Below are 57,671 nucleotides of genomic sequence, written 5' to 3' on the forward strand. Positions count from 1 at the left end.
CCGGTAGCTTCGAGAGAATATCCGTGTGAATGGTCTCGAACTCGCGCGGACTTTCCACCTCGACGCGCAGGAAGTAGTCCCAATCACCCGTCATCAGATAGCATTCGCGGATCTCGGGATGCTTGCGAACGGCGTCCTCGAAGCGATTCAAAAAGTCTTCCGTCTGGCGATCCAGCGTGATGTTGATCATGACCGCGATGGTGCTACCTTCTTCGCCGGAAGCGATCAGCGCCGTATAACCCCGGATGATTCCGTTCTCCTCCAGAAGCTTGATCCGGCGCAGACAGGCAGAGGGCGAGAGCCCAACAGACTCCGCCATTTTGGCGCTGCTCATGCGAGCATCCAGCCGCAGCAGACGTATGATATTGCGATCAATGGCATCGAGCGACTGACTCATTCATGAATCCACTATGATAACGCTATTTTCATGATTGATTTGATCACAAACGCAAGAAGCAAGCAATAATCGCGCACAACATGCACGATCAAAGCATTATCATCTGGTGCATTAGATCAAGAGGAGCGCAGAAGCGATGGACATGGTCTCATCCACGGAATGGCAGAAAACCGGCGCTCCCGGCTATCTCTCGGTCGATCTGTCGGCGCTGAAGAGAAATTACCGACGGATCGTTTCCACTGTTTCGCCTGCGCGTGCTGCGGCTGTGGTGAAAGCTGACGCCTACGGCCTCGGTGCAGAGAAAGTGTCGAGCGCGCTCTACCAGGAAGGTTGCCGAGACTTCTTCGTTGCCCAATATGGTGAGGCGGTGACGCTTCGCCCTGTTCTGTCCAAGGATGCCGCTATTTATGTGCTGAACGGACTTCAGCCGGGCTCCGAAACGGACTGCGCTCTTCGCGGCATCATCCCGGTGCTGAATTCGCTGGAACAGGTCGCCCGCTGGCGCGCCGCCGCGACCCTGAGCGGTCGCAAGCTTCCCGCACTGCTGCAGTTTGATACCGGCATGTCGCGTCTTGGGATGTCCGTTGAAGAAGCCGAAGCATTGGCGGCAAATGCGCAGCTTCTGGAAAACATCGACGTGCGCTATATCATGAGCCATCTGGCTTGCGCCGACGAGGCGGACGATGTTCATAATGGTCTGCAGGCAGAGCAAATGCGGCTGATCGCCGACATTTTCCCCGGCATACCGGTTTCCTTCGGCAATTCCGGCGGCTCATTCCTGGGCGAGAAGTTTCGTGGCGCGATGGTTCGCCCCGGTATCGCGCTCTATGGTGGACGCCCCACGGATATGCTGGAGCACCCGATGGAGCCGGTCGTCAGGATAGAGGGTTCCGTGGTCCAGACCCGAACCGTTCCGGCAGGAACAGCAGTTGGGTATTCCGCAACCTACATCGCACAAGAGGAGCGTCGCCTTGCAGCGGTTTCGCTCGGCTATGCCGATGGTATCCTGCGCTCGCTCAGCAGCAAGGGCGCATTCGTCTATCAGGGCGTGCGGCTTCCGATCGTCGGGCGCGTTTCCATGGACAGCACCATCGTCGATGTCTCGGATCTACCGGAAGGCGCGCTCAAACTCGGCAGCCGGGTGGAGTTCATCGGTGACCACCAGACGCTCGAAGACGTTGCCGAGCAGGCAGGCACAATCTCCTGGGAGATTTTGACCTCCATCGGCAACCGCTACTACAGACAATATATCTAATTCAAAGACCAGCAGACGGGGAATATCATGAAGGTCACCATTCTTGGCGCGGGCGTCATCGGCGTCACATCGGCCTATTATCTCGCGAAAGCCGGTCATGAAGTTACCGTGCTCGACCGCCAACCTGGTCCGGCGCTGGAAACCAGCTTTGCAAATGCCGGTGAAGTATCCTTCGGCTATTGCTCTCCCTGGGCTGCACCCGGCATTCCGCAGAAGGCGCTGAAGTGGATCTTCATGGAGCACGCGCCGCTCATCCTTCGCCCAAAGCTCAATATGGCTATGATTTCGTGGATGCTGCAGATGCTACGCAACTGCACCTCGGAACGCTATGCCTTGAACAAGAGCCGCATGCTGCGTCTTGCCGATTATGCACGGTTGGCGCTCGCGGAAGTTCGCGCTGAAACCAATGTCGATTACGACCAGCGCATGCAGGGGACGCTACAGCTTTTCCGTACGCAAGCGCAACTCGATGCCTCCGCCAAGGATGTGAAGGCATTGGCAGCGGATGGCATTCCGTTCGAGGTTCTGGATCCGGCAGGCTGCATCCGTGTTGAGCCTGCACTTGCCCATGTGCGCGAAAAGATCGTTGGCGGTCTGCTGACACCAAAGGATGAGACGGGCGACTGCTTCAAATTCACCAACATCCTATCGGAAAAGGCCACCTCCATGGGCGTCCGCTTCGAATGGGGCGTGAATATCAAGGCGCTTGACGTGCAGGGCGGCGAAGTCAAAGGCGTAATGACGGATCGCGGCCTCGTATCCTCCGATGCCGTTGTGGTCGCGCTCGGCAGCTATTCGCCACTGCTGGTAAACCCGCATGGCATTCGCTTGCCCGTTTATCCAGTGAAGGGCTATTCCTTGACGATCCCGATCGTGGACGAAAGCCGCGCACCGGAATCGACCGTGATGGATGAGACCTACAAGATCGCCATCACTCGGCTTGGCGACCGCATCCGCGTCGGCGGCATGGCGGAAATCTCTGGATATACGAATGATCTCGGCCATGCCCGTCGTCGCACGCTGGAACATTCGGTGACAGATCTGTTCCCCGGCGGCGATGTTTCGAAGGCGAGCTTCTGGTCAGGTCTACGCCCGATGACACCCGATGGTACGCCAGTCATCGGTGCGACAAAGGTGCGTAACCTCTATCTCAACACGGGCCATGGCACGCTGGGCTGGACCATGAGCTGCGGCTCTGCGAAAGTTCTGGCCGATATCGTCAGTGGCCGTACACCTGAGATCGAGACCAAGGATCTTGCCGAATTGCGATACCATTCTTGATCCACAGAACATTTATATTTAATTAAAGAATGATTGAAATTAGCGCGCAATCAATAAAAAATAGATTTATAATATTAAATTATATTTGAAAAATTTCGAAATATTCATAAATTTGCTTGTAAATAAAAATTTAATCGCTAAATATTTTCACGGAAAAGTGATTGGTCAATTTTAATTATATTTGTGGTCTTAAAGCCATTAGCCTATTTTTGCGAATTAATTGGTTAATATATTAATATTGTCCATAGGTTTACGAAAGTCAATTTTATGGATATTACGACATATGTAATTCTTTTTGCAGTTTCCCTTGTCGCAGGATGTTTCGATGCAATTGCTGGCGGCGGCGGTTTACTAACGCTACCTGCCATGATGCTTGCAGGCCTTAGCCCAGTAACAGCCATTGCCACCAATAAGATGCAATCCTCAGCAGCTGCAGTTTCCGCGACCTACGCCTTTGCACGCAAAGGACTGATAGGCTGGAAATCCGGTCTGCCCATCGCACTTGCCGCAGCAGTCGCGGCAGTGCTCGGTGCCTTGTCGGTCAATCTCCTGCCAAAGTCGGTGGTCAGTGCTGTTATCCCATTCGTTCTGATAGGCATTGCGATCTACTTCGGAATGGCACGCAAACTGGGCGATGCCGATGCAAAAGCGCGCGTTTCGCGAACCACATTCCTACTGGCTGTTGCTCCGGCAATTGGTTTCTACGAGGGCATTTTTGGTCCGGGAGCGGGATCATTTTATATGGCAGCCTATGTCGCACTGCTGGGTTATGGGGCAATCAAGGCAACCGCTCACACGAAGCTGACAAACGCCGCCGGTAGTCTCGGCGCTCTCGGCCTCTTCGCCTTCACCGGCTCCATTGATTGGGTTGTCGGTCTCGTCATGGCCGCGGGTGCTTTTGCTGGCGCACAAATTGGATCTATTATGGCAATGCGAGTGGGTGCCAAGCTCATTCGTCCGCTGCTCGTCACTATTTCCTGCCTGATGGCCTTACGCCTTCTGCTGGACCCAACAAACTCAATCTATCAGATTTTTCGGTAATAAACCGCCCATTTAAACATCTATTGTTCTTTTCCTAAACTACATTCAACCTCGGTTACCAACATGTCTTTCGAAGAAATTTATGGATCGCTCGCGCTCAATCAGCGCATTGCGACCCTCGGACCCGTGTGCGATATTTTCACTGGAGCCGAAGGCGGTTCAGCAATCGCATCCGTACAAAAGACACCCGGCGGATGCGGCCGTCACGCAGTCATTACCATCAACTCTGCTGCTGCTCAAAAAATTGCCGCCATTCGCTCCGAGCGACGCGAAAACGGCTCTTACGAACAAGATCCGGCTGCTTATGAACAAGATGCGCGTCTCTGCTTTCTGGATGCCGTTCCGGAGATGATATCCGCTCTCATGTTCGCCAAGACAGCGGATGCGACCACTATCGAGGTACGAGGACTGCCCGTTCCTGAAGGCAAGGTGCGCACCCCGGATGACGGCGTGGTGGTCGAACGGGATGTTCGAGGCTATGTTTTCAATCTGGTCGGAAGTCTGGTCGGCTCCTTGAGCCTCAAAGGCTTTTCCTACTCTTCCGAGAATCATGGCCGCCTTCTGCGTGCTGTCGCACCAGTCGCGCAATTGGCAAGCCAGGCCAGTTCACAAGGTTACGCGGACGATCTCGGCTGGCATCAGGACAATGCTAACCGGCCAATGGTGGCCGCTATTGATCCCGCAGCATGCAGCCGCGGCCCGATGAACGAGTATCAGGCTTTTATTTGCGTCCATGCGGATGAACAGGTACCTATGGATGTCGCAAACCTTGAAGATATCGTTCACGAGCTTTCACAACGGCATGGCAGCGTTCTTGTAGACACCCTGTTTCAGCCGGAATTTGGCCTGTGCCGCCCATCCAGTCATGGCGGAGGTCTTGATGCTACGGAGGTATCGCTGCTCGCAAGAGACGGCAAAGGCCGACTGCACGGTAGGTTCCATGCGGGCAACGTTATCGGCATGACGCCGACTGCGCAAGCGTCTTACGACGCCTTCAAGGCCGCATGCGGCGCGACGAAAAGTCGAATGGAGATCGACGGCGAGCGCGGAGCAGTCCTGATTTACGAAAACACCCGCGTTATGCACCGCCGTCGGCGTTTCACTCCCCAATTCAATGGCAGTGATCGCTATTATATCCGGCTCTACATGACGAACCACGATACCTTCAAGTGCTGGCAGCAGTTCGCGCAAGAGCGCGTTTTTAGCTGAGGCGGCCCGTTGCAAAAAACAGAATGCCTCTGATGGCTGCCACTATCGAACCCGTTTTTGTTAGAAAAGTGAATTATCATGCGCCCTATCAATATTGATGAATATCGTGAAGCAGCCCGACACATTTTGTCTCCGGACGCATGGAACTACATTGCAGGTGGATCTGAGGACGAAACTACAGTGTCGGAAAATACACAAGCCTATGGACGCTGGCGTCTCATCCCAAAGATTTTCCGCGACGTTTCTACCCGCGATCAATCGGTCTCGCTTCTCGGCCAAACAGTCAGTCTACCAGTCGTACTCGCTCCGACCAGTCCTTTGCGGCTTGCCCACGAAGAAGCTGAAATAGCGCAGGTCAAGGCGGCGGCGCGGCATAATGCGCTGGCAATCTTAAGCATGGACGCGCACCACAGCCTTGAGGAGACCGCCGAGGTAAGCAATGGCCCCCGCTGGTTCCAGCTTTATTGCTACGGTGACCGTTCTTTGATGAAGGAAGTAATCGCCAAAGCTGAGGCCTCCGGTCATTCAGCTCTTGTAGTCACGGCAGATGCCTTCTATCCGGGACGACGCGAACGAATGATGCGCACAAGCTTTGTACTGCCGGATCACATCCGGATGGGCAATCTCGAAGGTCTCAAAATTGATCCCGCCGCACGCCGCCCTGACGGAAGTATCCGCCGCTTTGCCCTGACCTGGTCAGATCTGGAGTGGGTTCGTAGTTGCACTTCGCTCCCCATCGTCATCAAGGGCGTTTCATCCGCCGACGACGCAGAGATGGCAGTCAGACTTGGTGTTTCCGGGCTAGTTGTCTCAAACCATGGCGGACGCCAGATCGATCAGGCGCTTCCAAGTCTCGATTGCCTGCCAGCAATTGTCGATCGCGTGGGAGCAGCCGCTGAAGTGTACATCGATGGCGGCATTCGCCGTGGCACCGATGTTCTCAAGGCATTGGCCCTTGGCGCAAAAGCTGTTCTCATCGGTCGCGCCTATATCTGGGGTCTGGCGGTTGCTGGTGAAGAAGGCGTGTCGCATGTGCTGGATATCTTCAAACAGGAAATCGATGTAGCAATGGCACAAATGGGATTGAGCGATCTCAAGTCTCTGAATTCGTCATACGTTGCAGCAGCAACCAACTATCGGAATAGCTGATATGACCTCCGCCTCAGATAGCCATCTGCTCATGGCAGGCACCACGATCAGTCACATAGCTCCAGCAGACACTCTGGATATTCGCCAAATTGTATTGTGGCCTTCAATGAGGCGTGAGGAGTTGATGTTGAAGGAGGATGCCGATGGTATGCATTTCGGTGCATCCAGCGACGGCGCTCTAGTCGCCGTCATCTCCTTGTTTGAAACCCCGAACGGCATCCGCTTTCGCAAGTTCGCGACACTGCCTGAATGGCAAGGCAAAGGAGTGGGAACGCAGCTCCTGACCCATGCCATCGAATGGTCGCGAAAGAAGGGCGAGCGCCGCATCTGGTGCGATGCCCGTGTCAGCGCCCTGCCCTTCTACGCTCGGCACGGGTTTGCAGCCGAAGGTGGCGTTTTTGAAAAGAGTGGCGTCGCCTACACCGTCATGAGCCGGGAGCTTTGACCGCTCTTCCTCGTATTACCCTTCCAGCCCGTCTTTTTCGGCCATGACCCGCACGAGCAGAAGCATGACGAGCGCCTGACCGTATGGAGCCGGAACATTGGGGATCTGGCGGTAGAAGTCCAGCGTGTGGCCCATCGGCGTCCCGTCCGAAACCTCCAGCACAATGCCTGTTTCGTCGATCCGTTCAAGCACTGCTGCGAGCGCCCTGCGTGCTACAGGCTTCAGGTCTTCATCCAGAATACCAAGATCTATGCCTCGTAGGATTCCGTAGGCTATACCGGCGGTAGCGCTTGTCTCTTCCGGCGAATGCGGATCGCAGACCAGAGTGCAGAACATGCCGTTGGGTCGCTGATGCTGGGCCAGCGTGCGAACCTGCGCGCTCAAGACAGAGGTTAAATGCCGCTTCAGATGCTCCGGCACCTGTTTCACAAGACTGAAGAGTTCGGGAATGGCCACCGTGATCCAGGAATTGCCGCGTGCCCAGAAGGCATTGGCAAAGTTGTGGCGGCCATTGAACGTCCAGCCATGATACCACAGCCCAGTCACAGGATCTGCCAGGAAACGCTCGTGAACCATGAACTGGTAGAAGGCTTCCTCGATCCAGTCCTGACGGCCAAACCGCTGGCCCGCCCGGGCAAGGAAAAGGCACGTCATGAACAGCGTATCGTCCCACAACTCGCCATCGTTCATGCGCTCCTTGACGACATGCTGGAAGCCGCCATCCTCTGTGCGCGCAAGCTTTGTCATCAGCCAATCGGCCCAATCCTTGACCAGCGCCTCGAAATCAGGCCGATCCACATGGTCGATCAGTACGGCCAGGGGAAGCATAGGAGACGAGGAGTTGACCTGCCGGGGCGGTAGCCCACGCCCGATCTGCCAGTCGTACCAGCGGGAGATCGCCTCCATGAGGGATTTGTCGCCAACGGCTTCGGCATGACGAATGAGACCGTAGATGCCGACACCAACCTCCCAATCCCATTCGTCGAACTGCAGTTCATAGCCATTTTCCGGCGCTGCGGCGGCATCGTTCATACCCTTGAGGCGCGCCAGACCGACGGCCACGCGCGACAGGGTTTCGGAGAGAATATGGGGCTGCATCAGCATTGATCAGATTCCTGCATGCGAAGGATCAAAAGGAGAATGCGGTTTCGGTCCGCACGAGAGGGTCGATTGTTCGATTGGGGAAAGCGTAGGCTTTGCCAGCCACCTGCAACCCATCGTGCCACGACAGGGCGAGGTCAGGTTTGCCGGGAAGCGAAACCGCCAGCGTCAGATCGCTGCCGCCGAGTGACATCCGGATGTCCGACAGTTGAGAGACAAAGGCTTTACGCGCTGCCTCATCTGCCGCGTCGGCCACAATGGCAAGCCATCCGCAGCGGTTCCCCGCGACGCGATATTCGATGCCCTCACCCGGGCCAGACGTCACTGGTGTGATGGTGCCCGTTGCCGTGAGGGCTGCAATGCCCCCACCGCTGGTCAGGATGAGCCAGTTATCCACCAACTCCACGCGGTCAAATGCAGCAGATTCCACATAGGCATGCGTGAAGCCAATCCGGGGATTTTCTCCCAGATCGTAGAGCATCAGGCTCGCATTTTCCAATTGAGCCGCGCGTGGCAGAGATCCATTTCCGGCCCAGAAGGAGGGACGCTGGCTCCCCCACGGATCGTCTTCTCCCGGGTGATTGACCCAGGCGCGCGCGAAAGGATCAGCAGCGAAGCGAAGGTCCATCACATGCTGCTGGTGACCGCGACCACCCGGCTTGCCATCCACCATTGAGGAGAGCTGAACATGCGCGGTCTTGTAGAGCGCAAGGCGCGCAGCCTCATCATGACCCTGGACGTAGTGGGCGAGAACGGCGACCCCGGGCTTCGGCTCGACGTAATCCAGAACATGTGCAGGCGGCTCGTAGGTGCCAGCACAGAACATGGTCAGTGCAGCCACGCCATCGTTCAGGAAGCCTTGACCGAATGCGACCGTCGCAAAGGGAGCAAGTTCGGTCAACGGACCGCCGCGCAACTCCTTGTCATAGGCACGCCCCATGCTTCCGGCGGGAACGCCACCGGAGGTGTGCAAAGCGATCATGGTAAAGAGGCGGTCAAGCAAAAGCTTGGACCGGCGCTTGATTTCTCCGTCCCCGAAATGCTCCAGCGCCAGCAGACCGATCAAATCAATGGGGTAGTAGGCGGCGGAATTCCATTCTGCAAGCCCATGCGTTTCGACAGAATCGAACCATTTGAGCAGCCGCTCTTCCCCGAGCGCCGCCTGTTGCTCGCCGGTACGGCCCGAGCAGGCAAAGCGCTTATGGGGGAAGAGGCGCCCTGCCAGATATTGCGAGACGTGGAAGCAAAGCACGTGGTTCTCGCTCCAGAACCACATCACATCATTGCCGGGCTCATCGACCCAATAGCGATAATTCAGAATGGAGACTTCGATCTGCTCCCAGAGAACTGCAGGAATCTGGTTCCGATAAGCCCCTGCCAGCCAGAGGAGCGGCACCAGCACGAAATCAGAGCAATCCCTCCGCTCGTCAATGGCCGCGAGTGTATTGGCGATGATCTCGCGGAAGGTTTCATCGACCTCGCGACCGAGAGCGAGATAGGCGATGGCTTTGCCGGCGCGCTGCTCGCCATAGTCCGCCGCAAAGGTGAGTGCCGCCCGCTTGCGCTCCGCCAGTGACTGATCCCGCATGTCTCGTGCAGCGTCCCGCATCGTCGCAAACGCGATGTGGCGGGAAACAGACACGTTCCCGACCGAAAATGTAAGATCCAGCGGATGATAGCCGTCCGGCAGTTTGTCGATGCCCGAGAGAGGAAGCGTTCTGTCGCCTGCCTTCAGATCCGCAGTCACGTCGAGGATCGGTGGCTTGTCGCGCATGTGAACGCTTGGCAGGATGCGCGCCCGCACCCGCACATCAACCGACGGCGCATGCGAAAAGACGAGAGACACCTTGCCATCTTTCGAATGAAAGGGGGTAGGACGGACCTCGGTCGCCAGATCCTTCAGCAGAGAAATCGTTGAATCGGAGGCATCGACCGGAAGTTCAACGTGCAGAGGCTCCGTGCCAAGTGAGGTGAGTTCGAAATACCAAAGCGCATCGCGCTCTGCCAGTTCCTCGCACAAAACCACGACCTCGCTTCCTTTAGCCTTAAGCGGCAGGGTGATCTCCGTCTGGCTCTCCTTGTTGCGTTTGAAGGGCTCGAAGACCACGACTTCTGCACCATCCACCCAGATCCGAATGCAGCCGCAGGTGTTCAGACGGAAGGGAACCGGTCCGTCGTTGGAGGCCGATATACGTGTCTTCAACCAACGCTCCAGTTTGGTTGGACGATGCCAGAAACCGGAAAATTCGACGCGACGATTGAAGCCGGGAAGGTAGAGATCATCGACGGGAATGACATCGGGCAAAACAACGGTGCGGGACTTGATTTCCTTCCACAAGGCAACACGGCAAGGAAGATCACCCACATCCACGAAGCCGTTGATGAAGCGGTAGTTCACCCGATCTTCCGCCAAGGCGACCTCGCCCGGATAGTAGGTGGCGCGAATGGACGACATGGCCCAAGCGGTCACTGCATCGCCCTGCCCGACGGTGAATCCGGTTTGCGGCGTTTGATGTTTGCGGGTCGAGTTGATGTTCATGCTCATGTCTCCGCCTGACTTTGTTGAAAAGAAAGGCTGTCTATGTCGTGTTTCGAAAGTTCAGAAATGAGGTGTTTGACGCGCGCTCGCACCCAAGCCTCCAGTGCAGGCCAGGGGACGAGCCTGTAGTCACCAATGTCATCGCTGGTACGCGTAAAGCTCCAGCTCGGCGTGAACCGCCAGTTCTGAAGTTGTGTGCGCGCGAGCTGGTCTTGCTCTTCCGTCGCGTGAAAAAGACCCGCATCTGAAAAGCGATTGGACAAATGAATTCCGCGCTGACCTGCAAGACTTCCGCACATCTCGTCTATGCGCTCGCCAGCCTGCAAACGCATGGTCTCACCATCTGCCCAATGCGCATGCTTACCAGGTTCGAGGAAGAGAAGCGGCCTGCCCGCTTCAACCGGCAGGGCTCCATCAGGGCGTTGCATGACGAGCTTCGAACCATGGCGCGACGCCTCGACCTTCACGACTTGGCCGTATGAATCGAGATGCAGCCAGACGTGTTCCAGATCGTAGAGGTGCTGGATATCCCAGTCGTACCAGATTGCATATTCAATGACGCAGTTTGCAATCGGCTCGATCTGGAATTTCGACGAAACGGATTGAGCGGTCTCGCGATAGATCGCAAATCCGGCCGCCAAGGGCAGGAAGGGCTCGGCATCATCCAGGCGCAAGAGCGGACGATGCGCATGGGCGAGTTCCGTCTCCGCACCTTCAGCAGGGAGAGTTCCCAAATCACCCAATGTGGCAACGAGCCCGTTCACTGTGCCGCGACCCCCGTCAGATCGAGGCTTTCGGCATAGTGACAACGAACCTGTCTTCCTCCGGCAACCGACCGCAGGGCCGGAACCTCTGCCTTGCATTTGGAATCCGCATAGGGACAACGCGGGTGGAAGGGGCAGCCGGTTGGAATGTTCATCGCATCGGCAATCTCGCCCTTCAACGCCACACGCTTGCGCTCGCGATTGCCGCGCGGGTCCGGCTGCGGCACTGCGGCCAGAAGCGCCTCGGTGTAGGGATGCAGGGGGTTGGAGAACATCTCTTCCGTCGGGCCGACCTCCATCAGCCGACCGAGATACATCACGCCGATGCGGTCCGAAATGTGCTCCACCATGCCGAGATCATGGGTGATGAACAGATAGGTGAGCCCAAGCTGCTCCTGCAGATCCTGCAGGAGATTGATGTTCTGCGCCGCCACGGAAACGTCGAGAGCAGAAACCGCCTCGTCCGCCGCGATGAAGCTGGGATTGAGCGCCAGGGCGCGGGCAATGCCGATACGCTGACGCTGGCCGCCGGAGAAGGCGTGTGGATAGCGGGATACATATTCCGGACGCAGACCGACAAGCCGCAGCAGTTCCGCGACACGATCCTCGATCTCCGAGGGGCTTCCGACTCCATGAATCGTTAGCGGCTCGCCCACGAGATCAAGAATTGTCATGCGCGGATTGAGGGACGAATAGGGATCCTGGAAGATCATCTGCATTTCGCGGCGGATCTCGCGCATTTCGCGGTCGCCAAGCGAGGTGATATCCACGATGGACCCGTTCGAGCGACGAAATAGGATTTCGCCCTCGGTGAGATCATAGGCCCGCAGGATCAAGCGCGCGATGGAGGATTTGCCGGAGCCGGACTCGCCCACCAGACCGAAGGTTTCGCCCTTCTTGATGTCGAAGGTGATGTCGTCGACGGCGCGCACTTCGCCGATTTTCTTTCGTAGCCAGCCGCCATGAACGGGGAAGTATTTCTTCGCCCCACGAATGGAGATGAGGGTATCGTCCTGGATGGCCTCGGCCTTTTCACTGGCAACAGTCATTCTGCGGCCTCCGAACGAAACTCTTCGGCGAAATGACAGCGCGATATCTGGCCATTCGGAAACCGGACTTCCGGCGGGGTGGTAACATTGCAGATCCCGCCGACAGCCCGCATGCAGCGTGGATGGAAGGAACAGCCCGGAGGCACATTGAAAGGATCAGGCACAGTGCCTGAAATCGTCTTCAGGCGTCGGGCCTTCTGTCCGCCGAGCTTTGGAATGGAGCGGAGCAAGGCCTGCGTGTAGGGATGTTTGGGCTCATAGAAAATTTCGTCGACCGTGCCGGTCTCGACCACACGCCCGAGATACATCACCGCCACGCGATCCGCGATATCCGCCACCACGCCGAAATTGTGCGTGATGAAGACGATGGCCATGCCAAGTTCCTGCTGCAACGACTTGAGCAGATGCAGGATCTGCGCCTCGGTCGTCACATCCAGCGCCGTTGTCGGCTCATCGGCAATCAGGAGCGTGGGGTCGCAGGCAAGCGCCAGTGCAATCATCGCACGCTGGCGCATGCCGCCGGAGAGATGATGCGGATAACGATCGACGATATCGTTCGGGCGGGGCATCTGCACCTTGGTCAGAAGCTCGATGGCGCGCGCTCTTGCGTCTGCCTTCGAGACATTCCGGTGCAACATGACGGTGCGCATGATTTGCGTGCCGATGGTGTGAACCGGAGACAGTGCCGTCATCGGCTCCTGGAAAATCATGCCGATTTCGTTGCCGCGCAGATCACGCATGGTGCGGCTCTGGCGATCTTCGGAAGAGATCAGAACCTCTTCGCCGCTTTTGCGACGAAACCGAATTGAGCCGCCGGCATCGAGCGCCTGTTTCGGCTGCAGCCGCATGATGGAACGGGCCGTGACGGATTTGCCTGAACCGCTTTCGCCGACGATACCGAGAACCTCACCGCGATTGATGTGGTAGGACACGCCGTTGACGGCTTTCACAAGGCCTTCGCGCATGGGGAAGTGAACATTCACGTCATCCAGTTGCAGAAGGCGTTCCGGCGGGAGAGGATTGTTGGTCTGTGTCATAATTTTCTCCTCGCTCAGCGACCGTAAGGATCGGCCGCATCGCGCAGGCCATCACCGAGGAAGTTGAAGGCCAGAACCACGAAGATGATGGCGATGCCGGGTGATAGCAGCCAGGGCGCCAGACTGATGGAGCGCAAGTTCTGCGCATCCTGCAACAGCACACCCCAGCTGACGACGGGTGGACGCAGGCCGAGACCAAGGAAGCTGAGCGCCGTTTCGCCAAGAATCATCTCCGGTATCGCGAGCGTCACGGCGGCAATGATGTAGCTGGTCATGGCAGGCAGCATATGGCGCGTGATGATGCGGTATTCCGATGCACCGGCCAGCCGTGCGGCAAGGATGTAATCCTCATTGCGCAGCGCAAAGAAGCGGCCGCGCACGACGCGCGCTAGATGGGTCCAGCCGATCAGGGCCAGAATGAATGTGATCAACACATAGACGAACAGCGGATCCCAGGCGATTGGCAGCGCAGCCGCCAATCCCATCCAGAGCGGAATTGTCGGGACCGAGCGAATGAACTCCATCAGGCGCTGGATGAGAGCGTCGACGAGGCCGCCATAATAGCCGGCGATCGCGCCGATGAAGAGGCCGATGACGAAGGAGAATGCCACGCCGATCAGACCAGCGGACAAGGTAACGCGAGCGCCATAGAGCAGACGCGTGAACAGGTCACGTCCAAGGGAATCCGTGCCCAGAAGGTTCACCTTCTGGCGTTTGTCGGCAGCACCGAAGAGATGGATCTTGGTGGGAACCAAGCCAAGCAGATCGTATTCCGGTCCTTCGACAAAGAAGCTGATCGGTACGATTTTCGTCGTATCTCGCTCATAGATCACGCGCGCCGTTTCCGGGTCGCGGGAGCGCTTAAGCGCATAGATGAACGGGCCCTGGAACTTGCCATCGTGGAACAGATGGATGTTTGCCGGAGGCACGAACGTGTTCAGCTTGTCGATGTCAGCCGGGCGATAAGGCGAAATGAAATCGGCAAACAGTGCCGAGAAGAAACAGAAGATCAGAAAGAACAGCGAAGCCATGGCAAGCTTGTGCTTGCGGAAGCGCCACCAGATGAGCGTCCACGGCTTTGCCGTATAGCTGCGGCCTTCCTTCGTGGTCTGCTCACCGGCAAGAGGCGGCATTTCGCGTTCTTCGGAAGCCATGACGGCATCGTAAATCGGATCAGACATGGTGTTGGAAATCTGGGTCATGAAACGCGCCTCCTTACGCCATGCGAATGCGCGGATCGGAAACCGCAAGCAGGATGTCGGATAGAACCGTGCCGATGACGGTGAAGACGCTGAGGATGAGGATAAAACTTCCAGCCAGATACATGTCCTGCATCTGCAAGGCTTTCAGAAGCAGCGGGCCTGTTGTCGGCAGGTTGAGGACCACGGCGGCAATGATATCGCCGGAGAACAGAGCGGGAAGCGCCCAGCCGACCGTCGAGATGAATGGATTGAGAGCAATGCGGACAGGATAGCGCCAGACAACCGTGCGTTCGGTAAAGCCCTGCGCATATGCCGTTTCGACATAGGGTTTGCCAAGCTCGTCCAGCATGTTGGCACGCATGACGCGGATGAGGCCCGCCGTGCTGCCAAACGCCAGAACAACGATCGGTACCCAGAGATGTTCGAGCAGATCGACGAACTTGCCCCACGACCATGGTGCCGTCTCGTATTGTCTGGAAAACAGCCCGCCGACATCCATGTTGAAATAGGCGTAACCCAGCCACATCAGGATGAGCGCCAGCATGAACTCCGGAATGCCTTTGCCGATGAAGCCGAAGACAGTGAAGATGTAGTCAAAGAACGAATACTGCCGGGTCGCGGAATACACGCCGATCGGGATAGCAATGATCCAGGTGAAGATCATCGAAAGAGTGGAGATCGCCAGCGTCAGGCCAAGCCGGTCCCAGATCATGTCCTTGACGTCCATGTTCCATTCAAGCGACCTGCCGAAGTCACCATGCATGACGATGGCACTGATCCACCGCCAGTATTGCACCAGCAAAGGATCGTTGAGGCCGAACTCCTGCCGCATCGCCGCTTCCTGCAATTCGGTGATGTATTCGCCCGAATGCCGCAGCTGCGCCACATAGGCTGTGACATAGTCGCCCGGCGGAAGCTGGATGATGACGAAGGAAATGAAGGACACAAAGATCAGAGTAGGAATGGCCCACAGGATCCGGTTCACGATGAGGCTGAGCATGGCTTCCCTTTCCGGGCACCGGGCGCATGGTCACGGGTCCTGTTGCCACGAAAGGTGGCAACAGGCTCGCCGAGACAGCTTTGGCCCGGTTCAGTTCAATGGAAAATGACGCCCACGATCACCAAGTGCCGCGAGCGTCTCTTCATCATTTTGCGAAGAAAAACTGTGCCGGGAAGGCTAATCCTTCGCCGCGTGTCACGTCGTCGTTGATCAGACCGTCGCGGACATTCTTCACGGTATTCTTGGCAATGACCAGCGCCGGGGTTTCACCCACGAGACCAATAACATAACCCTGTTCGACGAAGGTGCGGATCATCTCGTTGACGGCCTTGTCCGCCTCTTCCTGAGTGCCCGCGACGGAAGCCTTTTCCCACGCAGCCCAGAGCTTGCGGATCGGATGATCCTTTGGCGGCTCAATGCCCGATACGCCCTTGGTTTCGTGCCACTTGTAATATTCCTGACCGTATCCATCGTCACCAAGGATGAGGCGCGGGTCGGAAGGTACAACGGAAAGGCGGTCGAAGGACGTATACTGCATCTCGAAGCTGTTGTTGTCGCGGTTCGCATCGAACGCCGTACGGTCGATAATGCGCGCCTGAAGTTCGATACCGATGTCCTTCCAGCTGTTGCGGACCAGTTCCAGCGTGTTTGCAAACGCATCCTGGTTGGCTTCCACAACGATGGTCACGCGCTTCCCATCCGGACCCAGGCGGAAGCCATCGGCATCCTTTTTGTTCAGGCCGATCTGATCGAGCAGCTTGTTTGCCTTATCCGGATCGTACTCTGCCCAATGCTTTTCGAGGTCTTCCTGATAGTATGGCGAACCAGAGACCGGCGAGGCAGAGCGCGCTTCCCCGAGACCGGACTGGGCAAGCTCGTTGATCGTATCGCGATCGACACCAATGCTGAGTGCCTGACGGAACTCGGCCTTCGCATACAACTCCTGCAATTGCTTGTTCTTGGTGGTGAGGTTGGGGACGAGCGACCAGACTTCGGAATTGGTCCACTTCAGAACCTTGTAGTTCCCCTTCTTCTCGTTTTCCTTGTAGAAGGTGAAGTCACCATTGTTCGTGAAGCGCTGCTGCATATCCAGCTGGCCCTGCACGACCATCAGGTTGAAGCTTTCCTGCGCGTCGAAGAGCTTGTGCTCGACGCGATCGATATAGGGCAGCTGGTTGCCGGCCTTGTCGACCATGTAGTAATAAGGATTGCGCTCCATCACCATGACATCGGCCGGTGGAGGTGTCACGATCTTCCATGGCGTAATCACCGGCAGAGCGGGGTTCTGGTTCCAGGCCGTGATGGGGCCCTTGGAGCCCCAAAGATCCTGCCACTTCTTGACGCCCTTTTCCGCAACGGCCTTGTCGAGAGCGGCCTTGTCCACATACTTGGGATGGAAGTTCTTCAGGTAATGCTTCGGCTGAATGAAGGTTGGGCGGTCAAGGCTTGGCTCTCCAATCGAGTCCTTGGCCATGATGGTCAGGAAGTAGACGTAAGGTGTTTCGAACGACACCTTGAAGGTGCGCGCATCGACGATATCGACCTTCATCGGCTTGCCGCCAGGCGCGTAAAGCGTATCAACCACCGGTACGATGTCACGGTTCATGAAGACGTCCTCATACCAGAACTTGACGTCTTCTGTTGTCACCGGCTGGCCGTCTGACCACTTGAGGCCTTCAAGGAGCGTGAAGGTGAATTCCTTCGCATCCGGGCTCATCTTGTAGCTTTCGATGAAGGTCGGCATCAGCTCAAGCTTGCCGTCCTCGCCCATCACAAATTTCAGAGCGCGCTCTTCAAGCAGCTTGGTCGGCCCCCACCGATCGCCTGGTCCTTTGTAGGCGCGATGCCACGTGCCACCAAATGTACCTGCCTCACCGAGATCCAGTACGCGGGGCTTTGCAGGAAGACGCTTTTCCACCGGCGGAAGCTTCCCGGCCTTTACCTGCTCGGCCAGCATCGGCGACTCCTGAAACGCGAGCGCCGTCGTGGCGGCACAGGTCGCAAGAAGAGCAGCTAGTGATGCAATGAAAATTTTTCTATTATTGCGCATGTCCGTCCTCCCAGATGGAATTCGGCGATAACTACCGTATTCCCGGCTAAATCGCTCTGAAACGGACGATCTTTCATCAGACCGTGAAAATCAAGGACAAAAATATTTTCATTTTCCGCATCAGCGAAGGAAGTTGGAAGCCGCGCTGTCACGCTCAATAAGACGGCAACCCAATTCAATGCGTTGTGTGGGGTGATCCTGTCCGCTGATTGAAAGTCTCTGCTCCAGTGCCTTCAGAGTGGCCACAGCAAGAGAATCGAGCGGAACCCGGACTGTGGTCAAAGACGGAACAGTCAGGTCACCTGGGGCAACCCCGTCAAATCCGACGACCGCGATGTCACCGGGAATCTGGAAACCTTGCGCCTGCAACTCGCTCAAAGCTCCGATCGCAAGGTTGTCCGCTGCACAGAAGACTGCCGTGTGGCCATCCAGGCCGCCGTGGCGGGCAATGAACGCCCTCAGCGCCTTCCGCGCATGATCCGGTTCATACCCATCCGCATAAATCGTGCGACCAAGGTCCAGAGGAAGGTTCTGTTCCATATAGGCATCATGGAAACCGTCGAGGCGCCGCATGATGGTGCTGCGTCCGCGCCATGTCAGATGAAGAATGCGCCGGTGTCCGCGCGAAAGAAGCCATTGCGTTGCAAGCCGTGCCGCATAGCGGTTCGCGGGCGCAACCGTATCCACAGACATGGTGGGGTCTTCGCCATTGAGCAAGACGATAGCGTAGTTCGAAGCAGCCAGCGGCCGCAGAAGTTTGGGATTATCGTCGTAGACGAGGATGATCCCTTCTGCGTTGACCGCCTTGGCGCCAGCAAGAATCTCCGCCGCGTTCAACTCAGGTGAGCCGTTGTGCGCCACGATCTTGATACCACGCCGCTCGCATTCACGGGAGAGCGCAGTCAGCAGCGTCCACGAAACCAGGTTGATGTCGTTGTGCGGCAGATTGCCGGGTGGCACGGCAAGGTAGATCGTGCTGAGGGAGGCGATTGCGCCTTTCTGCTGTCGCTTGGCGAGATAACCCAGCCGCCGAGCCGCCTCCAGAACCTTGATTCGAACCTCGGCGGATATCGGCGCAGTTCCATTCAGCACGTGCGAAACCGTGCTGAGCGCAACGCCCGCCTCCTTGGATACATCCTTGATGCCGATCTTGCGCTCTGTGCGACGGTCCAAATTCTATCCCCTATTCGGCGTAAAATGGATTGGTGAACAGCTTGGGTTCCTTGCCATGCCACACTTCGAAGCGAACGAACTGCCCCTCAAAGCGGTGGTCCAGCACAAAGCTTGCGGCATCGGCGTGTTGTACACCAATCTGCCCCTTTTCAGTAATCACCCGAACCTCGTCTCCCCGGCTCAAGCCGCTGAATTCGACCGGAACGTCACTGCCAACCGGCACTTGAGAGCCGAAATCAGGAGCAGTTTCGCCAAATGGCTTTGCCATCGCCTCGTCCGGCGAATGACATACGACATTGCGACCCGCCCGAACCGCCTCTAGGATCGCTGCAATGGAATGGCCATTCGACAAAAGCCGATTTGCCGGCCGTCCATGACGGCGACGGTTCTTGAGATGGAAATCGCTGCCGCCCGTTGCCGGGATCCGACGGCCCTGCACCAGCAATTCCTGCCAGAATGCGAGACCCTGCTCGTTCATCACGGACCAGTTGCCGTTCCAGATTTCGTAGGCATCGAAACACACATCGAAACCTGATTGCCAACGTCCGCCATCGGAATTTTGAAATGGGTGGTTGATGACAATCGTTGCCCCGTTTGCCTTCGCCTCCAGCATCTTGTCGGCAACATCCTTCGGCGAGCGGCAGCGCCAGTCCTCGACAGGTTTTGCCACGCCATGAAAGTTCGTGTGACCGTAGAAGGAGGTCAGTTCCATCGCGGGGATGACCAGGATGTCGGGATCGTCCGGGCGAATGAAATTCTGCGAAATCGTGTTGTGGTCGGTAATGGATACGAAATTCAGACGCGCGGCGCGTGCGCGGTAGATTGCATCCAGAACCGTGACACCGCCATCCGAGTGCTCCGAATGACTGTGCAGTTCGCCAACCAACCACTGCTTCTGTTTGTTGATCAAGCGGATCTGGACATCGACCTTGCAGTTTGGCCCGATTTTCACGATCCCGAGCACCACATGCCATGAGCCCGGTAGCGGCCCTGCATCATAGCCCGGGGTCGCGCGATCTTCTTCCACCGTGATGTGGCCGCGTTCTGATCCGGTCCATCCGCGCATCCGGCCGTTTCGCGCGACGCCAAGATCGATGACACTTCCACCACCGCCGAAGGGATAGTGATAGCTGACTTCAATGCGGTCTACATCGGGACCAACCTCGAAGGGAATTTCAACGAAGGATTTTTCGCCTTCCGGAAAGGTATCGATCGTCACGTCGATCTGATGATAGGGCGCGTTCATGACTTGCCAGTTCCTGTCAATTTCAGTGTCACGATTTCAAATGGTTTCAAAGTCAGCGCCACATCACCATCCGGGGAGATCTGCAATGGCTGCGGGTTGCGTTCGAGGAGATCCACGGCTTCGATTGTTTCGATGGCGCTATGGAGCCGAAGCGCAATTGTTCTCTGTCGTGCGCCTGTCTCCCACAGGCGAACGATGAGGCTATCATCGGACTCGGCCCGTTTGACGGCTTCGACTGCGACGCCTTCTCCTTCAACCGCGAAGGGCAGCGCAGCCGCAAAGTGACCGGATACGATGCGGAGCGGGTTGTTGAATTCCTCGGCTGCTTCATGCACTGCGACGAGATCGCCGCCATGCAACATCAATGCGTAGCGGAAGCGATGTTGACCCTGATCTGCCTGCTCCCATGGATAGGTCGGCGAACGCAGCAGCGTCAGTCTCAGCATATTGCCCTTGGCGTCGTAGCCATATTTGCTGTCATTCAGCAAAGCAGCACCAAAGCCCGGTTCCTGCATGGAGACCCAACGCTGCATGGAACATTCGAACCTTGCTCGATCCCAGGATGTGTTTCGATGGCTTGCGCGGCTGACATGGCCAAACTGGATCTCAGCCTCGACCGTTGCAGAGTTCAGCGCCAGCGGGAAGGCAGCCTTCAGCAGCGTATTGTGCTCGTGCCAGTCGATATAGGTATCGAACTCCACTTGCCGCGCGTCCGCTTCAAGAGAAACGATCTGTACAATACGCGAGTTTTCATAAGCCCACTCGAAACGGAGGGCCGAACGCAGAGGCCCCTGCTCCACAATCCGGCAATCAACCGGAGCACCCAGCTCATAGGGCTGATCCTCGAAATCGGCATCGATATCCCAGGCATCGAACTGCACGGGCATGTCACGGAAGATCTGGAGCTGGTTCGCAATCGCTCCTGACGGTAGCAATTCCCGATCTGCGAGACGGTCGAAAATCGAGGTGATACCGCCCGTCTCATTGAAGCGCACGACAAGGTTCGGGTTTTCGAGCGAAGACAGCGTCACAACGGGCGCTGGGCTCTGCTCCGGCGATGCTTGAATGGAACTGAAGCCGAGCGGTGCCGCGTTGCAGACTGGAATGGCGAACTCTGCTGCGCCATCCGCGCGATGTATGACCTGCCGAGAGGCAGAGTTAATGTCCTGCGTGGTAAAGGCCAGACCACTGCGCGTGCGCGGCAGCGTGTTCAATACGGAAAGCCCCTCACCTGTCCGCAAGGCATCGAAAAGTTCGGCAGTCAGCCGTGCAGCCGTTTCGAAAAACTCTGCATAGTCGCGGTCACTATCATCATAGACCGCGCCGATGGAGGAACCCGGCAGGATATCGTGAAACTGGTTCAGCATCACAATATCCCAAAGCGCGCGAATTTGCCTCGAGGGGTAGTCATGGCCTGCTTGCCGCTGTGCGAGAACAGCCAGCATTTCGATCTCGCGCAAGGCGATTTCCGCCAGACGGTTGTTGCGCTTGTTCTTGGCAACCGATGTCAGCGTTCCACGATGGAACTCCGCATAAAGCTCGCCAACCCAGACCGGATAATTCTCGGGGTTTGCCTTCATCCGCTCGATCAACCGCTCGAAGAAGGGGCGCATTGGTGCGTGTTCAACTTTCGGGCAGCCAGGAATGCCGCGCTCCATGCGCCGAATGTTCTGCAGCATTTCCCGCGTTGGGCCACCACCGCCGTCGCCATGGCCATAGACCAGGAAAAGCTCTGTATTCAACTCTTGCTGGCCGTGCCTGCGCCAGGTGCCCATGACGTGGCTGGGTTTCAGATCCGGGCAGTAGGTCGTGCCGATGCTTTTTGAGTCGTAAGGCTGCGTTGTCAGAAAATAGGCGGGCACTTTCGTGCCGTCGATACCCTGCCAGAACAGGGTCTCATCCGGCATCCGGTTGGTATCGTTCCAGGACAGCTTGTGTGTGACAAAACTGTCGAGGCCCGACTTCTCCATCAACTGTGGAAGCGAGGCGGAATAGCCGAACGTATCCGGCAACCAAACCATGCGTGGGCGGATGCCAAAGGTCTTTTCGTGATACTCGACACCATACAGGATATGGCGAACCAGGGCTTCGCCACCGGCAATATTGACATCGGGCTCCAGCCACAGCGCGCCTTCGATCTCGAAACGGCCCGTCTTTACCTCAGCCTCGATCCGCTGGAAGAGTTCAGGATAATCCTCTGACAGATAGTCCAGAAGCACGCATTGGTTATACATGAAGCGGTAGTCTGGAAAGTCCTGCATCAGCGCCAGCGCCGTCGCCATGGAGCGGGCCATTTTCTGGCGCGTTTCCCGCACCCGCCAGAGCCACGCAACATCGATATGGGTATGCCCGGTGACGGTGATTGTCGGCTTCGCCTCGAAATCAGGCGTCCCATAAATGGGTTGGGCAGCAAGCCGTGCCGCCGCGACAGAACGGAGAAAGCGCGCTTCATCGCCTGGCCGAAGGTCGACCAGATCCAGCGCCTTTTCCACATGGTTCATGATGAAATGACGGCGCGGATCATCTTCGGCCAGAAGGCGTGCGACATCCAGAGGTGCGCGCAGATCATAGTAGAGATCATCGACTTCAAGATAATGCGTATAGAGCGCGCAGGCGAAACCTAGCTGCCTGCGGTCTTCGATCGTTCCAGCTTCAATGAGGATATCGAAGGCCTCGGCTCCTTTGCCCTCAGCGGTGAGCAGAAACTCGCGGTGATTTCCGTCCACTCCTTGGCGTATGGCGCCATTGACCCGCACGAGACATTGCGGATCGCTTCTGCCCATCACGCTGCCAAACGCTGCCTCTACTCTGACAACGATGCGTTTTCCCTCTGCTTCTGGCGGAAGCGTGACCTTGCCACCGAACCAGTAATAGCCATCCGGTTCACCCCAGATGAGATCCCGGGACACGGCCGTCCATCCGGCACGATCGCTCGCCACCATGGCAGGCCGATTGGCCGCGGAACCGGGCGCGTAAACCAGCGGGACATTGATGCTCAAAGGAGTAAAGATGCGCTCACGCAGGCGCGCCAGCAGGTTATCAAGCTTCTTCAGGCGTTTCATGAGGTCATTCCAGATGTAAGGTCAGGAGCGCAGATATGTCTGTGTCGCAAGCGCTAGCGGTAGCTTTCACGACCACACTGCAGGTTCACGCTCGCGCATGACGATAGCCTCCGCGCCCCAACCAGACGGAAGCGGCGATGGACGCCGGAATTCGACGTCGGAGAGTTGAAGCCCGACCACGTTCGATGCGAAGAAAGCAGGCATGCCTCCGGGGTAAGGCACAAGACCGATCACCTGCCCGTTCTCGTCCTTGACGAAGGCATTGGCGCGACCTGCAGCATCTGGCGAAGGGGCCAGATCGAAATGCGTCGGGCGCATGTCATATCGTTGCCCACGGAAGCGGCCATCCCGCTGATCAATCGCGAGTTTCCGGAAGGACACGTTGCGAATGCCGGACGCGCTATCAGCAACAATGTTGATCGCGCCCTCCATCGTGCCGGTGATGTTTTCGAAGATGATATCCTCGACAGACCCTGCGGGCGTGCCGGGCCGCCGGTCCACGACATTGATGGTGATTGCTTCGCCCGACCCCCAGAAACCGTCCGGCGTCTCGCTGGCCTCAAGGCGAATATTGCGATGGACGATATTGCGCACGCAGCCACCATCTCGCGAAAAGATGCCGAGCGCGCGATTTGAGCGAACGATCTCGCAATCCTCGAACAGGATGTTTTCGAAATCGCCGTAGCTTTCTGTGCCGATTTTCAAGGCACAGCTTCGGCTTTCGATCCTGCTATCGCGAACCGTAATATCCCGGCAGGCACCGACGGCTTTGCCATCCGATCCCCTGCTCGTCTTCAGGACGACGCCGTCGTCGGCAGTCGCGATATCGCAGTCACGGATGGAAACGCGTTCGCAGGAGTCGATCACCATGCCGTCCGTATTCGGCATCTCCCTGTCATTATCCACTCTGACGCCGCTGATCGTCACATCATGGGTCGAGATCAGGTGGATCGTCCACATCGGAGAGCTTTGGACCGAGAAGTCGGAGAGAGACACATTCCGGCAACGATCGAAGACGAGGACCCTTGGCCGGTGCGCCGCCGGAATATGCGTGCCCATGTCGTCCAGCCGGCCGACAACGTAATCCGGCCCAGGCGCCTTGATGACGCCCTTGCCGGAAATGCGCACATCGGCGGCATCCTGCACGAGAATCATCGCCGTGTTGGAGTCTTCGGCGATGACATCAATCGTGTTGTCCGTATAGGCCGCATAATCGGGCAGAAACTGGAGCACCGCACCTTCGGACAGGTGCAAATCAAGACCACTTCGTAGCCGCAGCCCCCCTGATATGTGGAGCCCGGGCGCAAGTACCAGCCTCACCCCATCTCGCGCGGCTTTGTCGATCGCTTCCTGTAACGCAACGGTTTGACAGCCTTCCAAAGCCATAAAAATATTTTCATTGCGTGACATGGCTTAATCCTCCCCAGGCATGCGAATGAAGCAATGGCGGAGAGTTTTAGCCGGATTATCGAGCCTTACAAGTGAAAATAGACGATCAAGCGAAAGTAAATTCGCTGAAATCACACCCTCAATAATGAAATTATTTTTATTCCGCTGCTTTCAAGCGACTTTCAACCAGGAGACCACTTTCATCCAGAATGGGATGCGCCACGGAAACGATGTGCGCATTGATGCGCTTGAGGTCGCGTAGCAGATCAAGGTGCAGCGAGCTGGTCTGGAGGCTCTCGGTATTGCCTTCCTGCAATCGCTTCAAATGCTGCTCGGCGGACTGCTTTTCCATGCGGCGCACTTCGACCTTGATTTCCATCATCCGCTTGGCAAGCGCAAAATCTCGGGTAACGAAAATGGTCTGCGCAACGCGCAGGTTGTCCAAGGTAAGGTTCATGAGCTTGGTCAGCTCGGCATAACCATCCTCCGAAAACTTCAAACCAAGCGAGATCTTCTTGCTGATCTGCGGAACGAGCCCCTTTTCGATGATGTCGCCGATATGCTCGAGATTGATGGCATAGTCGATGATATGGATAGAGCGTCGGCTGTTTTCCTCATCCAGTCCGACGCGGCCCAGTTTGGAGAGATAGACCTTCACTTCCTGCTGAAGATTATCGACGCGCTTTTCCAGTGGCCCCACGTCTGCGAGTTGCGAGAAGTCGCCGCGGGTGAACGCGTCGGATGTCTTGATCAGCATGCGTTCGATCAGGTCGCCAACGCCAAGCACTTCACGCGTGGCACTTGCAAGCGCGACAACGGGTGTCGATAGCTCTGCCTTGTCGAGGAAACGGGGTTGCGTGTCGTTCTCGACTTCTTGGGGAATGAACTTCGCCATAGCGTTGGACAGTAGCGCGGAAAACGGCCAGGCGAGCGCGGCGAGTAAGAGATTGAAGGCGAGATGCGCATCAACCGCCAGCATTGAATGTGGCGTTGGCAGTGTTTCCAACAGAGAACCGCCATAGCCTGCAAGTGGAAGTGCAACCGCGCATCCAACACCGCGCACCACCAGATTGCCGAGCGTGACGCGCCGCGCGGGTGCTGCTCCTCCAAGCGAAGCGATGAACGGTGGAATGGCACCGCCAAAATTCGAACCCAGTACCATGACGACAACCAGTCCGGTTGGTACTGTTCCCGAGGCTGCCATCGACAGGATCAGGATGACAGCCGCCAGACTGGAGGACGATACGAAGGCGATGAAGGCGGCGAGAGCAAACGCTACGATCCAGGCATTATCCAGAAGGCCGATGAAAGCCACCAGCGCCTCCGAATGCCGCAGCGGTTCGGTTGCAGCGCTCATCAGATGCAGAGACAACAGCATCAAGCCGATACCGATGAGGGCGCTGCCAAGCCCTTGGCGGCTGGTCGAGCGCCCGCGATAGACGACGATCCCGATAAAGATCAGGAGGGGGGAAAGCCAGCCGATGCCGAAGCCCACAATCCAGGCGGTGATCGCGGTCCCAACATTTGCCCCAAGAAGGACGATTTGCGCCATGCGTGGCTTGATCAGATCCTTTTCGACAAAGGAGGCTGTCATCAACGCCGTCGCGGTAGAACTTTGCAGGGCAATAGTGGCGAAGAAGCCGGAAAAGAAGGATCGAAAACCGTTTTTTGTGCCGGATGCGAGGCCGGTCCGCAGCTTTCCGCCGAAGGCTCTTGACACGCCATCCTTCACCTGTGCGAGACCGAAGAGCAGCAATGCGACTGCTCCAAACAGGTTTATCATGATGGCTGTCGAGCCCATTTCTCGTCTCTTTCTCTGACTCGCAAATCGGAATCAAGCGAACAGTATCTCAGGATTCAGCCAAAACTCTGAATGTTACGTTAGCACCCGGTGCACTTTGGTCCTGACGATTCGCACGATGAACAGACTATCACCATCTGTGCGGAAAGATTCTGCTCGCGCGACCTAAGGAGACCACGCGAGCGACGGCTGGTACATTTCAGTCTATGCGAACGCCATTTGCGTCGAAGTAGTGGAGATCTGCCGCAGACGCTGCGACCGACAGCTTATCACCCGTTTCGATCCGCGAACGCCCAGAAACACGGAATGTGATATCTGCACCGGACGGCAGGGTGCCGTAGACATAGCTTTCTGCTCCAACCAGCTCCACTGCACCGACGGTCACATCGGCGCTGAAGGCGACATTGGCAATAGACCCATCCTGCAGTTTCAGATCCTCTGGACGAACGCCAATCGTCGCTGCCTTACCGGCACTGATTTGGCCCAGCGCAAAACCGCCGCGCGCAACATCAATGAGGTTCATGGAAGGAGAGCCGATGAACGTTGCCACAAAGGTGGTAGCTGGTCGCTCATAGAGTTCGATCGGTGTTCCGACCTGCTCGATCTTGCCGCCATTGAGAACAACCAGCCGGTCGGCCAGGGTCATGGCCTCCATCTGGTCGTGCGTGACGTAAACGCTCGTCGTTCCCAGCGCGCGCTGAAGACGCTTGATCTCGACACGCATCTGAACGCGCAGTTTGGCATCGAGGTTCGACAGCGGCTCATCGAACAGAAACGCTGATGGTTCGCGAACGATCGCGCGACCCATGGCGACACGCTGACGCTGACCACCGGAGAGCTGGCGTGGCTTGCGCTCCAGATACTGCTCGATTTCCAGCGTCGCAGCAGCCTTCTTGATCCGCTGATCGATGACATCTGCTGGAGTGTTGCGGTTCTTCAGGCCGTAGGCTAGATTCTGGCGCACCGTCATGTGCGGATAGAGCGCATAGTTCTGGAAAACCATGGCGATATCGCGCTCCGACGGCTCCAGGTCGTTGACCACGCGGTTCCCGATGGAGATCTCGCCCGACGAGATACCTTCCAGACCGGCAATCATGCGCAGAAGCGTGGATTTGCCGCAGCCGGAGGGGCCGACCAGCACGAGTAGTTCGCCATCTGCGATGTCGAGTGACACGCCCTTAATGGTTTCTACCGCGCCCGCATAGGTCTTGCGTACGTTATTCAGGGTAATCTTGGCCATTACTTTTCAGTCTCCACGAGGCCCTTGACGAACCAGCGCTGCATCAGAACCACCACCAGAATGGGCGGGATGATAGCAAGGATCGCCGTGACCATGACATAGTTCCACGGGGTTGCTGCGTCTGCGAAATCCACCATCTTGCGCAGACCAATGACGATGGTCGACATGCGTGCATCATTGGTTACGAGGAGCGGCCACAGATATTGTGTCCAGCCGTAGATGAAGAGGATAACGAAGAGCGCCGCGATATTGGTGCGCGACAGGGGCAGCAGGATATCCTTCATAAAGCGGAAGGGGCCTGCATTGTCGATACGAGCGGCTTCGACCAGTTCGCCAGGAATCGTCAGGAAGAACTGGCGGAACAAGAAAGTGGCGGTGGCCGATGCCATCAACGGAAGCGTCAGCCCCATGTAAGTATCGATCAGCCCCAAATCGACAATGACCTTGTAGGTCGGCAGGATGCGAACCTCGACGGGCAGCATCAGCGTCACGAAGATCATCCAGAAGAAGACCATGCGGAACGGGAACTTGAAGAACACGATCGCATAGGCCGAAATGAACGAGATGATGATCTTGCCGATGGCAATAGCGAGAGCCACCACAAGCGTGTTGAACAGCATGCGCTCGAGGCTGACGCCAGCAACACGCTCAACACCGCCTGTCATGGCGCTGGTGTAATTTTCCACAAGGTGGTCGCCGGGCAGAAGCGAGATCGGCGGCCTGAGGATCTCCGCCGACGTCATCGATGAGGCAACGAAGGTGTAATAGATCGGGAAGGCCACGATGATGATGCCGATGATCAGCATCAGATGGCCGAAGAGGTTTGCGATAGGTCGTCTTTCGATCATCTCGGCCTCACGAATAATGCACGCGCTTCTCGACGAAGCGGAACTGGAATGCAGTCAGGGCAATGACGATGATCATCAGGATGACCGACTGGGCTGCGGAGGAGCCGAGGTCGAGGTTCACGAACCCGTCGTTATAGACCTTATAAACCAGGGTCTCCGTGGCCTTTGCCGGGCCACCATGCGTGACAGCATGAATGATGCCGAACGTATCGAAGAAGGCATAAACGGTATTCACCACCAGCAGGAAGAACGTCGTCGGCGCCAGCAACGGGAACACGATGGTCCAGAAGCGCCGCGATCCGCGCGCACCATCAATCGCTGCAGCCTCGATGAGAGACTTCGGAATAGCCTGCAGGCCCGCAACGAAGAACAGGAAGTTGTAACTGATCTGCTTCCACGCCGCCGCGACGACCACCAGAACCATCGCCTGATCACCGTTCAACAGCGGATCCCACGCAATGCCGTTGCGGCGCAGGATATAGGCAAACGTGCCCATGGCAGGGTTGAACATGAACAGCCACAACATGCCGGCAATTGCGGGCGCTACGGCATAAGGCCAGATCAGAAGCGTGCGATAGAAGCCTTGGCCCTTAGTGACGCGATCTGCCGCTGTTGCCAGCGCAAGCGCGACCACCATCGCAAGAATAGCCGTGGCGGCGCTGAAGACAACGGTGACCTGCAGAGAATGTATATAATTCTCATCCGACAGGACGTACCGGAAATTGTCCAGTCCAACAAAGCCGCTTGCAAGACCAAAGGGATCTTCCCTTTGCATCGATTGATAAAGCGCCTGACTGGCAGGCCAGAAAAAGAAGATCACTGTCAATATGATCTGCGGTGCGACCAGCAGATATGGCAGTACCTTGTTGGGAAAAACGACGCGTTGCACGGCGGCTGTCCTGTGAATGCGCGAGCCCGGAAGCAGATGTGCCTTCGGGTCAATCCACGCGATTTGAAATCTGGGAAGACAGGCATATCGAGGCCTGCCTGTCCCGGCAAAGGCAGCCCGCGACAAATCCATGTCGCGGGCGCCTTTTGGAGAGGTTAGCGACGAGCCTGCTTGATGGCAGCGTTGCCGCGTTCAACGATCTTGTCCATCGTTGCCTTCGCGTCCTGCTTGCCTGCGAGCAGAGCTTCGTACTCTTCGTTCATGATGTCACGCACCTGCGGGAGGTTTACGAGACGCACACCCTTGGAGTTTTCCGTCGGAGCCTTGCCCATCATCTGAAGGATCGGCGTTTCGCGGGCCGGGTTCTTCTCGTAGAAGCCAGACTTCTTGGTGTCCTCATAGGCAGCCATCGTTACCGGCAGATAACCGGACACCTGGTGCAGACGAGACTGGATCGGGGTCTGGGACAGGAAGTTGAAGAACTGGGCAATGCCCTTGTATTCGGCATCGCTCTTGCCGCCGAAGACCCAGAGGCTGGCGCCGCCAGGGATCGTGTTCTGCGGACGGCCTTCGCCCGGATAGTAGGGCAACTGACCGATGCCGTAGTTCATGCCGGACTTGATGATGTCGCCCAGACCGCCGGAAGACTCCGTCATGATGCCGCATTCACCAGAGGTGAAAAGCTGCTTGGCTTCGGATGTACGACCGCCGTAACGGAAGGTGCCATCCTTTGCGAGTTCAGCTAGCTTGCCGAAATGCTCCACGAAAAGCGGGGAGTTGACCTTGAGCTGCACATCCGTGCCACCGAGGCCGTTTTCGTTCGTGCCGTAGGAGACGTTGTTCCAGGCCGCCAGGTTTTCGGTCTGGATCCAGGTCAACCAGGTGGATGTCATGCCGCAAGGGCTAGCGCCGCTGGACTTGATCTTCTTGGCGGCTTCGAAAATTTCTGGCCAGGTCTTCGGCGCAGCATCCGGGTTCAAGCCCGCCTTCTTGAAGGTGTCCTTGTTGTAGTAAAGGATCGGCGACGAAGAGTTGTACGGGAAGGACAGCATTGTGCCGTCCGGCTTCGAATAGTAGGCTACGATACCAGAAAGGTACTTCGACTTGTCGAACGTGAAGCCGCCCTTCTTGAGGACATCGGCAACCGGCATGACGGCACCTTCGGCACCCATCATGACGCCGCTGCCTGCGTCAAACACCTGCAGGATTGCAGGAGCCTGCTTGGCGCGGAATGCGGCGATGCCAGCATTCAATGCTTCCGGATAGGTGCCCTTGAATACTGGTACGATCTTGTACTCGGTCTGGCTTTCATTGAATTCCTTGGCGAGCTGCTCCACAACTTCGTTGTTGGCGCCCGACATTGCGTGCCACCACTGCAATTCGGTGGCTGCAAAGCTTTGCGTCGCGGCCAAAATTGCACCTGCTGCGACGGCGCCTGCATAGAACGTGCGATAGGACATTCATTCCTCCCTGACATTTTTCATGGTGTGGCATTCAAATCTTGATGGGCCACATTCGTTGGTGGCGGACCTCCCCAGCCTCCAAGATTACTGTTTTAGAATGTCAGGACCGGAAGGAGAAGCAAAAGATTGCAAAGCTGTGCAATTCCTGTTGAAAACGTCGCATACGGCGAGATTTAGCAATCTCCTCTGCTGCTTTCGCCATCAGGGAGCAAAGCATCCGGAAAATTTATGATCCTGTGTTGCATTGAGGTTGCGATGAATTGCAAGTCCGCTTTTTTAACTCATCGATGATCCTTGAGGCCGTGTTCGCTGCACCAGCCAGTGATAGTGCGGGCTTCATTCGCTGCGGCGAGCGATCTGCGGCTGAGATAGCCGCCGCGAGGGTCGCACCATTCAACTTTTCCTCTGTCACGACAGTCGCAAAACCGAGCGCCTCCAGCTTCTCGGCCCGAACGCATTGTTCCGTTTCTCCACCTGACGCAAAGGGGATCAGCACGTTAGTGCAGCTCGCCCGCAACAGGTCACAAACGGTATTGTATCCTGCTTGCGAAATGGACAATTGAGCATTCATCAGCAGGTTCGGAAAATCCTTGCGGAAACGGAACAGGCTGACGCCTGCAGGCGTCTCGCGCTCAATCCGTTCGAAATCCGCCTGCGGCATATTCGGGCCCGTTATGATGCACCACAGACGTGTGTCGGAAAGCTCGGCGCGGGCTGTAATTGCGGCCTTGATCAATTGCGCACCGACTGCGCCACCACCCGCCGAGACGACGACATCAAAACGATCCTCGCTGGGTTGCGGCGGATCCGGCGCGACCAGCCCCGTATAGAAGACCTTGTCTGCCACGCGCCTTGCGAGCGGAAATGTGTCTTCCAGACGAACGAAATTTTCGTCGCCATGGACCAGGACCCCGTCAAAATGCTCTTCAATCAGGGTCGCGGTTTCTTCATCGCGGCCAGCCTTTCGATTTTCCTGCAGGATATCCCGCACCGAACTGAAGAGCAGCGGCTTGCGCGGATGCGACCGGATGGCCTCCAGCAGGGGCAGAAGTTCGAAACGCATCTGGCGACGCCCGAATGGAAATGCCTCGATGATGACGGCGTCAGGATCTGCTTGGCGAAAGGCAGCGAGAAGCATCTCAACGCGCAAACTCTTGAGGGGCTCATCCACTGGATTGCCGCTTGCATCCGAAAGTCCAGAAAAGCTGCTGTTCGACGAGAGGATGACCGGCAGCTGCACGTGACGCACACCCTCCCCCGGAAACCCTTCTATGATGCTGCCGCCAGTGACGACCGTGACATCCAGGCCCGCCTGCGACATCGCCTTCGCAACCCGGCTTGCACGCACAAGGTGCCCGATTCCGAGCAGATGCTGCACATAAAAGAATACGCGCTTTCGGCGATCTGAGGCTTGCACAGCGGCTGTCATGGGATCTTGGACCAGCTTGTCGTGAACAGTCTATCGAGATCGCGAATGCTGTTGTGATAGTCGAATTCGCTTCGCACTTTGGCTGCGGCGCTTGTGGACAACCGGACTCTGAGTGCGGGATCGCGGATCATCCGATCCAGTGCGCCAGCCAGCTGGTCGATATCTTCGGATTCCACGAGAAGACTGTTCGTCTCGTTCTCGAACAACTCGACGATGCCCGACACTGTTGTGGATACTACGGGCAAACCCTGGCTGGCTGCCTCGACCATCACGTTCGGCAGCCCGTCCCTGTCACCATCCGAAGTTACCCGGCAGGCGAGCGCAAACAAATCACTAGTCCGGTAATGCTCAAGGACATCCCGTTGGTCCAGTGCGCCTTTCCACGTCAACCGCTTCTGGAGACCCAGTTCATCCGCAAGCGCCTTCAATTTCGAAAGCTCGTCACCTCCGCCGATATGGGTGAAATGCCAGTGTAGATCAGGCGGCAATGTGGCAAGCGCCTTCAGAAGAACGTCATAGCCCTTTTTCTTGACAGCACGCCCAACGCTAAGGATCTGCACAGGATCGAACGCATCCGCACCGGTTCGTGAAGGCCTTGACCCCAGAAAATGCGGGAATCGATCAAGATCCAGCCCATGATAGCTCAGATGGACATTGTTTCGTCCCCTCGAAAGCAGGGTCAGCTGTTCGAAACCAACCTTCGTGCACGTTACCGCCCAGTCGGAATGCGCCAGTTTTTCCTGAAGCTCCCAATCTTCCGATGTCCAGATGTCCTTGGCATGGGCCGACACTGTCCACGGCGTATCGCTGATCATGCTGGCATAGCGCGCGACCGAGGCTGGTGTGTGAATGAAATGCACGTGCAGCCACGCCGCATCGCGCGGCCATTCTGCCACGAGCACCGCAGCCTGACCGAAACGCCGAAAACGATTGCGCGAAAAATCCCGCTTCACATCCGCCCAAAAGGCTTTAAGCGCGCTGGCAAAGCCCTTGGTACGGCAAACCCGCACCAGCGCCTTCAGAACACGAAGCGGTTCTTCGTGCAGATATTCCGGGAGATACCAGACCTTGGCCTTGATCTCGTCGTGAACCGGATGGCGCTTCTTGTCGGTCGGCCTGCGCATGGCAACCAGTTCCAGCGGATAGCCCGCACGCTCCAGTCCGAGCAGTTCCTGCGCGATAAAGGTTTCCGAAAGACGCGGATAACCCTTTAGCAGCACGACAATCTTCTTCTTTTCGGTCACGGCATTCAACCCTGAACGATCTGTAAGTGATTCTCGCCCTTACGCCTGAACCATTCGGCCACAATGCGCGAAATGTTGGGCAAGCCCTCAAGTTGCATGCCAGGCGCGCTGATGGATGGCGGATCGCGTTTCAACAACGCCTTGATGGCAGAGGCAAATTTCAAACTATCGGCCGACTCCTCTGCTGATAGCATGCTGACCAGTCCAAGCTCCGAAGCACGCGTGGCGCGGATTAACTGTTCCTCACGCGGCTGCGTCCGTGGCACAATCAGCGCGGGCTTATCGAAAGAGAGAATCTCGCAATAAGTATTGTACCCGCCCATCGCCAGAACCGCTTTTGCACCGGCTATACGGTCTTCCATTCGATTATCAAACTCGATGATCTCGAGAAGCGGGTTCGCGTCACACGCCTCCTTGAACCTGTTTCGAAGATCTGCCGACATATAGGGGCCGAGCACGATCACCGCCTTGTGCGTCAGTGTCGGATCAGTATCATAGGCAGCGATTACATCGCGGACAAGATCGGCCCCGTCACCGCCTCCACCAGTCGTAACCAGCAAATAATCGCCCTTTTGCGGATTGGGCATGGTCGCATCCTTCGAAGCATTTCTCTGGAGAAAGCCCACAAAATTCATCTTTGACCGAACACTCTGCGGTATCTCGATACCGGTCAAGGGATCGTAGAAGTCAGGTGGCCCGTAGATCCAGACATCATCGTAAAGAGCACCGATCTTGCGCAGAACATCATTTCGCTTCCACTCAGCCTCCAGCAAGTGCGGCGCATCCATCACGTCGCGAAGTCCAAGAATGAGCGTTGTGCCCTTCGTTTTGAGGTAAACCAGCGTATCCTCCACCTCGCCCCGCAGACCGAGGGGCTCTTTGTCGATGATGAAAATGTCGGGTTCAAACGTTTCGGCTGTGTGCCGAATGATGGATTGCCGCATCTTCATGGTCTCATGAAGATCGATATGCTGGTCCATCGACGTGTATTCGCCATTTCGCAGTTTGATGACACTCGGGATCTTCACGAAATCGACGCGTGCTCGATAGTCAAAAGCGCCCGCGATCGTCGCTCCGGAAATAATGAGCACATTCAGCCCGCGATAATCCTCGACCAGCGAGTGAGCAATTGTGCGACAGCGGCGCAGGTGTCCAAGCCCGAAAGTATCGTGGCTGTACATAAGAATGCGAGCGTTTCCAAGACGTTTCGACATGGATCTTGGTCTTCTCCTAGAACATTCGATTGGCTGGAAAACGCGACCCGCGCAATCCGGTCAAACTCATTTATACGGGTCGGCTGCATCTCTAAGACCGTCACCCAGGAAATTGAAGGCGAGGATGACAAATATTACCGGAATGACAGGTAACAAGAGCCATGGGTAAAGCGCAAGAACACTTACGGAGCGGGCTTCAGTCAGAAGTACGCCCCAACTCGTGATCGGAGGCCGAAGCCCAAGACCTAGGAAGCTGAGGGTAGTTTCGCCAAGTATCATGCTCGGAATTGTGAGCGTTGCACTGGCGATGAGGTGGGACATGAAACCGGGCACAAGATGCCGCCCGATGATGCGAGGGCTTTTCGCCCCCATGAGCTGAGCGGCAAGGACATAGTCCTCTTCGCGAAGCGCAAGCAGCTTGGAGCGTACGGCACGGGCAAGACCGGTCCAGTCTAATAATCCGAGAATAAAGGTAATTCCGAGATAAACGAGAAGCGGGCTCCAATCCACAGGCATGATTGCAGCCAGCGCGAGCCAGAGCGGAATTGTTGGAATGGACTGCAGCATCTCGATGATGCGCTGGACCACAAGATCAAACCAGCCACCCCAATAACCAGCAAGTCCGCCGATCACAATGCCGAGAACGAAGCTCGTGGCAACGCCCAGAAGACCAATGGTCAACGAGATGCGCGCGCCGTAGAGAATACGCGAAAAGATGTCCCGGCCCAGCCTGTCCGTGCCCAGCAGGAAGAAGTGCCCGTTTTCGGCCGGGCAGACCAGATGCAGGTTCGCATCGACCAGCCCCCAAAAACGATAAGGCTCGCCACGGCAGAAGAAGCGCAGCTTCTGCACCTCGCCCGTATCTTCGGAATAGACCCGCCGGAGGGTCGTCATGTCGAGCGTCATCTTCTGCCCGTAGACGAAGGGGCCGACAAACTGGCCATCATGGAACAAGTGCACGCTCTGCGGCGGTGCAAAAATATGATCCATATTTCTTGTATGCACTTTGTAGGGCGCAAGGAATTCCACGATCACGATCATAAAATACATGATCAGCAGAGCGATGCCTGAAAACAATGCCAGCTTGTGACGCCGAAAGCGCCACCACATCAGTTTCAGCTGAGACGCTTCATCCAGCGTAGAACTGCCCGATGCGGCATCATCCGCGTAAGGATCGAAAGGCGCTTCGCGCACGTAATGCGGCAGAACGTCCCCGTCTGTGCCAGGCTTCGTCGTCACTTTGTGCTCCCTCCCCGCAGGCGGATACGCGGATCAAGGATGGCCAGCGCGATATCTGAGACAAGCACGCCGACGACCGTCAAAAAGGCCAGGAACATCAGGAACGAACCGGCGAGATACATGTCCTGTGCCTGAAGCGCCCGGATGAGCATCGGTCCGGTTGTTTCCAGAGAAAGAACCACCGCCGTAATTTCAGCACCGGAAATGACGGCAGGCAGGATCGACCCGATGTCAGAAATGAAGAAATTGAGCGACATGCGGAAGGGGTATTTCATTAGCACTTTGAAGGGATGAAGGCCTTTGGCGCGCGCCGTCATCACATACTGCTTGTGAAGCTCATCCAGAAGATTGGCGCGTACTCGGCGAACCATGCCCGCAGTTCCAGCCGTTCCAATGATAATCACCGGGATCCATATATGCTCGAGGATGGATTTGAACTTCTCCCAGCTCATGGGCTGGGAGAGATATTTCTGATCCATCAAGTGACCGATGGAGGTGCCGAACCAGATATTGGCCAGATACATCAGAATGAGCGCGAGCACAAAATTCGGAACAGCGAGACCGATCAGCCCGAAGAGCGTCAATCCGTAATCGCCCCAGCTATACTGGTGCGTGGCCGAATAGATGCCGATGGGAAAGGCCAGCAGCCAGGTGAGGATGATGGTGACGGTGGAAACCAGGATCGTCAGCCACAAGCGGTCGCCTACCACGTCCGACACCGGCATTCTGTACTCGAACGAATAGCCGAAATCACCATGAAGCATTCCGCCGACCCAGTTGAGATAGCGGATCGGCATCGGTTGATCGAAGCCGTATCGCGCCTTCAGATCCTCGATTTCCTGCATATCGGCCTTTTCACCGATGGCCTTCAACTCTTCCACATAGCTTTCGAAAAAGTCACCCGGCGGCAGCTCGATGATCGTGAAGATCAGCATCGAGATCAGCAAAAGGGTGGGTATCATCACCATGAAGCGCCAGGCGATGTATCGGATCATCTCACGCATGGTCGTACCAGAAAGTGTCAGGCATGTAGACGCCGAGATAGGACATGGGGTCGAACCCGTAGAGTCCATCCTTGGGAACGTTTCTCATGCGGCTGGAATGAACGACAGGCTGAAGCGTTGCATTGACGGTTCCGATGGTGAAAACCTGATCCGTATAGATGTTCAGCATTTCGTGCCAGATATGCTCGCGCTCCTCGTGGCTTGACGCACTGCGCCATGCGGCAAAGAGCTTCGACAGCGCAATCGCTTCCGGCAGATCGGAAGCTTTGCCATCGCTGCCGCCGGAAAGATGATAGAGGCCCCAGAGCGGCCACTGCATCTGATCGTCGGTCGTTGGCGCCAGTTCCTTCGGCGACATGTCCGCCGTCGGCACTCCATTGTCGAGCCCCTGGGCGACCGTCATGATCGTGTCGCCACCCTTGACGCGACGCCGCAGCAGTTCGCGCTGCGAGACACGGACAAAAATCTTGATCCCGATTTCCGACCAATGATCACGAACAAGTTCCAGCACATCGCCTTCGACCGTATTTTCGCCTGCGGTTTCAATGATGATCCGTGCTGAGCGACCGTCCGGCAATAAACGCTCACCCTCATCGCCACGCTTGTTAAGACCCGCATCGTCGAGCAGTTTGTTCGCAAGTGAAGGATCGAATGCCGACCAGGCTTCACGATATTCCGGCTTGAATAACGGACTTTCAGGAAGGATCGTATTGGAACTCTCGCGCGCGAGGCCAAAGAACGCAGCCTTGTTGATCTCACGCCGGTTGATTGCCAGGGAGAGAGCGCGTCGCACGCGCACATCCCGCCACAGGTTCCGCCAGACTTCATCCTTGCAATTGAGGTTTGGGAAGAAAACTAAGCGCGACCCTTGAATCCGCTTCCAAAGGTCGACGGTCAGAGGATAGCGCTCCTCCGCATTCTTCAGGAATGTGTAATCGGCGAAGTCCAGGTTTGTGACCTGCAGATCGCTTTCGCCGGTTCCGGTCTTGGCAGCAACGAGGTCGCCTGCGCTCACATCCATGAATATCCGGTCGATATAAGGCAGCTGCAGCCCGTTCTCGTCGACGCGGTGGTAATAGGGATTTCGCTCAAACACAAAGCGCCCCGCTGGCGGCGCCGTTCGCGGTCGCCATGCATCAAGGGTCGGCAGATCAGGATTTTCGGGCCGCACGGTGCGCGACATTTTCTGGTGCAAGGCTACCCAGTCCTCGACACCCTGCTGCTTGATCAGTTCCTCAAGCTTTTCCTTTGTCTGATAACTCACATGGAACTGCTTGAGGTAGTTGGCTGGATGCATCAAGCGAAGCGGCGATGGCGAGGCGATATCCGCCATAAAGTCAGGATTTGCCTCATCCCAGCTGTAGCGAACAGTCAATCTGTCCAGCGCCTCGAACTTGGGTGGCTTGCCACCGATCTTGAGGCTGGCGGGCACGCCACCCTTGTAGAGCTTCTTGTTATGGAACATATCGTCCCATACGTAGCGGAAATCGTCGGACGTAAAGTCACTGCCATCCGACCACTTGTGCCCCTCGCGCAGGCGGAAGGTGAAAATCCGGTCTTCCTTGATCTCGAAGCTTTCAAGGATGTCCGGCTTCAGTTCGAGATGCTCGTCATAGCCTGTAAGTCGCGAATAGGAAAAAATCGGCGCATAGCGAATATCGCGCTGGCTGCCGATCATCATGCGAACGGTGCCGCCATGCCGCCCGGGCAGTTTGCCGGTTTCCGCAAGCTTCACGACGCGTGGAGTTTTGGGCAGGCGTTCCGCAACCGGCGGCAAGGGTTTGCCATCCATACCCGATCTCAGAAACTCAGAGTCCTGAAAGGCTGCGAAGACACGATGCGGAACCAGAGTTGATGCAAGAAGAGCAAGTGCATGCCGACGGCTGATCATGGGCGCAACTCCCGCACATCGACATTGCGGCGCGCCAGCACCAGATGCCCCTCACCGAGATCAGCGTGCGCGAGATCGCCCGGCGCATCTTCCTGGAACTGCCGTGCCCATTGCTTCCTGGCCTCGGCGCTGGGTTGACCGATTGCAGCAAAGTCGAGCGGCCTGTCCAGATTCGGCGTCGGAACCGCAGCCAGAAGCTTCTTGGTATAGGGATGCACGGGATTGCGCATGATCAAGTCACAAGGCGCAATTTCCACAATGCGCCCGGCATACATGACAGCGACCCTGTCTGCCATGTAGTTCACCACGGCAAGGTTATGCGAGATGAACAGGTAGGTCAGCCCGAGATCCTTCTTCAAATCCTTCATCAGGTTGAGGATCTGGGCCTGAATGGAAACGTCGAGCGCAGAAACTGGCTCGTCACAGATCAGCAGGTCCGGCCCAAGCGCCAGAGCGCGCGCGATACCAATTCTCTGACGCTGTCCACCGGAGAAGCTGTGCGGGTAGCGACCCATGGCGTTTTCCGGCAGACCAATCGCCCTGATCAAACGCTTCACGGCGTCGAGACGCGCCTTGGCATCACCGCGTTGATGGATTTCCAGTGGCTCGCTGACAATGTTGCGGACCGTCATACGCGGGGAAAGCGAAGAAATCGGATCCTGAAAGACCATCTGAATTCGCTGGCGCAACAGGTTGAGATCTTCGCCACGCGCGTTCAGAACGTCGATGGGGCCGCGCTCGCTTTGAAACGAAACCTCACCTGCATCAGCCGTGACGCCTCGCATCAGGATCTTGCTGAGCGTCGTCTTGCCGCAACCGCTCTCGCCTACAAGGCCTAGCGTTTCACCGCGCCGGATATCGAAACTTACGTCATTGACAGCGAGCGTCGAGGGCGATGCGCCCAGACCGAAGCCGCCGCCGCGCTTTGTGACGAATGATTTGGAGACGTTCCGAACACTCAACACCACATCGCTATGGGCCTCGGCATGCTTTTTCCGGTCCACGAGACCCACTGCATCGACTTCGATTTCGCGCAAGGGCTTCAGTCTCGCGCTTCGCGGCATTTCGAAGTCTGGCACCGCGGCCATCAAGCCTTTCGTGTAGGGATGGCGCGCATTGCGGAAGATTGCGTCGACGGGGCCCGCCTCCATGACCTCGCCGCGGTAGACGACAACCACTTCGTCGGCCATGCTTGCCACGACACCCAGATCATGCGTGATCAGCAGCATGGCCATGCCGAGGCGCGACTGAAGATCACGCAGCAGTTTGAGGATCTGCGCCTGGATCGTCACGTCCAGAGCGGTGGTTGGCTCGTCGGCAATCAACAGGGAAGGTCCGCAGACAAGCGCCATGGCAATCATGGCACGCTGGCGCATGCCGCCGGAAAGCTCGAACGGGTACATGTTGAAGGCGCGGGCAGGATTGGAAAATCCGACCAGCGACAGCATTTCTTCGCACCGTTCCTGACGCTCCTTCGGCGACAGCACTGTATGGATTTTGAGAACCTCTTCGATCTGGTTGCCGACCGTATGCATCGGCGAGAACGAGGTCATCGGTTCCTGAAAGATCATTCCGATGCGATTGCCCCGGATACTGCGCATCTTGCGGCCCTCATTGGGCAGTGCCAGCAGGTCGATACGCTCTTTAGTATCAGGATCGTTGAAATAGATATGACCGCTCGTTTGGGCCGCGGGGGTCTCGATGCCCATCACGGCACGACCAAGCACGGATTTTCCAGAGCCGGACTCACCAACCAGCGCCGTTACCTTGCCGGGCCTGATACGCATGCTGATATTTTTGACCGCATGGATGCTGCCGCCCCATAGCGGGAAGGACACCGATAGTCCTTCGATGCGGAGCAAGTCGGTCTGCTCATTCATTCACGTATTTCCCGGCAGCCCTGTGCGGTCTATCGATCAGGGCGGGTTCCCTTTGTTTTTTAGGACCGTATCGCAGCATATTGCCTATGTCTATGTTCCAAGCCTACAACAACGCGGACCTGAAGCGCCATTTGCACCGGAAAGATTTCGGGAGGATGACGGCGACCTCAGATTGTTTGGCGAGCCTTGCAATTTTGCCACCCGTAACGTCAGCCGCCTTTGCGATGGATCAAATGTCACCATGACCAAGCCTGAACTGCAGAAGAAGGAAGCGCGCGAAAGGCTGGAAGAGGCGCGAAAGCTCATTTCGGCCGGGGAGTGGGAGGCTGCGGAAACAATCCTTGCCTCGATTGCAGCTCCTTCGATGGCGGATCCCGCCTTGCGACTGGGAAGCGAAACCGTCCTTGGCATGCCGCGCAAGGTCCAATCCGCGCTTCTGAAAATCGCTAAACTCCGTTCGGACAGCGTTGCCAAAGCTGGCCTCCAGTATCTGCTCGTACCTCCACCATCGCTTCTCTTGCCGCTCACGGACTTCAGTCTGGAGGAGCGTCGGGACATGAACGAACTCAACCGCCAGCCTGTCCCGCGTATGCTGCATCAGATCTGGCTTGGGCAATTGCCTGTTCCGCCCTCGGCAGCGAAGTGGAAACGCCATGCTGAGCAGAACGGCTTTCGCTACCGGCTGTGGCGAGAGGCTGACCTGGAAGCCTTGAATGTTCCTCGGCATCCTGCCTTTGTTGAAATGATGGAGGCGGGTGACCTGCCGGGTGCGGTGGATGTCGCGCGCTATTTCATCTTGCATGCGCAGGGTGGGATTTACCTGGATTGCGATTGGTATCCGGCACGCGATGACCTGAGCTTTTCGGATGTCCTGCCCCTCATCGGATTGTCAGCTCTGTTGGAGGATACGCCGCGCGACACGGGACTGGGAGGCGCCTTGCTGACGAATTCCTTCATCGCAACACCTGCGCGCCACCCGGTTTTTGCACGCCTTCTCGACATCATTCCGGAAGCGACACGCAGGCTGCCGGATGGTCCGGCCTGGTGGTCTACGGGGCCGCTAATCATGACGCTCCTGTTTCGGCGAACGACATTCACCGTTCCCGATGCCGCTATCGTCGCTGCCAATCTTCAGCGCCGTGCGCCGATTGAGGAGGTTGAAGCAGCGCAGGCTGCAGCGCAGGCCTCGGGAAATGGTCTACTGATTGGCTGGAAATCCTGGTAGATCAATTCGCCATGAGTTCAGACGCACGGCGCCATTGGCATGCCTTGTGCTCAGCGGTCATGCGCAAGAAATTCTCGAGAAAGTTCCACGCGGCCTCGTCATGAACGAGGTGGTGGGTAAGCAGGCCCAAGGCAGGAACGGGTTGATCGACGTAAGCCAACAACTCCTCGTACAAGGTCTCGGCCTCTTTCCCGCCCCGTACGCCACGCCAGTTCATGATGTCTACATGCGTATTGAGGAGCGGAAGGGTTGCAGTCCTTTCACGCCCGAAGACAGACAGAGACCTGTAGCCCAGCTTTGGCAATTGCTCAGCAATCTCGGGGGAAATCCGGTTCCACGGCGGCACCATCATGGGAATGAAACGTTGGCCATGCAGAGCCTGCAGTTTGCCAAGGCCCGCCTGAATTTCGTTCAGGATCACCGGAAGCGGGCGATCATTGCCGAGTTCCTGCTTCTTTGCGGGCGGCTTCGAGTAGCTCTGGTGAGACCACCCATGCACAGCAACTTCAACGGCCGGGAAGCGCGCCAGATACTCGACTAGCGGAAATCCGGTCTTTTCCGGTATCACCGCCAACGTCGGCGGAACAGAATGGCGTTCACATAACGTCAGCAGCCGGTCGAGAGCAGGCGTAACATCCACCGCATCGTCATCACGCAGCCACAGCGTCAACGTCCGACCTTCGGCAGCCAGTTGATCCAGACGCTCGCGCCATAAAGTTTCGAACATGCTTACCTCAAATTGGAACGAAGGATGGAACCCAGTCGGCCCGCAGCCGCCTCAAGGGAATGGACACGCTCGGCGCGGTGCCGCGCGTTTCCTGCCAGTTTCGAGCGTAGTTCGTCATCCCTTAGCAGCAGTCGAATGGCATTTGCATAATCCTCAGGATCCGAAGATTTGGTCAACAGCCCGGTCTCGCCGTGAGATACGACTTCAGGCACGCCAGCGGTTTTTTCTGCGATGACTGGCACACCCGCAGCCTGCGCCTCGAGATAGGCTAAGCCGTAAGCCTCTCCATGCCCCGGCCAGACGTAGATAGACGCGCGCGCTAGGTGATCCGCAATCTGCTGCGGCTGCAACTGACCGAGAAACGAGATCCGAGCTGACGGAAAATCTGAAAAGCAGCCTTCAACCTCCGCTCTTGCTGGTCCGTCACCAATGATCGACAGCCGCCAGTCTTCGTCCTTTAGGAGCAGCAGTGCCGCAGCGAGCGTCCGGTAGCTGCTGAGCTTGTCGCCCTCGCGCATCATTGCGACTGTAATCAGTTGCCTCTGTTCGGGTTGAGGGGTCAGGTCGCGGAATGGCGTCACATCAATGAACGGTGGCAGCCGTTCGCATCGTGCCTCGGGAGCGGCATCCAGAATGCCCCGTCGGTCTCGTTCGGTCAGGCAGATGTTGACGGCTGCGAACTTCAATCCTTCAAGAACCCGCTGCTGCGAAAGCGCCCACTTGCCGATGTTGCGCCGCTGCGAGTAGGACGACTCTGCAGTCACGTAGGGAATACCATGCCTGCGACAGAGATCCGGACCTAGGAGATCCGGTGACTTGTAGTACGGGTGATAGCAAAACCAGAGGTCTGGCTTCCCCTGATCGGCCCATAGGATATCGATACGCCGTATTTCCTGCTGAGCATCCATGGCGAACTGTTCCGCAACATCCGGTGTCGCTGAATAACTACGCAGTTCTGAAACGACGTCCACCTCATGACCGGCTATGGTCAAGGCCCTTATCAACTGCTGCGCCATTAGCCGGTCCCCCGAAGGAACAGGATGGTGTGGCGATTTCAGTGGAGCATAGAAAGCGATTTTCATAGTGCTGAGATAGGAACGAGGATGCCACTCTTTGCAAGTCTGCCGATCAGAATTAATTGATGCGCTTCTGCCCGTGCTTGCCTATCTAACCTTTACCGCACCCTTGACACAGGTGGTATGGAACCTCAACTGAGCGCGACGGAAAAGCGCTTCGTGCACCATCGCACGCAACATCGCAGCATCACGGAGAGAACCCCTTGAGTCAGGCAGAGATCGCGAACCATCCTCTTGTCACCGCGATCCGCTCCAAGACGATCAAGGCCGGCGTTATCGGTCTGGGCTATGTTGGCCTGCCACTGGCCATGAGCATTTCACGCGCCGGCTTCCAGACACTTGGTTTCGATATTGATACCGAAAAAATGGTACGGATCGACGCGGGCAAAAGCTACATAGAAGCGGTGCCGAGCGACGTTCTTGCTGCCGAGCGAGCCGCGGGCCGCTTTTCCGCGACAGATGATTTCGGGCGTCTTGCCGAATGCGACGTGATTGCGATCTGCGTCCCGACGCCCTTGACGCGTTATCGTGATCCAGACTTGAGTTTCGTCGAAAACACCTGTCGGCAGATCGCGAAAGTGCTGCGCCCCGGCCAGTTGATAGCGCTGGAATCGACCACCTATCCAGGAACGACTGACGAGATCATGCGCCCCATTCTGGAGGCCTCCGGCTTGAAGGCGGGTGAGGATTTCTTTCTCGGCTATTCGCCTGAACGGGAAGACCCTGGCAATCGCGACTTCAACACCTCCACGATACCGAAGGTCGTTGCAGGCGATGGCGAGCTTGCCAGTGAGATGATGAAAGCCTTCTACGGCGCCGTGGTCGATACAATCGTGCCCGTCACTTCCGTGCGAACAGCCGAGGCGGTGAAGCTGACGGAAAACATCTTCCGCGCTGTCAACATCGCCCTCGTCAACGAGTTGAAGCTCGTCTACGACGCAATGGGTATCGATGTCTGGGATGTGATCGAGGCGGCCAAAACCAAGCCGTTCGGCTATATGCCTTTCTATCCGGGTCCGGGTCTTGGCGGTCACTGCATTCCGATCGATCCGTTCTACCTCACATGGAAATCACGCGAGTTCGAACAGCCAACCCGCTTTATTGAACTTGCGGGCGAGATCAACACATCCATGCCACGCTACGTGGTGGAGAAGCTTGCAGAAGGGCTGGACCGTCGCCTTGGCAAGGCGCTCAGCCGCTCGCGTATTCTGATCATGGGATTGGCCTACAAAAAGAACGTGCCAGACATTCGCGAGAGTCCTTCCCTTCGCCTGATGGAGTTGATCCTCGAGCGCGGTGCGCAGGTGGAATATCACGATCCGTACCTCGAAGAGATTCCCAGAACACGCGAATACGGGCACCTGAAAGGCCGTAAATCGGCGAGCCTCGATCAAACGACGGCTGATGCTTTCGATGCGGTTGTGATCGCGACCGACCATGATTCCGTCGACTATGCGAGCCTTGAACAATGGGCGCCGCTTATCATCGATACTCGCAACGTCTACGCGCGGCGGGGAATTTCCTCGGATAAGGTCATCAAGGCCTGATCGACTGGAGAAAATTTTGAGCAGACTCGATAGTTTCATCAACCGCATGAGCGCCCAGCGCGATCTGTTGAACCATGTGCGTGATAACCTTGTCTTGCCGGAAGCCGGCGAGGTCTTCGAAATCGGCCTCGGCAATGGCAGAACCTACAGCCATTTGCGGGAGAATTTTCCCGGGCGGCGTGTCATCGCCTTTGACCGGAAACTCGCTTCACATGCCTCTGCGACACCCGCAGCGGACGATTTTGTCGAGGGTGAAATCCGGGAAACTGGACAGGCCTTCATTGGCCGACAGGCTGCACTGGTTCATGCTGATATCGGCACAGGCTATGATGACAAGGATGCGATCACCCTGATATGGCTTCCGCAAATGGTATCCGGCATGCTGGCAAGTGGCGGAGTGGCGGTCAGCGGCCTGCCCCTCGATCATACAGACCTGGAACTGCTTCCTCGCCTTCCCAGCATCGCGGAAGGTCGCTATTTCCATTACAGGCGGCGTTAAAGAACTGCCTCTTGGGAAAATCTCTTTCCCACACCGCCAATCCGATCTCGAAGAGTTTCAGCAAGAACGCGACTAATTTCGAAACTCATTCTCGGATTGTCGGAAACGAGCCGAAGCAGGCAGTCCCGGCCGATCTTGAGCGCTTCGACATTCGTCAGGGCAGTTGCGGTCATGGCTCTTGGCTGATCGGAAAGAAGGCACATCTCGCCCAGCATAGAGTTTGGCTCCGCATGCGTGGTTTCACACCGTCCGCATGGACTGGACGCGGTGAGCCTGACATTGCCGCTGAGAAGCACGAAGGTTGCTTCCGGAAAATCGCCTTGCATGAAAATCGCGTCACCGGGTTCATAGGATATGCGATAAGAGGCGAATGCCAGCAGTTTCAGCTTACATGGATCCACCCGGTTGAAGTAAGGAATGTTCCGCAGTAGCTCGACTTCTTCCCTCAGCAACATAGCGCCGCATGCCCCCTTCACGCGTCGGCTGCCTCCACCTCAGGCAACCAACGATCTAAATATTCCACTGTCTCGATCCAGCGCCTCGAAAGACCCGTCCTCAGCGACCGTGCCGCGGTCGAATACAATCACTCGATGAAACAATCGTGACAGGGAAGTGTTAGAAAGAACCCAAATGACTGTCGGATCATTGTCCTGTTCCTTCAGGAAATCAATAACAGCCTTAACGATTTCCTCCTGAACGCGCCTGTCCAACCCCGGCAAAGCGCGATTGAAGATGTAGAAATCGGAACGTCGCACCAACGCCCGCGCAAGGCTCAGCTTGTGGCGCTGCGTCAGGGTCAACCGACGCCCTCCCGTTCCGACCTCGAAGCTCAACCCAAGAGCGATGAAGCTCTCGAACAGTCCCTTCTCGCGCATGATTTCGCCAGCGATTTTCCTGATCTTCGCCGGAGCATCTGCAACACGATGAGACAACTTTCCGAAAAGCACATTCTCTCGAAGAGTCGCCGCAGCCATGTAGCGGTGTGGATCATATCTCTCGATCCGGTCCCGCAGGTTCGCGGGCAGATTGGCGTAGAATTTGTCGCGCGCTGCCACCACCGCATCCATGATATCCTGCGTCAACACACCAAAACGATAGCGCGGCTCGACATAGTGCAGGCTGAGGCGGACGACGGAACGCGCTTCCTCCTCGGTTATGGCTGCTCCGGTGCGGGATTGCATACGTTGCAAAAGCTGCTGATACTTGGCGATGTCCTCGGCACTGACGCGGTCGAGTTGCTGGAAGAACGGATGTTCCGGCGGCAGATCTGCGAAGATTTCGACCAGATCGTCTGCGATCTTCAGACCCATCTCATAGAGCATCTCATAAAGACCGCTGACTTCGAGCACCTCGAAAAGATACTCGCTTTCCGTCACATCGCCGTCGGAGCTGGACGAAATGCGCGTCGCAGCAAACAGAAGGTTTTCCGCAACAGTCGCTTCGGGGTTATAGGTCGCCGGATCAAAATGGGCGACGATGTTCGAGAGCCCTTCAGCCTGAAGAGTTTCTCTCAAGGAATGACGCATCTCGACGATCCGCCCCGCCAGTGCCGGGTTTTCCTCTGGATCCAGATAGGAGTGGAGCGCAAGCTCCATGACATCCGGCGTCAGTTGAACGGCATCGAGCGCACGCATGAGTGACTGCTTGAGATCGTCGTCAAACCCGCGCAAGACCGATGTCGACCGGCGATCTATCCAGTCTGCATTGAGGTCGAACGCACAATTCCCAGCCAGTTCCGCCTCCCGGATCTCCCAACTGCGATGAGTGGCTTCCTCGCCGCTATAGGTCACACTCGTCGTCGGCGCGTGCTTCAATCCGTAGAGCAGATTGTCTTTCAGGCTGCCATGGAAGAAGTAACTGTCTGCCGAAGCATAACTGATCTTGCGGCCCGACACCGCTTCCGGCAATTCCAGCAAATCGGTATCGCCGAGACTGACGCGACCGGACGCAGGCCAGACAATACGGGCGAAGGATTCCGCCAGACTCTCGCCGCCGTTGCCTGCATTGTCGATGATGGCAATGGTTTCGCCTCGCTCGATCTTGAGCGTCACGTTGTCGAGGGTCTTTGCGCCACTTCCGTCGATAACCGTCAGGTTTTGAGCCGCGAGAACCGTACCCGCATAAGCAGGCGTCACGGGCTTTACCTCATGCAGGGACGGATCAACGAGCTGCCCGTGCTCAAACTGCTCGAGGACCTGTTCATACTTGACCTGAACATCCTGGCGGGACTGATCCCAGTCGATCAGCTCTTTCAATGGGCCCGGCAGATCTTTGTAGGCGTTGATGACAGCGACCAGTTGGCCAACATCGAGCGATCCCTTGAGGGCGAAATAACCGCCGATGGAATAGAACAGAAACGGAGTCAGCTGGGAAAGGAAGTTATTGACGAATTTGACAAGAAACTTCCACTGATAGAGCTCGTAGCGGATTTTATAAATATGGCCGAGCCGATGCGCGATATCCGCGCGCTCATAATTGCTCGTGTCATAGGTGTGGATCGTATCAATGCCGTCGACGATTTCTCCAACCTTGCCAGCAAGATGACGCGCCGTGATCTGTCGCTGACGTCCAAGATCAATCAGCCGCCGCCGCATTTTCGGAATGATGCCCACCTGAATGGCAACCATGACGAAGGCAATCATCCCAAGCGCAAGATTCTGGAGGAAAATAAAGAAGAGCGCCGCCGCAGCCTGACCACCGAGCATGACCGGTTGAACGAAAGCATCTCCGGTAAAGCCGCCGAACGGCTCCACCTCATCTTTCACCATCGTCGAGACTTCAGCCCCATGGGCCTGTTTCAACGCGCTAGGTGGAAAGCGTAGAACCCGATCCACCAGTTCGAACCGGATTCGTCTCAGCAGCCTTTCACCCAGCCGACCCTTGTAGGTGTTGATGTAGAATTTGAAGAGGCCGTTGACGATGACGAGAAACAGAAAAACGCCGCTCAAGGCCATGAGCATGGACATACGATCCAGCTCGAAGCCCTCGAAACTCCAGCTCAGATCGGTGAAGGGAACCGCGAGGGTGAACTCCATGAACAGCGCCGTGGAGTCCGCCGTCTCGAAACCGCTTCCCTGAATGGGGCCGTTGATGATCTGCTTCGGCAAATCGAACGCAGCGAAATAAGGGACCATGGAAAGCAGCACGATGGCCAGGATGAACACCTGCTGCCGCCGGGTATGCTTCCAGATATAGCGTAGTAGGTTGCGTTCCATGGGCGGCGTTTCATCGATCTCATCACAAACCGATTTACGGCCGAAGCACGAGACGGTTCAAAGAATGGACATATACAAAGTCTTGTGCGTGCAGCCAATCGGATTGAAATGCCCCTACGAGGCCATTATGCTGAAAGTTTGGTTGGGTGTGTCCGTTTCGCTGCATTGCATCGCTACTGAGTTCTCTCATGTCTCGAATAGCTTGGATTGCACAAAATTTAGCCCTGCAAATATTATAAACAAAGCATTGACACGGACCGAATCCAGCGTTCTATTTGTATAGTCAAAAGAGACCGAAAACATCGGTCCGAGGGGAACAGTGCTGCGGGCAACCAAGCTCGAAAACGGGAGCAACCATCATGCTGAAAAGACATTTCCTCAAGGCGGCCGCCTGCGCCGCATTCTTCCTGGGCGCATCACTAAGTGCCCACGCCGAAGATATCCTTGCGAAGGCAAAAGCCGCTGGGACCCTCAAGGTCGGTACCGAGACGGCTTTCGCGCCATTCGATTTCATTGATGCTGGTACGCATTCGGGTCTCAATGTCGATCTGTTCGCCGAAATCGGCAAAGAGCTTGGCGTTAAGATCGAATGGGTAACGCTGCCGTGGGAAGGCGTATTGCCCGGCCTTGAAGCAGGGAAGTTCGACGTTGTTGCCGGACCAGCGACGATCACTAAGGCACGCATGGAGCGTTATCGCTTCACATCGCCAATCGCTGAGGCAACTGTTGCAATTCTCAAGAAGGCCGGTGCGCCTATCAGCAAGCCGGAGGATATCGCAGGCAAGGCCGTCGGAGTCGGCAAGGCGACGGCGCAACTGGCTCAATTGACCGAATTTTCCGCAACATTGCCGACCAAGGTCGATATCCGCGAATATCCGGCCTTCAATGATGCCTATGCCGATATGGCGGCTGGCCGTATCGTTGCGGTCGCAAACTCGCTCCCGAACATCGCATTCGTCGCCAAGCAACGGGCCGGCATGTTTGAAGTCGTGCAGCCACCTTTCGGAAAGAAGACCTATTTCGGGTATGTTGGCCGCAAGGATGCAGACTACGCTCCGCTAATGGACGCCATCGATGCTGCTCTCATCAAGATGAAGGGTGACGGTCGCATGGCAAAGCTTCAGGATAAGTGGTTCGGTACGAAGTTCGATACTCCGGACATCGTCAAGGAACCCGCGATCTGACAACGGGATCGATGAGGAACGGCTTTGTTGAATCCTGAGCCGTTCCATTTCTCAGCTGCGCCTTGTCTAGCACGACTGCTCCGGGTGAGCCCATGACATTCAAGCTTTTCAACCTGCTGGTACAGGCTTCGGTCTGGACAATCGGCATCAGTGCCATTTCGATTGTGATTGGCTTCATCCTGGCGCTTGGTTTGTCTGCAGCGCTCTTGTCGGCACGAAAACTTTACCGGCGTCCGGCGGAGTTCTTCATAAGCTTTTTCCGCGGCGTGCCGCTTCTGGTGCAATTGCTGCTGATTTATAATCTGTTGCCCTTCATCGGCTTGAATGTCCCGAGCATTGTCGCCGCCATCGTCGGGATGTCACTTTGTACCGCAGCCTATCAGGCCGAAAATCTCCGCGGCGGTTTCGAGAGCGTACCGAAGGGCTTCATCGAGGCTGCCGACATGGCAGGTCTGTCCCCCCGGCAGATTTTCATGCGCATCAAAGCGCCTATCGCGCTGAGGTTGACGTTCCCGGCGCTCGTGAATGAGGCCATCATGATCCTCAAATCCTCCTCGCTGGTCTCGGTCGTAGGCATCGTGGAGATCACACGCATGGCGCAGGATCTCGCATCCTCAACCTACATGCCAATCGAGATCTTTTCATCTGCCGCGATCATCTATCTGGCGATTTGCTGGATCGTTGCGATGACAGGCAAGTATGTCGAACGCTCTCTTCCGGGAGCAGTGAAATGATGTTCGATCCAAACGTCATCCTGCGTCATATGCCAGAAATCATGAGTGGTACGGCGGTCACGCTGGCGCTCTGGATTACAGGGATGCTGCTGGGCGTCATTCTAGGTTTCATCATCGCCACCCTGAGGCGCTACGGAAGCCCCCTGCTCGACGTGCCGCTGGGCCTGATTGTCGAGGTGCTGCGTGGAACGCCGTTCCTGATCCAGATATTCCTCGTCTACTACGGCGGTCCGTTCATTGGCATATCGCTGGATCCGATACCCTGCGGTCTGCTGGGTCTGAGCATTTATGCGGCCGCCTATTATTCCGAGATATTCCGGGCAGGCTACCAAGCGGTGCCGCATGGTCATTTCGAAGCAGCAGAGTGTCTCGGCCTGTCACGGTTGCAAATCATCCGCCGCATTCTGCTGCCTGAGATGGCGCTGATCGTCCTTCCGCCCTCGGTCAATCTTGCCGTGATCCTCTTGAAGGAGTCGGCAGTCCTGTCGATCATCACCGTGCCGGAGCTGACGACGACTGTCAGCGCGATTGGCTCGCAGGAATATGCTTTCCTCGAGGCCATCTTCCTTCTCGCCCTGATTTACTGGTTCATCGTGGAAGCCGCTGCCCGCCTGGGACGAGCGGCCGAAGCTCGACTTTCGACCTACAGGTTTGCCGCGCCATGACGCTTCCCGCCATTTCCGTTCAAAATCTCGTCAAGCGTTTCGGCACATCGACCGTTCTCGAAGCGATCAACCTGACGATCCCGGCGGGGCAGGTCTCCTGCCTTATTGGTCCATCCGGCTCAGGTAAAAGTACGCTGTTGCGCTGCCTCGCATTTCTTGAAGAAGCGAGCGAAGGCATGATCACCGTGAATGGAGAAGCTCTCGGCTTCTTCGAGAACAGTCGCGGCGAACGCGAAAGACTGCCGCTTGCGCAGATCCGGCGTGTTCGCTCGCAGATCGGCATGGTCTTCCAGCAGTTCAATCTCTGGCCACACATGACGGCGCTTGGAAACGTTGCTGAGGCGTTGAAGACCGTGCACAAGGCGCCGAAGGCCGAGGCCGAAGAGCGCGCATTGGCGCAGTTGACAAAAGTGGGTCTTGCGAACCGTGCGGGCCATTATCCGTCCCAACTTTCGGGCGGACAGCAGCAGCGCGTCGCAATTGCCCGCGCACTCGCACTGCAGCCCAAGATCATGCTGTTCGACGAGCCGACATCTGCCTTGGACCCGGAACTCACTGGCGAAGTTCTCAACGTCATGCGCGACCTTGCCACCGAGGGGATGACCATGGTCGTCGTCAGCCATGAGATTGGCTTTGCCGCGACTGTAGCGCAGCAGATCAGCTTCCTCGATCAGGGCCGGATCCTGTTTGCGGGTGCACCAGGGCACGTTTTTGCCAAGCCGCGCCACCCGCGCCTCGAGCAGTTTCTGGATACTTATCTCGATCGCGGCGCATCCATGCTGGTATGACGTCCATGGATACGACCCCGGATTCTGATCGAGGAGATACAAGCGGCAATCGCGCTTCGCTGCATCAGCGAATCATACGCGACATCGAGCAACGCATTCTCTCCACAGAATGGATGCCCGGAGACCGGATCCCATCCGAACAAGCTCTCACAGAGCAATATGGCTGTTCTCGGATGACCGTGAACAAGGCTTTGACACAACTGGCTCAGTCCGGCCTCATCCTGCGGCGGCGCAAGACCGGAAGCGTCGTCAAGCGACAGGATACCCGCACCGCAATTCTCGCCATTTACGATGTGGCCGATGAGGTAAAGTCGCACGACCTGCCTTACCGTTATACCATCTGCGAACGTCTCCAGCGTCACCCAACGATGCAGGAAACAACCTGTCCCGGCTTTCGGGAAAAAGAGGACCTCCTCGCGCTCACCGTGCTACATTTGGCGGACGATGAGCCTTTCTGTCTTGAAGAAAGGGTCATCAGTCTTTCCGCTGCCCCGGATGCTGCCAACGAAAGTTTTGCAAACCTTGCACCCGGCGCGTGGTTGCTCAATCACGTCGCCTGGACCACCGGCGAACACAGAATTTCTGCCGAAAGCTCCAACGCACGTGTTTCCAAGCTGCTGAAGGTCGCCAAGGGCTCGGCAATCCTTGTGGTTCAACGCCTGACCTGGCGGCAAGGCGAACCGGTCACTCGCGTTCGGCTGAACTATCCGGGCCATCAGCACAGACTGACCGCTGACTTTACACCCATCCAGGGCTTGCGCCCGACCTCCTGATTGAACTTGGAGCACCGACCATGGCACGTCCAGACAAACTGAAACTTGGTACATTTGTCTATACATTCGGGTTCAATCCGGCCGCGTGGCGCCACCCGGCAGCAGATGTGCAGGGCGCGAACCGGATCGACCATCTCCTGAACGTTGCAAGGATCTCGGAAGCGGCAAAATTCGATTTCATGTTCCTGGCTGATTCCCCGGCGGCAGCCATTGGAGATGCAGAAGCGCTTTCCCGTTCTCCGACGAAAATGAACCGCTTCGAACCGCTTTCACTCATATCGGCGCTGTCTGTTCTGACCGAGCGATTGGGTTTCGTCGCGACGGCATCAACGAGTTTCTACGAGCCATTCAATCTGGCCCGGATTTTTGCCTCGATCGACCACCTGAGCGGCGGACGCGCCTGCTGGAATGTGGTGACTTCCGACCACGATGAAACCGGCTACAACTACAACTTTGACGGACTTCCGCCACACAGCTGGCGTTACGAGCGCGGTGAGGAATTCGTCGATGTCATGTTTGGCCTCTGGGACAGCTTCGAGCCGGACGCGCTCGTGCTCGATAAGGCCTCCGGGCTCTATTATGACAAGAACAAGCTGCATGTGCTGAACCACAAGGGCAAGCACTTTCAGGTGCGGGGTCCGCTCAACATCGCAGCATCTCCGCAAGGTCGCCCCGTCATCGCCCAGGCGGGTGGCTCGGAGCCCGGCATGGAACTGGCCGCCAAGACCGCCGAAATCGTTTTCAGTCTTGCCTCCAACTTGCAGCGCAACAAGGCGTTTGCGGAAAACGTCAAGGGGCGCATGGCGAAATACGGTCGTAGCACCAGCGACCTGAAGATGATGCCGGGTGTCGTGATCAATGTCGGCGCAACGAAAGCGGAAGCACAGGCGAAGGTGGATTTTCTGATCGACAATCTGCATCCGGATGTTGGCCGCTGGATGCTGGGCGAGTTCCTGGAAACGGACCTATCCGGCGCGCCGCTCGACAAGCCGTTTCCGATGGAGCGCCTGCCCGCCGAGCCCAAGGGTTCGAAGGCGCTGTTCGAGGAACTGACGGATTACATCCGTCAAGGGCATACGCTCGGTGAACTCATCCGGCATTATGCCGAGAAAAGCACCGGCAACGGGATCACCGGCACGCCCACAGAAATCGCGGATTTCATGGAGGAATGGTTTAAGGCGGGGGCAGCCGATGGCTTCATTCTGATGTGCCCGACGCTACCGGCAAGTCTGACCGATTTCGTAGAATTGGTCCTGCCGGAACTGCGCAGGCGCGGGCTCTTCCGCGAAGAGTATGAAGGAAAGACATTGAGGGACAATCTGGGTCTCTCCATGCCGCAGAACCGCTATACGGCGGCCCGCAACGCCTAAGGATTGGGGTGGCGTGAAGCCACCCCGTTCAATTCAGCCCTCGTCAGAACCGGGTGTGCGCCCGGAGATGATCTCGCGCTTGCCGACATGGTTTGCAGGACCGACCAGACCCTCCTGCTCCATCCGTTCGACCAGTGAGGCCGCACGGTTGTAACCAATGGACAGGCGGCGCTGGATGTAGGAAGTCGAGCACTTGCGATCTTTCATCACGACCTTGATCGCCTTCTCATAAAGATCGTCACCCTCTTCCGCACCCATGTTGGTCCGGTCGAACACGGCGCCTTCTTCCTCGGCCTCCGCATCGATCTCGCTCTCATCTTCGGTGACGGTGCCCAGATAGTCAGGACGTCCCTGCGCCTTCAGATGCGTCACGACATGTTCGACTTCCGCATCGGAAACGAATGGTCCGTGCACGCGCATGATGCGCCCGCCACCGGCCATGTGCAGCATATCGCCCTGCCCCAACAGATGCTCGGCACCCTGTTCGCCCAGAATGGTGCGGCTGTCGATCTTGGACGTAACCTGGAAGGAGATGCGCGTCGGGAAGTTGGCCTTGATCGTACCGGTGATGACATCGACCGATGGCCGCTGTGTCGCCATGATCAGATGGATGCCTGCCGCACGTGCCATCTGCGCCAGACGCTGGATGGCGCCTTCGATCTCCTTGCCCGCCACCATCATCAGGTCAGCCATTTCATCGACGATGACGACGATATACGGCATCGGCGACAGATCGAGTTCCTGATCTTCGTAGACGATCTCGCCAGAATGTCTGTCGAAGCCTGTCTGAACGCTGACGGTGATCGTCTCGCCCTTCTCCCGCGCCTGTGCTGCGCGCTGATTGTAGCCATCGATATTGCGAACACCGAGGCGCGACATCTTGCGATAGCGATCTTCCATTTCGCGGACCGCCCATTTCAGCGCCAGCACGGCCTTCTTGGGATCGGTCACGACCGGGGTCAGCAGGTGCGGAATGCCGTCATAGACGGAAAGCTCCAGCATCTTGGGGTCGATCATGATCATGCGGCACTCTTCCGGACGAAGCCGATAAAGCAGAGACAGGATCATGGTGTTGATGGCAACCGACTTGCCAGAGCCGGTGGTACCAGCGACCAGAAGGTGCGGCATCTTCGCCAGCTCGGCAATGACAGGCTCGCCACCGATCGTCTTGCCCAGGCACAGCGGCAGGCGATGCTTGGTCTCCCAATAGTCCTCACACTCGATGAGTTCGCGGAAAAAGACCATTTCGCGCACGGCGTTCGGCAGTTCGATGCCAATGACGTTACGTCCGGGGACCACGGCAACGCGCGCCGAAAGTGCTGACATCGAACGGGCGATGTCGTCGGCCAGACCGATGACGCGGGACGATTTGACACCCGGCGCCGGTTCGAATTCGTAAAGCGTTACCACCGGACCGGGGCGAACATCGATGATTTCACCCTTGACGCCGAAATCCTCCAGAATGCTTTCCAGAAGGCCCGCGCTCTGCTGAAGCGCATCAGGCTGCAGCGCCTCGGTCTGCTGTCCATAGGGCTGCTGCAGAAGAGAGATCGGCGGGAACTCGTAATTCTCGTCGCTCGGACGCACGGTGCGATGATCGTCGAGGCCCGGAAGCGTGATGGTCGGACGCGATGAGATCGGTACAATGGTTCTGGGCGGCTGAGCCACTTGTGCAACAGGCGGTTCAAATACCACTTCTGGAACAGGCGCGGCAATCTGGGATTCCGCGGCAATTTCCATTGCCTGAGATGTCGCTTCAGCAATCAGCGGAAGATCGTCAAGCGAATGAGCGCCCTGCCAGACCGTGGTCCAGTTGAAGGAAACGGTATTGGAAATCGTCAACTGATTGGCGACAGCGACATAGGGTGCAACCGATTCAGCTGCCGAAACCTGCGGAGCCGGGACCGGCTCGATTGCGGCAACCGTTTTCTGCGGCTCTGCACGCCGAACTTCGCGATAAAGGGAAACGATCGAATTTTGCAATGCCGGGCGTGGCTGACGAATGACTTCGGCCGGACGACGCGGCAGGAATGGTGTTGCGACAGGAGCAGAGGCCACAGCGACGTCGGCAACCGGAAAATCTCCCTCGAAGAACGCAAAATCAGAGAGCCAAGGCAGACTGGTTTCCGGCTTTGCAGTCATCGGCTGCGCCAACTCTGGCTGGACGGAAGCCTCCGGGTTCTGCGGAACTGATGGCTGCACCGCTTCGGCAACAGGTGCCGGGGCCTCGGCTGGTGCTACATCCGCCTTCAGTTCGGCCTCTTCCGGCTGATAGTTCGGGCGCGCGCGCTTCACGATCAGGGCTCTTGGTGATGGCTGCGGCCGGACCTTGGGCTGAACCGGTGGCTGGTTGGCAACAGGCTGCTGCATGGCTTGCGCTGCGCCCTGCAGCGCATTGACCAGGAGTTCCGGTGCAAGGGTTTCCGCAGCCGCTTGGGGCTTGGCCATATCCAGCGGTTCAACCAGACGGCTTTCCGCCGCGGGCTTGCGTTCTTCCGGCGCCAGCGGTGAAAGCTCGTTGCGGGTGCGCTTCGGAATTGCGCTCTCCGGTGTGCGCGTAAAGCGAACATTCGGCGCCAGCTTGAATGCGGCCTGCCACGGCGCCTGATCCAGCGGCACCTCCGGCGGGCGCTGAGCGGTCGTCATCCGGTTATCCCGAACGGGCTGACCCTGCGGATCCGGTTCCGCAGAGGGTTCGTTCTGGAGGGAATTGGGGAAGTTGTTTCGATTGAATTGCATGATACCGACCGCGTACAAAATGGCATCACTATGAGTAAAAAATAAAGGTTAATGGCTCCTTTAGATCGAAGTCGAGGCGAGCTTGCAGGGCGGCAAAATTTGCCTATCAAAATCAAGGCGGCAGAGCATCATGTACCTGAATATAAACGATAATTTTTCGACGCTTTTTCGGTCGGCCGCGTTCACTTTTTCTCTTTGCGTCTACCCGAAGGATTGCTCTGAGAGCAAGTCTTCTGCCTCATCGCGATCCATGGCGAAGACCTTGGCTCCAACCTCGAATGAAAAACCCTGACGGGCAAAGGCCGATAGCTCTTTCGCCTTCTGCTTGTCATCCAGCTCCGCACGTCTGAAGGGTCCAAAGGCACGGCGGCGGGCATAGATGACGGCTGCCACGAGGTCGTTTGCTTCGCTCACCGCCTCGTCGGCAATTTCGCGCGCCACACCCTTCTGTACCAGCGTCTGGCGGATTGCCTTCTTCGATTTTCCGGCGCGTTGAGAGGAGCGCGTCCGGATATCGGCATAGGCGTTGTCATCAAGCGCCTTCACGCTGTAACCAAATGCGACAGCTTCCGCTGCCAGAGCAGTTATTTGCTCCGCA

At 57.0% G+C, this 57,671-nt stretch carries 46 protein-coding genes (2 of these 46 cut by a window edge); 15 read left to right on the forward strand and 31 right to left on the reverse strand.

Translation table 11 applies throughout. The features are described 5' to 3' along the window. Window positions 1–397: the 5' portion of an Lrp/AsnC family transcriptional regulator gene (locus MUU53_RS07990; protein WP_247260433.1), read on the reverse strand. Its footprint begins 68 nt before the window's first position; 397 of the gene's 465 nt are visible here — the first part of the coding sequence; the start codon lies at window positions 395–397; its stop codon lies off the left edge, out of view. A 136-nt stretch (window positions 398–533) separates the two neighbouring features. Between MUU53_RS07990 and alr the strand changes: the two genes are divergently transcribed. From alr to MUU53_RS08020, 6 genes are all read left to right on the forward strand, one after another. After that, window positions 534–1,652, forward strand: a complete 1,119-nt coding sequence (alr, locus tag MUU53_RS07995) for an alanine racemase (RefSeq protein ID WP_247260434.1) — start codon at window positions 534–536, stop codon at window positions 1,650–1,652. 27 nt (window positions 1,653–1,679) lie between these two features. Continuing rightward, window positions 1,680–2,933, forward strand: a complete 1,254-nt coding sequence (locus MUU53_RS08000; RefSeq protein WP_247260435.1) for a D-amino acid dehydrogenase — start codon at window positions 1,680–1,682, stop codon at window positions 2,931–2,933. Between the two features lie 267 nt (window positions 2,934–3,200). Further along, window positions 3,201–3,974: a TSUP family transporter gene (locus tag MUU53_RS08005; protein WP_247260436.1), complete on the forward strand. Its 774-nt coding sequence runs from the start codon at window positions 3,201–3,203 to the stop codon at window positions 3,972–3,974. Between the two features lie 63 nt (window positions 3,975–4,037). Continuing rightward, window positions 4,038–5,183 carry a Fe(II)-2OG oxygenase family protein gene (locus tag MUU53_RS08010; RefSeq protein ID WP_247260437.1) on the forward strand — a complete coding sequence of 382 codons (1,146 nt, stop codon included), beginning with the start codon at window positions 4,038–4,040 and terminating at the stop codon, window positions 5,181–5,183. Window positions 5,184–5,261: 78 nt separating this feature from the next. Beyond that, window positions 5,262–6,332, forward strand: coding sequence for an alpha-hydroxy acid oxidase (locus MUU53_RS08015; RefSeq protein WP_247260438.1), 1,071 nt, complete (start codon window positions 5,262–5,264; stop codon window positions 6,330–6,332). A gap of 1 nt (window position 6,333) precedes the next feature. Beyond that, window positions 6,334–6,777, forward strand: a complete 444-nt coding sequence (locus MUU53_RS08020; RefSeq protein WP_247260439.1) for a GNAT family N-acetyltransferase — start codon at window positions 6,334–6,336, stop codon at window positions 6,775–6,777. A 15-nt stretch (window positions 6,778–6,792) separates the two neighbouring features. On the opposite strand, the gene bglB is transcribed toward MUU53_RS08020, so the two are convergent. The 24 genes from bglB to MUU53_RS08140 form a co-directional block, all read right to left on the reverse strand. Further along, window positions 6,793–7,881 (reverse strand): beta-galactosidase BglB, encoded by a 1,089-nt coding sequence (gene bglB / locus MUU53_RS08025; RefSeq protein WP_247260440.1) that lies wholly within the window; start codon window positions 7,879–7,881, stop codon window positions 6,793–6,795. A gap of 25 nt (window positions 7,882–7,906) precedes the next feature. Next, a complete protein-coding gene (locus MUU53_RS08030) occupies window positions 7,907–10,417 on the reverse strand; it encodes a hypothetical protein (protein WP_247260441.1) in 2,511 nt (836 codons plus the stop codon). 2 nt (window positions 10,418–10,419) lie between these two features. Continuing rightward, the gene (locus MUU53_RS08035; protein ID WP_247260442.1) at window positions 10,420–11,181 is read right to left on the reverse strand and encodes a hypothetical protein; all 762 of its coding nucleotides are present in this window, start codon (window positions 11,179–11,181) and stop codon (window positions 10,420–10,422) included. After that, window positions 11,178–12,230 (reverse strand): ABC transporter ATP-binding protein, encoded by a 1,053-nt coding sequence (locus tag MUU53_RS08040; RefSeq protein WP_247260443.1) that lies wholly within the window; start codon window positions 12,228–12,230, stop codon window positions 11,178–11,180. The genes MUU53_RS08035 and MUU53_RS08040 overlap by 4 nt, the downstream gene beginning before the upstream one ends. Beyond that, entirely contained in the window at window positions 12,227–13,267 is a 1,041-nt protein-coding gene (locus tag MUU53_RS08045; RefSeq protein WP_247260444.1) for an ABC transporter ATP-binding protein, read from the reverse strand. The genes MUU53_RS08040 and MUU53_RS08045 overlap by 4 nt, the downstream gene beginning before the upstream one ends. A gap of 14 nt (window positions 13,268–13,281) precedes the next feature. After that, a complete protein-coding gene (locus MUU53_RS08050) occupies window positions 13,282–14,400 on the reverse strand; it encodes an ABC transporter permease (RefSeq protein ID WP_062556919.1) in 1,119 nt (372 codons plus the stop codon). Between the two features lie 82 nt (window positions 14,401–14,482). Then, window positions 14,483–15,469: an ABC transporter permease gene (locus MUU53_RS08055; RefSeq protein ID WP_062556739.1), complete on the reverse strand. Its 987-nt coding sequence runs from the start codon at window positions 15,467–15,469 to the stop codon at window positions 14,483–14,485. Between the two features lie 145 nt (window positions 15,470–15,614). After that, complete coding sequence (locus tag MUU53_RS08060; RefSeq protein ID WP_247260446.1) at window positions 15,615–17,519, reverse strand: ABC transporter substrate-binding protein; 1,905 nt, start codon at window positions 17,517–17,519, stop codon at window positions 15,615–15,617. Window positions 17,520–17,639: 120 nt separating this feature from the next. Further along, window positions 17,640–18,692 carry a LacI family DNA-binding transcriptional regulator gene (locus MUU53_RS08065; protein WP_247260447.1) on the reverse strand — a complete coding sequence of 351 codons (1,053 nt, stop codon included), beginning with the start codon at window positions 18,690–18,692 and terminating at the stop codon, window positions 17,640–17,642. Between the two features lie 10 nt (window positions 18,693–18,702). Then, window positions 18,703–19,938, reverse strand: a complete 1,236-nt coding sequence (locus MUU53_RS08070; protein WP_247260448.1) for a CehA/McbA family metallohydrolase — start codon at window positions 19,936–19,938, stop codon at window positions 18,703–18,705. After that, entirely contained in the window at window positions 19,935–23,000 is a 3,066-nt protein-coding gene (locus MUU53_RS08075; RefSeq protein ID WP_247260449.1) for an alpha-mannosidase, read from the reverse strand. The genes MUU53_RS08070 and MUU53_RS08075 overlap by 4 nt, the downstream gene beginning before the upstream one ends. Window positions 23,001–23,066: 66 nt before the next feature. Then, window positions 23,067–24,410, reverse strand: coding sequence for a polygalacturonase PglB (gene pglB / locus MUU53_RS08080; RefSeq protein ID WP_247260450.1), 1,344 nt, complete (start codon window positions 24,408–24,410; stop codon window positions 23,067–23,069). Window positions 24,411–24,546: 136 nt separating this feature from the next. Further along, a complete protein-coding gene (locus MUU53_RS08085; RefSeq protein ID WP_247260451.1) occupies window positions 24,547–26,190 on the reverse strand; it encodes a Na/Pi cotransporter family protein in 1,644 nt (547 codons plus the stop codon). Between the two features lie 199 nt (window positions 26,191–26,389). Beyond that, complete coding sequence (locus MUU53_RS08090) at window positions 26,390–27,430, reverse strand: sn-glycerol-3-phosphate import ATP-binding protein UgpC (protein ID WP_247260452.1); 1,041 nt, start codon at window positions 27,428–27,430, stop codon at window positions 26,390–26,392. Beyond that, window positions 27,430–28,278: a sn-glycerol-3-phosphate ABC transporter permease UgpE gene (gene ugpE, locus MUU53_RS08095; protein ID WP_062556747.1), complete on the reverse strand. Its 849-nt coding sequence runs from the start codon at window positions 28,276–28,278 to the stop codon at window positions 27,430–27,432. The genes MUU53_RS08090 and ugpE overlap by 1 nt, the downstream gene beginning before the upstream one ends. A gap of 7 nt (window positions 28,279–28,285) precedes the next feature. Beyond that, the gene (gene ugpA / locus MUU53_RS08100) at window positions 28,286–29,167 is read right to left on the reverse strand and encodes a sn-glycerol-3-phosphate ABC transporter permease UgpA (RefSeq protein WP_062556748.1); all 882 of its coding nucleotides are present in this window, start codon (window positions 29,165–29,167) and stop codon (window positions 28,286–28,288) included. Window positions 29,168–29,322: 155 nt separating this feature from the next. Further along, window positions 29,323–30,627, reverse strand: a complete 1,305-nt coding sequence (ugpB, locus tag MUU53_RS08105) for a sn-glycerol-3-phosphate ABC transporter substrate-binding protein UgpB (protein ID WP_062556749.1) — start codon at window positions 30,625–30,627, stop codon at window positions 29,323–29,325. A 229-nt stretch (window positions 30,628–30,856) separates the two neighbouring features. Continuing rightward, window positions 30,857–32,059 carry a glycosyltransferase family protein gene (locus MUU53_RS08110; RefSeq protein ID WP_247260453.1) on the reverse strand — a complete coding sequence of 401 codons (1,203 nt, stop codon included), beginning with the start codon at window positions 32,057–32,059 and terminating at the stop codon, window positions 30,857–30,859. Continuing rightward, window positions 32,056–33,303 carry a glycosyltransferase gene (locus MUU53_RS08115; RefSeq protein WP_247260454.1) on the reverse strand — a complete coding sequence of 416 codons (1,248 nt, stop codon included), beginning with the start codon at window positions 33,301–33,303 and terminating at the stop codon, window positions 32,056–32,058. Before MUU53_RS08115 ends, MUU53_RS08110 begins: the two co-directional genes overlap by 4 nt. A gap of 5 nt (window positions 33,304–33,308) precedes the next feature. Continuing rightward, window positions 33,309–34,517 (reverse strand): glycosyltransferase family protein, encoded by a 1,209-nt coding sequence (locus tag MUU53_RS08120; protein ID WP_247260455.1) that lies wholly within the window; start codon window positions 34,515–34,517, stop codon window positions 33,309–33,311. Window positions 34,518–34,583: 66 nt separating this feature from the next. Then, window positions 34,584–35,756, reverse strand: a complete 1,173-nt coding sequence (locus MUU53_RS08125; RefSeq protein ID WP_247260456.1) for an ABC transporter permease — start codon at window positions 35,754–35,756, stop codon at window positions 34,584–34,586. Continuing rightward, entirely contained in the window at window positions 35,753–36,751 is a 999-nt protein-coding gene (locus MUU53_RS08130; protein ID WP_062556754.1) for an ABC transporter permease, read from the reverse strand. Before MUU53_RS08130 ends, MUU53_RS08125 begins: the two co-directional genes overlap by 4 nt. A gap of 1 nt (window position 36,752) precedes the next feature. Beyond that, window positions 36,753–38,651: an ABC transporter substrate-binding protein gene (locus tag MUU53_RS08135; protein ID WP_247260457.1), complete on the reverse strand. Its 1,899-nt coding sequence runs from the start codon at window positions 38,649–38,651 to the stop codon at window positions 36,753–36,755. Then, on the reverse strand, window positions 38,648–40,531 hold the full coding sequence (locus MUU53_RS08140) for an ABC transporter ATP-binding protein (protein WP_247260458.1): 1,884 nt from the start codon (window positions 40,529–40,531) through the stop codon (window positions 38,648–38,650). Before MUU53_RS08140 ends, MUU53_RS08135 begins: the two co-directional genes overlap by 4 nt. Before the next feature lie 241 nt (window positions 40,532–40,772). Between MUU53_RS08140 and MUU53_RS08145 the strand changes: the two genes are divergently transcribed. Next, window positions 40,773–41,756, forward strand: a complete 984-nt coding sequence (locus MUU53_RS08145) for a glycosyltransferase family 32 protein (RefSeq protein ID WP_247260459.1) — start codon at window positions 40,773–40,775, stop codon at window positions 41,754–41,756. Window position 41,757: 1 nt separating this feature from the next. On the opposite strand, the gene MUU53_RS08150 is transcribed toward MUU53_RS08145, so the two are convergent. Together MUU53_RS08150 and MUU53_RS08155 are read right to left on the reverse strand one after the other, a co-directional pair. Beyond that, on the reverse strand, window positions 41,758–42,483 hold the full coding sequence (locus MUU53_RS08150) for a polysaccharide deacetylase family protein (protein WP_247260460.1): 726 nt from the start codon (window positions 42,481–42,483) through the stop codon (window positions 41,758–41,760). A 2-nt stretch (window positions 42,484–42,485) separates the two neighbouring features. Next, window positions 42,486–43,565 carry a glycosyltransferase family 4 protein gene (locus MUU53_RS08155; protein WP_247260461.1) on the reverse strand — a complete coding sequence of 360 codons (1,080 nt, stop codon included), beginning with the start codon at window positions 43,563–43,565 and terminating at the stop codon, window positions 42,486–42,488. Between the two features lie 197 nt (window positions 43,566–43,762). On the opposite strand from MUU53_RS08155, the gene MUU53_RS08160 reads away from it, so the two are divergent. Both MUU53_RS08160 and MUU53_RS08165 read left to right on the forward strand, forming a co-directional pair. Then, on the forward strand, window positions 43,763–45,106 hold the full coding sequence (locus MUU53_RS08160) for a nucleotide sugar dehydrogenase (protein ID WP_281435036.1): 1,344 nt from the start codon (window positions 43,763–43,765) through the stop codon (window positions 45,104–45,106). 16 nt (window positions 45,107–45,122) lie between these two features. After that, window positions 45,123–45,605 carry a class I SAM-dependent methyltransferase gene (locus MUU53_RS08165; protein ID WP_247260462.1) on the forward strand — a complete coding sequence of 161 codons (483 nt, stop codon included), beginning with the start codon at window positions 45,123–45,125 and terminating at the stop codon, window positions 45,603–45,605. On the opposite strand, the gene MUU53_RS08170 is transcribed toward MUU53_RS08165, so the two are convergent. Then, on the reverse strand, window positions 45,602–46,060 hold the full coding sequence (locus tag MUU53_RS08170) for a cyclic nucleotide-binding domain-containing protein (RefSeq protein WP_247260463.1): 459 nt from the start codon (window positions 46,058–46,060) through the stop codon (window positions 45,602–45,604). The two genes, MUU53_RS08165 and MUU53_RS08170, sit on opposite strands and share 4 nt — an antisense overlap. 39 nt (window positions 46,061–46,099) lie before the next feature. Then, window positions 46,100–48,820, reverse strand: coding sequence for an ABC transporter transmembrane domain-containing protein (locus MUU53_RS08175; protein ID WP_247260464.1), 2,721 nt, complete (start codon window positions 48,818–48,820; stop codon window positions 46,100–46,102). A 359-nt stretch (window positions 48,821–49,179) separates the two neighbouring features. On the opposite strand from MUU53_RS08175, the gene MUU53_RS08180 reads away from it, so the two are divergent. The 6 genes from MUU53_RS08180 (at window position 49,180) to MUU53_RS08205 (ending at window position 54,334) form a co-directional block, all read left to right on the forward strand. Continuing rightward, complete coding sequence (locus MUU53_RS08180; protein WP_247260465.1) at window positions 49,180–50,004, forward strand: transporter substrate-binding domain-containing protein; 825 nt, start codon at window positions 49,180–49,182, stop codon at window positions 50,002–50,004. 92 nt (window positions 50,005–50,096) lie between these two features. Further along, complete coding sequence (locus MUU53_RS08185; protein ID WP_247260466.1) at window positions 50,097–50,738, forward strand: amino acid ABC transporter permease; 642 nt, start codon at window positions 50,097–50,099, stop codon at window positions 50,736–50,738. Further along, window positions 50,735–51,403 carry an amino acid ABC transporter permease gene (locus tag MUU53_RS08190; protein WP_247260467.1) on the forward strand — a complete coding sequence of 223 codons (669 nt, stop codon included), beginning with the start codon at window positions 50,735–50,737 and terminating at the stop codon, window positions 51,401–51,403. Before MUU53_RS08185 ends, MUU53_RS08190 begins: the two co-directional genes overlap by 4 nt. Continuing rightward, window positions 51,400–52,191 (forward strand): amino acid ABC transporter ATP-binding protein, encoded by a 792-nt coding sequence (locus MUU53_RS08195; RefSeq protein ID WP_247260468.1) that lies wholly within the window; start codon window positions 51,400–51,402, stop codon window positions 52,189–52,191. The genes MUU53_RS08190 and MUU53_RS08195 overlap by 4 nt, the downstream gene beginning before the upstream one ends. A 5-nt stretch (window positions 52,192–52,196) precedes the next feature. After that, entirely contained in the window at window positions 52,197–52,964 is a 768-nt protein-coding gene (locus tag MUU53_RS08200; RefSeq protein WP_247260469.1) for a UTRA domain-containing protein, read from the forward strand. A 20-nt stretch (window positions 52,965–52,984) separates the two neighbouring features. Then, a complete protein-coding gene (locus MUU53_RS08205; protein WP_247260470.1) occupies window positions 52,985–54,334 on the forward strand; it encodes an LLM class flavin-dependent oxidoreductase in 1,350 nt (449 codons plus the stop codon). 33 nt (window positions 54,335–54,367) lie between these two features. Here MUU53_RS08205 and MUU53_RS08210 read toward each other — a convergent pair whose 3' ends face one another. Both MUU53_RS08210 and recX read right to left on the reverse strand, forming a co-directional pair. Then, the gene (locus tag MUU53_RS08210) at window positions 54,368–56,980 is read right to left on the reverse strand and encodes a DNA translocase FtsK (protein ID WP_247260471.1); all 2,613 of its coding nucleotides are present in this window, start codon (window positions 56,978–56,980) and stop codon (window positions 54,368–54,370) included. A gap of 294 nt (window positions 56,981–57,274) precedes the next feature. After that, a protein-coding gene (gene recX, locus MUU53_RS08215; protein ID WP_247260472.1) for a recombination regulator RecX crosses the window boundary here: on the reverse strand, window positions 57,275–57,671 show its 3' portion. It continues 167 nt past the right edge of the window; the window shows 397 of its 564 coding nt (coding positions 168–564); its start codon lies beyond the right edge, outside the window; it ends in the stop codon at window positions 57,275–57,277.

Source organism: Affinirhizobium lemnae (assembly GCF_022968395.1).
In the GTDB taxonomy this organism is placed as follows: domain Bacteria; phylum Pseudomonadota; class Alphaproteobacteria; order Rhizobiales; family Rhizobiaceae; genus Neorhizobium; species Neorhizobium lemnae.

Bases quoted from the DNA above. Each gene is read 5' to 3' on its own strand.
- alr (WP_247260434.1), top strand. From the start codon at position 534: ATGGACATGGTCTCATCCACGGAATGGCAGAAAACCGGCGCTCCCGGC.
- MUU53_RS08000 (WP_247260435.1), top strand. From the start codon at position 1,680: ATGAAGGTCACCATTCTTGGCGCGGGCGTCATCGGCGTCACATCGGCC.
- MUU53_RS08005 (WP_247260436.1), top strand. From the start codon at position 3,201: ATGGATATTACGACATATGTAATTCTTTTTGCAGTTTCCCTTGTCGCA.
- MUU53_RS08010 (WP_247260437.1), top strand. From the start codon at position 4,038: ATGTCTTTCGAAGAAATTTATGGATCGCTCGCGCTCAATCAGCGCATT.
- MUU53_RS08015 (WP_247260438.1), top strand. From the start codon at position 5,262: ATGCGCCCTATCAATATTGATGAATATCGTGAAGCAGCCCGACACATT.
- MUU53_RS08020 (WP_247260439.1), top strand. From the start codon at position 6,334: ATGACCTCCGCCTCAGATAGCCATCTGCTCATGGCAGGCACCACGATC.
- bglB (WP_247260440.1), bottom strand. From the start codon at position 7,881: ATGCTGATGCAGCCCCATATTCTCTCCGAAACCCTGTCGCGCGTGGCC.
- MUU53_RS08030 (WP_247260441.1), bottom strand. From the start codon at position 10,417: ATGAACATCAACTCGACCCGCAAACATCAAACGCCGCAAACCGGATTC.
- MUU53_RS08040 (WP_247260443.1), bottom strand. From the start codon at position 12,230: ATGACTGTTGCCAGTGAAAAGGCCGAGGCCATCCAGGACGATACCCTC.
- MUU53_RS08045 (WP_247260444.1), bottom strand. From the start codon at position 13,267: ATGACACAGACCAACAATCCTCTCCCGCCGGAACGCCTTCTGCAACTG.
- MUU53_RS08050 (WP_062556919.1), bottom strand. From the start codon at position 14,400: ATGCCGCCTCTTGCCGGTGAGCAGACCACGAAGGAAGGCCGCAGCTAT.
- MUU53_RS08055 (WP_062556739.1), bottom strand. From the start codon at position 15,469: ATGCTCAGCCTCATCGTGAACCGGATCCTGTGGGCCATTCCTACTCTG.
- MUU53_RS08060 (WP_247260446.1), bottom strand. From the start codon at position 17,519: ATGCGCAATAATAGAAAAATTTTCATTGCATCACTAGCTGCTCTTCTT.
- MUU53_RS08070 (WP_247260448.1), bottom strand. From the start codon at position 19,938: ATGAACGCGCCCTATCATCAGATCGACGTGACGATCGATACCTTTCCG.
- MUU53_RS08075 (WP_247260449.1), bottom strand. From the start codon at position 23,000: ATGAAACGCCTGAAGAAGCTTGATAACCTGCTGGCGCGCCTGCGTGAG.
- pglB (WP_247260450.1), bottom strand. From the start codon at position 24,410: ATGTCACGCAATGAAAATATTTTTATGGCTTTGGAAGGCTGTCAAACC.
- MUU53_RS08085 (WP_247260451.1), bottom strand. From the start codon at position 26,190: ATGGGCTCGACAGCCATCATGATAAACCTGTTTGGAGCAGTCGCATTG.
- MUU53_RS08090 (WP_247260452.1), bottom strand. From the start codon at position 27,430: ATGGCCAAGATTACCCTGAATAACGTACGCAAGACCTATGCGGGCGCG.
- ugpE (WP_062556747.1), bottom strand. From the start codon at position 28,278: ATGATCGAAAGACGACCTATCGCAAACCTCTTCGGCCATCTGATGCTG.
- ugpB (WP_062556749.1), bottom strand. From the start codon at position 30,627: ATGTCCTATCGCACGTTCTATGCAGGCGCCGTCGCAGCAGGTGCAATT.
- MUU53_RS08110 (WP_247260453.1), bottom strand. From the start codon at position 32,059: ATGACAGCCGCTGTGCAAGCCTCAGATCGCCGAAAGCGCGTATTCTTT.
- MUU53_RS08120 (WP_247260455.1), bottom strand. From the start codon at position 34,517: ATGTCGAAACGTCTTGGAAACGCTCGCATTCTTATGTACAGCCACGAT.
- MUU53_RS08130 (WP_062556754.1), bottom strand. From the start codon at position 36,751: ATGATCCGATACATCGCCTGGCGCTTCATGGTGATGATACCCACCCTT.
- MUU53_RS08135 (WP_247260457.1), bottom strand. From the start codon at position 38,651: ATGATCAGCCGTCGGCATGCACTTGCTCTTCTTGCATCAACTCTGGTT.
- MUU53_RS08140 (WP_247260458.1), bottom strand. From the start codon at position 40,531: ATGAATGAGCAGACCGACTTGCTCCGCATCGAAGGACTATCGGTGTCC.
- MUU53_RS08145 (WP_247260459.1), top strand. From the start codon at position 40,773: ATGACCAAGCCTGAACTGCAGAAGAAGGAAGCGCGCGAAAGGCTGGAA.
- MUU53_RS08150 (WP_247260460.1), bottom strand. From the start codon at position 42,483: ATGTTCGAAACTTTATGGCGCGAGCGTCTGGATCAACTGGCTGCCGAA.
- MUU53_RS08155 (WP_247260461.1), bottom strand. From the start codon at position 43,565: ATGAAAATCGCTTTCTATGCTCCACTGAAATCGCCACACCATCCTGTT.
- MUU53_RS08170 (WP_247260463.1), bottom strand. From the start codon at position 46,060: ATGTTGCTGAGGGAAGAAGTCGAGCTACTGCGGAACATTCCTTACTTC.
- MUU53_RS08175 (WP_247260464.1), bottom strand. From the start codon at position 48,820: ATGGAACGCAACCTACTACGCTATATCTGGAAGCATACCCGGCGGCAG.
- MUU53_RS08180 (WP_247260465.1), top strand. From the start codon at position 49,180: ATGCTGAAAAGACATTTCCTCAAGGCGGCCGCCTGCGCCGCATTCTTC.
- MUU53_RS08185 (WP_247260466.1), top strand. From the start codon at position 50,097: ATGACATTCAAGCTTTTCAACCTGCTGGTACAGGCTTCGGTCTGGACA.
- MUU53_RS08190 (WP_247260467.1), top strand. From the start codon at position 50,735: ATGATGTTCGATCCAAACGTCATCCTGCGTCATATGCCAGAAATCATG.
- MUU53_RS08195 (WP_247260468.1), top strand. From the start codon at position 51,400: ATGACGCTTCCCGCCATTTCCGTTCAAAATCTCGTCAAGCGTTTCGGC.
- MUU53_RS08200 (WP_247260469.1), top strand. From the start codon at position 52,197: ATGGATACGACCCCGGATTCTGATCGAGGAGATACAAGCGGCAATCGC.
- MUU53_RS08205 (WP_247260470.1), top strand. From the start codon at position 52,985: ATGGCACGTCCAGACAAACTGAAACTTGGTACATTTGTCTATACATTC.
- MUU53_RS08210 (WP_247260471.1), bottom strand. From the start codon at position 56,980: ATGACGACCGCTCAGCGCCCGCCGGAGGTGCCGCTGGATCAGGCGCCG.